This window comes from Streptomyces viridifaciens, assembly GCF_001888885.2.
GTDB lineage: Bacteria > Actinomycetota > Actinomycetes > Streptomycetales > Streptomycetaceae > Kitasatospora > Kitasatospora aureofaciens.
Genome location: NZ_CP090841.1, coordinates 6439063 through 6496733 on the forward strand (window position 1 = coordinate 6439063; position 57671 = coordinate 6496733).

At 73.5% G+C, this 57671-nt stretch carries 35 protein-coding genes and 1 pseudogene (2 of these 36 only partly in view); 20 read left to right on the top strand and 16 right to left on the bottom strand.

Translation table 11 applies throughout. The features are described 5' to 3' along the window. Positions 1–378, top strand: the 3' portion of a protein-coding gene (locus tag BOQ63_RS36270; RefSeq protein WP_030283505.1) for a VOC family protein. The gene continues 51 nt to the left of window position 1, outside the view; the window shows 378 of its 429 coding nt (coding positions 52–429); its start codon lies beyond the left edge, outside the window; it ends in the stop codon at positions 376–378. 477 nt (positions 379–855) lie between these two features. After that, a complete protein-coding gene (locus tag BOQ63_RS36275) occupies positions 856–1293 on the top strand; it encodes an SSI family serine proteinase inhibitor (protein ID WP_072655673.1) in 438 nt (145 codons plus the stop codon). An 88-nt stretch (positions 1294–1381) separates the two neighbouring features. Here BOQ63_RS36275 and BOQ63_RS36280 read toward each other — a convergent pair whose 3' ends face one another. Next, on the bottom strand, positions 1382–2581 hold the full coding sequence (locus BOQ63_RS36280; protein WP_072655674.1) for a serine hydrolase domain-containing protein: 1200 nt from the start codon (positions 2579–2581) through the stop codon (positions 1382–1384). Between the two features lie 216 nt (positions 2582–2797). Between BOQ63_RS36280 and BOQ63_RS36285 the strand changes: the two genes are divergently transcribed. Further along, positions 2798–3508, top strand: coding sequence for a GbsR/MarR family transcriptional regulator (locus BOQ63_RS36285; protein ID WP_072655675.1), 711 nt, complete (start codon positions 2798–2800; stop codon positions 3506–3508). Positions 3509–3841: 333 nt separating this feature from the next. Here the strand turns inward: BOQ63_RS36285 and BOQ63_RS36290 are convergent, their stop codons facing one another. Next, positions 3842–5086, bottom strand: coding sequence for a cytochrome P450 (locus tag BOQ63_RS36290; protein WP_030550910.1), 1245 nt, complete (start codon positions 5084–5086; stop codon positions 3842–3844). Positions 5087–5251: 165 nt separating this feature from the next. Next, positions 5252–8455 carry a M28 family peptidase gene (locus BOQ63_RS36295; protein ID WP_107488586.1) on the bottom strand — a complete coding sequence of 1068 codons (3204 nt, stop codon included), beginning with the start codon at positions 8453–8455 and terminating at the stop codon, positions 5252–5254. A 329-nt stretch (positions 8456–8784) separates the two neighbouring features. On the opposite strand from BOQ63_RS36295, the gene BOQ63_RS36300 reads away from it, so the two are divergent. The 6 genes from BOQ63_RS36300 to BOQ63_RS36325 all read left to right on the top strand — a co-directional run bounded on the left by BOQ63_RS36300 (position 8785) and on the right by BOQ63_RS36325 (position 25131). After that, entirely contained in the window at positions 8785–10224 is a 1440-nt protein-coding gene (locus BOQ63_RS36300) for a helix-turn-helix domain-containing protein (protein WP_191093620.1), read from the top strand. 250 nt (positions 10225–10474) lie between these two features. Next, the gene (locus BOQ63_RS36305) at positions 10475–11332 is read left to right on the top strand and encodes a sterol desaturase family protein (protein WP_305953116.1); all 858 of its coding nucleotides are present in this window, start codon (positions 10475–10477) and stop codon (positions 11330–11332) included. 87 nt (positions 11333–11419) lie between these two features. After that, on the top strand, positions 11420–20707 hold the full coding sequence (locus BOQ63_RS36310; protein ID WP_150476245.1) for a non-ribosomal peptide synthetase/type I polyketide synthase: 9288 nt from the start codon (positions 11420–11422) through the stop codon (positions 20705–20707). Further along, positions 20694–22388 carry a phytoene desaturase family protein gene (locus BOQ63_RS36315; RefSeq protein ID WP_030283526.1) on the top strand — a complete coding sequence of 565 codons (1695 nt, stop codon included), beginning with the start codon at positions 20694–20696 and terminating at the stop codon, positions 22386–22388. Before BOQ63_RS36310 ends, BOQ63_RS36315 begins: the two co-directional genes overlap by 14 nt. Positions 22389–22402: 14 nt before the next feature. Continuing rightward, on the top strand, positions 22403–24067 hold the full coding sequence (locus BOQ63_RS36320) for a phytoene desaturase family protein (protein WP_030283529.1): 1665 nt from the start codon (positions 22403–22405) through the stop codon (positions 24065–24067). Further along, entirely contained in the window at positions 24064–25131 is a 1068-nt protein-coding gene (locus BOQ63_RS36325; RefSeq protein ID WP_223886137.1) for an MDR family NADP-dependent oxidoreductase, read from the top strand. The genes BOQ63_RS36320 and BOQ63_RS36325 overlap by 4 nt, the downstream gene beginning before the upstream one ends. Before the next feature lie 133 nt (positions 25132–25264). Here the strand turns inward: BOQ63_RS36325 and BOQ63_RS36330 are convergent, their stop codons facing one another. Next, on the bottom strand, positions 25265–26482 hold the full coding sequence (locus BOQ63_RS36330; RefSeq protein ID WP_037829413.1) for a threonine synthase: 1218 nt from the start codon (positions 26480–26482) through the stop codon (positions 25265–25267). A 134-nt stretch (positions 26483–26616) separates the two neighbouring features. Then, on the bottom strand, positions 26617–27171 hold the full coding sequence (locus tag BOQ63_RS36335; RefSeq protein WP_030550898.1) for a YceI family protein: 555 nt from the start codon (positions 27169–27171) through the stop codon (positions 26617–26619). Between the two features lie 231 nt (positions 27172–27402). Here BOQ63_RS36335 and BOQ63_RS36340 point away from each other — a divergent pair, with 231 nt between their 5' ends. Continuing rightward, positions 27403–27705, top strand: a complete 303-nt coding sequence (locus BOQ63_RS36340; protein WP_143174833.1) for a hypothetical protein — start codon at positions 27403–27405, stop codon at positions 27703–27705. A gap of 51 nt (positions 27706–27756) precedes the next feature. On the opposite strand, the gene BOQ63_RS36345 is transcribed toward BOQ63_RS36340, so the two are convergent. Continuing rightward, entirely contained in the window at positions 27757–30567 is a 2811-nt protein-coding gene (locus tag BOQ63_RS36345) for a penicillin acylase family protein (protein WP_030283540.1), read from the bottom strand. Positions 30568–30780: 213 nt separating this feature from the next. Between BOQ63_RS36345 and BOQ63_RS36350 the strand changes: the two genes are divergently transcribed. Beyond that, positions 30781–32004, top strand: a complete 1224-nt coding sequence (locus tag BOQ63_RS36350) for an SUKH-4 family immunity protein (RefSeq protein WP_157846517.1) — start codon at positions 30781–30783, stop codon at positions 32002–32004. A gap of 58 nt (positions 32005–32062) precedes the next feature. Continuing rightward, complete coding sequence (locus tag BOQ63_RS36355) at positions 32063–32776, top strand: hypothetical protein (RefSeq protein WP_072655678.1); 714 nt, start codon at positions 32063–32065, stop codon at positions 32774–32776. Positions 32777–32932: 156 nt separating this feature from the next. On the opposite strand, the gene BOQ63_RS36360 is transcribed toward BOQ63_RS36355, so the two are convergent. Continuing rightward, on the bottom strand, positions 32933–33529 hold the full coding sequence (locus tag BOQ63_RS36360) for a DUF1349 domain-containing protein (protein ID WP_030550892.1): 597 nt from the start codon (positions 33527–33529) through the stop codon (positions 32933–32935). Between the two features lie 24 nt (positions 33530–33553). Continuing rightward, entirely contained in the window at positions 33554–34567 is a 1014-nt protein-coding gene (locus BOQ63_RS36365) for a zinc-binding dehydrogenase (protein ID WP_030283549.1), read from the bottom strand. A 101-nt stretch (positions 34568–34668) separates the two neighbouring features. On the opposite strand from BOQ63_RS36365, the gene BOQ63_RS36370 reads away from it, so the two are divergent. Continuing rightward, a complete protein-coding gene (locus tag BOQ63_RS36370; protein WP_046386322.1) occupies positions 34669–35328 on the top strand; it encodes a TetR/AcrR family transcriptional regulator in 660 nt (219 codons plus the stop codon). 98 nt (positions 35329–35426) lie between these two features. Here the strand turns inward: BOQ63_RS36370 and BOQ63_RS36375 are convergent, their stop codons facing one another. The 3 genes from BOQ63_RS36375 to BOQ63_RS36385 all read right to left on the bottom strand — a co-directional run bounded on the left by BOQ63_RS36375 (position 35427) and on the right by BOQ63_RS36385 (position 37936). Continuing rightward, positions 35427–35798 carry a DUF4180 domain-containing protein gene (locus BOQ63_RS36375; RefSeq protein WP_030283553.1) on the bottom strand — a complete coding sequence of 124 codons (372 nt, stop codon included), beginning with the start codon at positions 35796–35798 and terminating at the stop codon, positions 35427–35429. Between the two features lie 93 nt (positions 35799–35891). Then, complete coding sequence (locus BOQ63_RS36380) at positions 35892–36569, bottom strand: macro domain-containing protein (RefSeq protein WP_030283555.1); 678 nt, start codon at positions 36567–36569, stop codon at positions 35892–35894. Positions 36570–36721: 152 nt separating this feature from the next. Next, entirely contained in the window at positions 36722–37936 is a 1215-nt protein-coding gene (locus tag BOQ63_RS36385; RefSeq protein ID WP_150476246.1) for an IS110 family RNA-guided transposase, read from the bottom strand. A gap of 324 nt (positions 37937–38260) precedes the next feature. Here BOQ63_RS36385 and BOQ63_RS36390 point away from each other — a divergent pair, with 324 nt between their 5' ends. The 3 genes from BOQ63_RS36390 to BOQ63_RS36400 all read left to right on the top strand — a co-directional run bounded on the left by BOQ63_RS36390 (position 38261) and on the right by BOQ63_RS36400 (position 43352). Next, the gene (locus BOQ63_RS36390; protein WP_030283558.1) at positions 38261–39886 is read left to right on the top strand and encodes an ADP-ribosyltransferase domain-containing protein; all 1626 of its coding nucleotides are present in this window, start codon (positions 38261–38263) and stop codon (positions 39884–39886) included. A 115-nt stretch (positions 39887–40001) separates the two neighbouring features. Then, entirely contained in the window at positions 40002–42071 is a 2070-nt protein-coding gene (locus tag BOQ63_RS36395) for a HelD family protein (protein WP_191093621.1), read from the top strand. A gap of 522 nt (positions 42072–42593) precedes the next feature. Further along, the gene (locus BOQ63_RS36400) at positions 42594–43352 is read left to right on the top strand and encodes a thioesterase II family protein (protein ID WP_197698012.1); all 759 of its coding nucleotides are present in this window, start codon (positions 42594–42596) and stop codon (positions 43350–43352) included. Positions 43353–43412: 60 nt separating this feature from the next. Here BOQ63_RS36400 and BOQ63_RS36405 read toward each other — a convergent pair. Further along, positions 43413–43643 (bottom strand): annotated as a pseudogene (locus BOQ63_RS36405) (zinc ribbon domain-containing protein); the annotation flags it as partial. 86 nt (positions 43644–43729) lie between these two features. On the opposite strand from BOQ63_RS36405, the gene BOQ63_RS36410 reads away from it, so the two are divergent. The 4 genes from BOQ63_RS36410 to BOQ63_RS36425 are packed head-to-tail and all read left to right on the top strand — an operon-like array spanning position 43730 to position 50025. Further along, positions 43730–45301 (top strand): condensation domain-containing protein, encoded by a 1572-nt coding sequence (locus BOQ63_RS36410; protein ID WP_191093622.1) that lies wholly within the window; start codon positions 43730–43732, stop codon positions 45299–45301. After that, entirely contained in the window at positions 45298–46806 is a 1509-nt protein-coding gene (locus BOQ63_RS36415; RefSeq protein WP_072655687.1) for a lyase family protein, read from the top strand. The genes BOQ63_RS36410 and BOQ63_RS36415 overlap by 4 nt, the downstream gene beginning before the upstream one ends. Beyond that, positions 46803–47777 carry a GHMP family kinase ATP-binding protein gene (locus BOQ63_RS36420; RefSeq protein ID WP_223886138.1) on the top strand — a complete coding sequence of 325 codons (975 nt, stop codon included), beginning with the start codon at positions 46803–46805 and terminating at the stop codon, positions 47775–47777. The genes BOQ63_RS36415 and BOQ63_RS36420 overlap by 4 nt, the downstream gene beginning before the upstream one ends. Next, complete coding sequence (locus BOQ63_RS36425; RefSeq protein WP_030283571.1) at positions 47767–50025, top strand: pyridoxal-phosphate dependent enzyme; 2259 nt, start codon at positions 47767–47769, stop codon at positions 50023–50025. The genes BOQ63_RS36420 and BOQ63_RS36425 overlap by 11 nt, the downstream gene beginning before the upstream one ends. A gap of 96 nt (positions 50026–50121) precedes the next feature. Here the strand turns inward: BOQ63_RS36425 and BOQ63_RS36430 are convergent, their stop codons facing one another. From BOQ63_RS36430 to BOQ63_RS36445, 4 genes are all read right to left on the bottom strand, one after another. Beyond that, positions 50122–55332 (bottom strand): non-ribosomal peptide synthetase, encoded by a 5211-nt coding sequence (locus BOQ63_RS36430; protein ID WP_150476248.1) that lies wholly within the window; start codon positions 55330–55332, stop codon positions 50122–50124. A 51-nt stretch (positions 55333–55383) separates the two neighbouring features. Further along, entirely contained in the window at positions 55384–56652 is a 1269-nt protein-coding gene (locus BOQ63_RS36435; protein WP_072655689.1) for an MFS transporter, read from the bottom strand. After that, entirely contained in the window at positions 56649–57401 is a 753-nt protein-coding gene (locus BOQ63_RS36440) for a thioesterase II family protein (RefSeq protein WP_072655690.1), read from the bottom strand. The genes BOQ63_RS36435 and BOQ63_RS36440 overlap by 4 nt, the downstream gene beginning before the upstream one ends. A 133-nt stretch (positions 57402–57534) precedes the next feature. After that, positions 57535–57671, bottom strand: partial view of a non-ribosomal peptide synthetase gene (locus BOQ63_RS36445; protein ID WP_150476249.1) — the final stretch only. 5380 nt of this gene lie beyond the right edge of the window; only the last 137 of its 5517 coding nucleotides appear in the window; its start codon lies off the right edge, out of view; the stop codon is at positions 57535–57537.

Genomic DNA, 57671 nt, shown 5'->3' on the forward strand with positions numbered 1-57671 from the left:
CGCGTCGGCCGCTTCTGGTGCGAGGTGTTGGGGTACGTCCCGCCGGAGCCACCGAACGGGTTCGCCACGTGGGAGGACTACGAGAATTCCCGGCCCCCTGAGGAGCGGGGTTCGTGGTTCGCCTGCAGCGATCCGACGGGGGTCGGTCCGCGACTGTACTTCCAGCGCGTCCCCGAGGGGAAGGTCGCCAAGAACCGGGTGCACCTCGACGTGCGGGTCGGTACGGGGCTCGTGGGCGAGGAACGCCTGGCCGTACTTGAGGCCGAGTGCGAACGCGTGCTCGCGCTGGGCGCCGTGCGGGTGCAACTGCTGTACGACGGCCACGATTCCTGCATCTCGATGCAGGACATCGAGGGCAACGAGTTCTGCCTGGACTGAGGTGCCGCCGGGCGGCCGCTTCGCTCCCCGCTCCCCGGAGCGAAGCGGCGATCCGCAGTACGGTCAGCCGCGCCGGATCCGCCACGGAGACGGCCTCGCGGCGGGCGAACGGGTGAAGGGCCGGACGAGCCGCTGGTACGGCACGGAACTGGAGTGCTTCCTCCTGTCCCGTCCGTGACGCCCGCCCGTCGCCGAGGGGCTGCGGCTCGGGTGCCGACTGCGGCGTTTCGTCGGTACGGCCGGGCGATCGACGGTGCGCGTGGGTTCGCCGACCTGCCGCACTTCCTCGCGCGGAACGCCGGGGTACCCAGGGTCGCTTTCGAGGCGTGAGCTGCGCCACAACGGTGAGTGTTTTGCATGAACCTGACATGGGCGTTCATATCATCGAAACGCTTCGCACAACTTCGGTTGATTGCGTAGCGCCCACAGCTGCCCGGAAACACAAGATCCGGGCAACGCAGAGGAAAGGCACCACGAATGCGACGCATCACCATGACGGTCGCCAGCCTGCTGGCGACCGGCGCGGCCTCGGCGATCCTGATGGCCGGCACTGCTCAGGCCGCCACCACGGACACCGTCCTGCTCGGCTCGGTCCACCTGACCAAGACCGACTCCACGGGCACCACGACCTCGGCCGACCTGTCCTGTTCCGCGGTCCAGGGCGACTCCGGCTTAACCTCCGTCACCGGCACGGGCACCGTCACCAACCCCGACGCGGCCTGCCGTGAACTGGTCGGCTTCAACGGCGACTTCAGCAAGCTGCTGGTGCACCCCACCTGGATGGTCATGGCCCTCCAGGCGCCGGTCACCGCCACCGCGCACGGCAGTTGGGGCGCGACCGGCGTCAACTGGTCGCACACCTACGTCAACGGCAGCGAGCTGACCAAGTACACGGGTGACGTGTTCGGTTTCTGAGCTCTGAGCTCGGCAGTGTCCCTGCACTGACGGCGTGGCCGCTCCCGGGTTCGGGAGCGGCCACGCTCGTTCCGGCACCCTCCGCGCGTCAGGCGCCGGTGCTGCCGCAGAACTCCGCCTCCAGTTCCTTGGTGAAGACCGAGATCGGGCCCCACTGCTCGCCGTCGGCCCAGTCGCCGTTGACCTCGGTGGACAGCAGGTGGCGGCCGTCGCGGGTGCCGAAGGTGTAGGACCACGAGCCGTTGATCGCGCCGCCCATGCCCCACACCTGGCCGCAGGAGAGGGTGAGGGAGGCGACGCCGAGGCCGTAGTGGGACTGCGGGATCCACGCGTTGCCCGGGTCCTGCATGGTGAACATCTCGGCCGCCTGGGCGGGCGGCAGCAGGCGGCCCGCCAGCAGCGCCTGGAAGAAGGTGCTCAGGTCGCCCGTGGTGGAGATGAGGTCCCCGGAGCCGTAGCCCCAGGACGGGTTGAGCTCGGTGACGTCGTACTCGGGGAGGGTGGGGGCGTCCATCGAGCCGAGCTTGGAGTAGAAGCGGCCGTGCGGGCCGTGGATCCCGGTGTCGTCGCCGGTCGGCTCGTAGGTGCTCTTCAGGTGCAGCGGCTTCACGAAGCGGTCGGTGATCTCCTGTGCGAGGCTGTGCCCGGTGGCCTGCTCGATGACCAGGCCGGCCAGCACGTAGTTGGTGTCGGAGTACCGCCAGTCGGTGCCGGGGGCGAAGTCGGGCTTCACGCTGGTCCCGAGCCGGACCAGCTGGCGCGGGGTGAAGCTGTCGAAGCGGTGCTGGAGGAAGGGCAGCCCCTGGAAGTCCTTGCTGACCTGGTCGGCGACCGCGAAGTTGGCGACTCCGCTGGTGTGGTTGAGCAACTGGCGGAGGGTGATCCGGGACCCGTCGTAGCCGTTGCCGTCCACCAGGCCGGGCAGCCACCGCTCGACGCTGTCGTCCAGGCTCAGCCGGTGCTCGGCCTCCAGCTGGAGCAGCGCGGTGGCGACGAAGGTTTTGGTGGTGCTGCCGATCCGGAACCGGTCCTGCGGGCGCAGCGGCCGGCCGGTGTTCAGGTCGGCCGTGCCCGCCTGTCCGAACCAGGTCGCGCCGTCGTTGCGCACCTCGGCCATCGCGCCGGGCAGACCGGCCGCGGTGACCGCCTGGTCGAGGGTGGCCTGCAGGCCCTGGTGTCCGCCGGCGGAGGCGGTGGCAGGGGCGGAAGCGAGGGAGGCGGTCGGGGCGGCGGTCAGCAGGGTGCAGGCCGCAACGGTGGCGACAGCGGCGCGGGTGATGTTCTTCATGGTGGGTCCCCCCGGGGTGTGTCGGGCTTTCGTCGTCGGTGGAGAACGTACGGCCGAATTCGGGAATCGCTCAACATGTGGTTGTCCGGATTCGTCTCAATCCGCAGGTCAGTGACGGTCAATCATTGCAACGAGACTGTCGATGAATGCAATCATGATTGCAATCGTCCCCGGCGGCCGGATACTCGTCCCGAGGCCCGACGAAAGGAGCCACCCGTGCCAGGCACCAGGCTGAGCCAGCAGGACCGTGTCGCGATCGCCACCGGCCTCGCCGAAGGGCTCGACTACGCCGCGATCGCCCGGCTGATCGCCCGCCCCACCTCCACGGTGACCCGGGAGATCGCGCGCAACGGCGGACCCGGCCGCTACCGTGCGCACGCCGCCCAGCGCGCCACCGCCCGCCGGGCCCGCCGCCGACCGGGCGCGGTCCGGCCCGCCGGGGGCACTGCGACGGTGCCGGACGGGCGTGATCAGGCGGCCGTCGCGGAGTTCGCCGACCGCTTCGCCGCCCTGTTGGTGCAGCTCGGCCTGCCGCGCATGGTGGCCCGGGTCCTCAGCTGCCTGTACGTCACCGACAGCGGCACCCTGAGCGCCGCCGAGCTGGTTCAGCGGCTCGGCGTCAGCCCGGCCTCGGTATCCAAGGCGGTCGGCTACCTGGAGGACCAGGAACTGATCCGCCGGGAACGGGACGGCCAGGGCCGCCGCGAGCAGTACGCGATCGACTCGGACGTCTGGTACCGCTCGATGCTCGCCAGCGCCCAACGCAACGCCCTGTTGGCCGAGTTCGCCCGCGACGGCGCGGACCTGCTCGGCGCGGCCACGCCCGCCGGACAGCGGCTCGACACGGCCGCGTCCTTCCTCGCGGAGATCGGCACCGACCTGGTCCGGGCGGTCGAGCGGCGCCGGTCCGGCAACGGGCTGCTCTGACCGGTCGGCCTCAGGGGCGTCCTCAGGGGAAACCCCGAGGGGATCTGCGGGGCGGAAGGGGGATCTTCCCCGAGGGTGGAGGGGAAAGCGCTCCTGACCGGCTCTCAGGCGTCGCGTCACCGCCGTCGCGATCGACGAGATCCGTTTGGAGTGCTGCACCCGTGAATTCCTGTGCGAGCCGACACCGTTGGATCCGACTGCTGGCCGGGGGCGGCTCTGGGCGGCGGGGGCCAGCGGGACGGGCCGCCCGCCAGTCGAGCCGACGCCGCCGCGCCGGTGGCCGTAACGGGCCGTTCGAGGAGTCCTGATCCACTGTCTGTTCGGGCGAACGGCTCAGGGGGCGGGGCGCAGTACTGCCGGGGTCGGGCCGTCGGGGCGGACGGTGATGCTGAAGGCCTGGCCGTCCGGGCGGGACTGGAACTCCAAGGGGCCGAGCGGTAGCAGGAGTTCCAGCAGGGCGGTGGTCTCACGGAGGGCGAACTGGGTGCCGAGGCAGGCGCGGGCGCCCAGGCCGAAGGGGAGGTAGGCGCCGAGTTGGGTGGGGCGGGTGGCGCCGGGGGAGAAGCGGGTGGGGTCGAAGCGTTCCGGGTCGGGCCAAAGGGCCGGGTCGCGGTGGGTGAGGTACGGGCAGACCAGCACGTCGGTGCCGGCGGCGATGCGGTGGCCGGCGATCACGTCGTCCTCGACGGCGTGCCGGGGGAGCATCCAGGCGGAGGGGTAGAGCCGGAGGGTCTCGCTGACCAGGGCGTGCGGGTCGGCGTCGCGCGCCCCGGGGTTGCCGTCGAGCAGCAGGAACAGCCAGGTGAGGGTGGTGGCGGTGGTCTCGTGGCCGGCGACCAGCAGGGTGACCAGCTCGTCGCGGATCAACTGGTCGGTGTACTCGGGGTGTTGTTCGGCAGCGTCGATCAGGACGCGCAGCACCCCCGGCTCCGGGGCGTCCGAGGTGCGGGCTGCCTCGATCGCGGCGCGGGCGACGGCGTCGATCCGGGCGAGGTCCTCGGCGACGGCGTCCCGGGCGTCGGCCGCGTTGGTCGGCAGGGTCGGCATCGCGGCCACCACCCGTTCCACCGACCGCAGTTCGGTGTCCGTCCGGTCGTCCAGCTCCAGGCCGGTGAGCGCCCGCCAGACGGTGTCCAGGGCGAAACCGCGCATCTCCTCGCCGACGTCGAAGGTCTTCCCACTGCGCCGGTACCCCTCCCAGCGCTGCGCCGTCCGGCGCGCGGCGGCGGCGATCCGCCGCTCGTAGCGGCGCATGCCCGGGCCCGTGAACTGGGACTGCAGCAACCGCCGTTGGCGCTTCCAGGCGTCACCGGTGGCTGACAGCACGCCGTTGCCGACCAGCATCCGGGCCCGGTGCGAGCGCTTGACGTACCGGTCGGGGTGGCGGCCCAGCACGTGCTGCACCGCGGCCGGGTCGGTGACCAGTACGGTCGGCGTGGGGCCGAGCCGGAAGGCGGCGATTCCGCCGATGCCGCGCTGGGCCCGGGCGAGCAACTCGACCAGCTGGGCCTCCTCGGCGCGCCACTGCTCGACGGCCTCAGGGGCCAGTTCGGGTACCGGGATGGCGTCCGTGGTCACGGCTTCTTCCTTTCGCAGCTACTGGCGTGGCGTCAGCTCTACGGTTACGCCTGCACCAGTCTTCCACCCCGGGTGACGGCGGCTGCCCCGCCCACGGCTGCGCCGCGGTCCGTCCCCCTCGACGGGCCGCGGCGCAGCGGTTCAGGTGGTGTCGGAGCGTGTGGCTCAGACCGCTTCCCAGAGGGCCGGGACGATCGGCGGCTCCCAGCCGACCTGGGCGGTGTGGCTCTGGACACAGCGGTAGCTGACGCCGTTGTAGGTGACGATGTCGCCGGCCTGGTAGGTGGTGCCGGGGGTCCAGGCGTTGCCGGGGTTGGGGTTCCCGCCGCCCACGACCAGGGTGAAGCTGGTGGTGTGGGTGGCGGAGCCGGTTCCGGTGACGGTGATGCTGTAGGTGCCGGCGGCGGTGGACGCCGCGGTGGCGACGGTCATCGTGGCCGGGGTGCCGGACTGCACCGAGGACAGGTTGAAGGAGACCGTCACCCCGGCGGGGGCGCCGGTGGCGGTCAGGTTGACCGTCTGGGCCGAACCGGAGGTGGTGGCGGTGGCGACGGTCGCGGTGGTGGAGGCGCCGGGCTTGACGGTGGCGGTGGCGGGGTTCACCGAGAGGGAGAAGTCGTTGGCGGGGGTGGTGCCGCCGACCGAGGTCTTCCAGAGGGTGTAGGCCACGCCGTTGGCGTTGCGCTTGAGCGCGGTGGCGTCGACGTTGCTCGTGGTGTCGCAGGACTGGTGGTAGCAGGAGTCGTACGACTGGCCCGCCGCGCCGCCCCACTTGGCCGCCTGCGCCGAGGTCTTGACGGCGCTGGCGCCGGCCGCGTAGCCCGAGGTCGGGACGCCGGCCTGCTGGAAGGAGTAGTCGTCGGAGCGGCCCTGGCCCTCGACGTTCTCCTCCGGCTGGAGGTTGAGCGAGTCCCAGTAGGCCTTCATCGGCGCGGAGGCCGCGGAGGTGAGGTTGTTGATGAAGTAGCCGGCGTTGGGCGAGCCGACCATGTCGAAGTTGTAGTAGGCCTTGATCGCCGAGCGCTGGGCGGAGCTCAGCTGGCCGACGTAGTACTGCGAGCCCTGGAGGCCCTGCTCCTCACCGGTCCACCAGGCGAACCGGACGTGCCGGGTCAGGGTGGGGTTCTGTTGGGCGAGCGCGAGGGCGTTCTCCAGCAGGACGGCGGAGCCGGAGCCGTTGTCGTTGATGCCGGGGCCGGCCGAGACGCTGTCCAGGTGGGCGCCGAGCATGGTGACCTGGTCGGACGGGCCGCCGGGCCAGTCGGCGATCAGGTTGTTGGACTGGTGGGTGCACGAGGTGCAGGTTTGCTCGCTGACGGTGAAGCCGGCGGCCTGGAGCTTGCCCTTGATGTACGCCACGGACTGGCTGTGCCCTGCGCTGCCGGCCCGGCGGTTGCCGCCGTTCTGGTTGGCGATGGTGTTCAGCTGGGCCAGGTCGGCCTGGATCTTGGCGACGTCGATGTCGGGCGCGGGCCCGCCGGGTGTGCCGCCGCCACCGACGGTCAGGGTGTACTGGGCGGTGTGGGTGGCCGCGCCGGCGGTGCCGGTCACGGTGATCACGTACGTGCCGGCCGGGGCGCCGGAGGAGGCCGACAGGGTCAGCGTCGCGGACGAACCGGCCTGCACGGAGGAGGGGTTGAGCGTCGCGGTGACCCCGGTGGGGGCGCCGGTGGCGGTCAGGTTGACGGTCTGCGCGGTGCCGGAGGTGACGGCGGTGGAGACGGTCGCGGTGGTCGACGAGCCGGGCTGGACCGAGCCGGAGGCCGGGCCGAGCGCCAGCGAGAAGTCGTTGTTGCCGGACGGCGTGCAGGTCGGGTCACCGCTCTGCGCGGGCACGCTGATGGCGTCCCAGGCGGCTTTGGTCCGGTTGTAGAAGGTGCAGCTCGGGTCGAGGTTCCTGGCCGCGGTCAGGGTGGTGGTGCGGTAGCGCTTGTAGGTCATGCCGCTGGTCTTGAGCAGCATGCCGCCGTACCAGACCTGGCCGGCCTGCTTGGCGCCGATGCCGGTGACGGTGGAGCCGTCGCAGGTCGGGCTGGTGGGCTTGCCGGTGCCCGGGCTGGAGCCGTTGGACAGCAAGTAGAACCAGTGGTTCAGCGGACCGGCCGCCGCGTGCACCTCGGTGCTCGGGATCGAGGATGAGTAGCAGTCCGGGTCGTTGTTCACCAGCGAGGGCTGGTAGAGGTTGCGGATCGGGCCCTGGCCGACCAGGTTGATCTGGCGGCCGACCTGGTAGTCGGGGTAGTCGTAGGGCGCGGGCTCGTTGTTGTACTCCTTGGTGAGCGAGCCGAAGATGTCGCCGGTGCCCTCGCCGAGGCCGTTCTCGTTGTTGGCGCCGCCGGGGGTGTACTGGTCGATGCCGTGGCCGAACTCGTGGCCGACGACGTCCTGGGCGCCGATCCACTGGCCGGCCTGGTTGTGGCCGATGGAGACGGAGCTGCCGTCCCAGTAGGCGTTGACGTCGTTGAGGCCCATCTTGATCGGCCAGCTGCCGCCGTTGCCGTCGTGGCCGTTGCGGCCGAGCCAGTCGCGGAGCATGTCCCATTCCTTCTGGGCCGCCCACATGGCGTCGCCGCAGCCGGTCTCCCGGCTGGCGGGGTTGCCGTTGCCCCAGGAGTCCGAGGACTTGGTGAACACCTGGCCCGTGTCGTTGTCGGAGCAGGACAGTCCGGGCCGGCTCGGGTCGCGCAGCGAGTACGAGCCGCCGGAGTTGGTGGTGCTGATGGTGAGCGGGCCGGGGCCGTTCCACTTGCTGTTGACGGTGCCGGCCTCGACGTCGTCGTAGCTGTCGACCACCTCGCCGGTGGCGGCGTCGACGAAGACGTGCAGGTGGCTGGGAGCGCTCGCGGTGCGGCCGGTCAGGACGGTCTCCCAGGCGAGCCGGCTGGTGCCGTCCTTGACCCGGACGACCAGGCGGCGGGAGTCCACCTTGTCCACGGTCGGCAGCTTGGTGCGCGCGGTCCTCTCCGCGTCGGCCGCGCTGATCTGCGGGGTCGTCGAGCCGCCGACCGGTCCGGTGGCCGCCGACTGCAGGCCGCGGACCTTGCCCTGCCGGTCGGCGAGTACCACGGCGTCACCGCCGATCACCGGCAGGCCTCGGTAACTGCGTTCGTAGGAGACGGAGTAGAGGCCGTTCAGCCAGGGCGTGACGGTGTGGCGCTCGTAGGTCTCGCCGGGGCCCTTGGCCAGTGCGTCGGTGCCGGCCGCGGCGGCCGCGTCGGCGGCGTTGACGGCGGCGGCCAGGGCGCTGGGTGCGGGGGAGGGGGTGGGGGCGGCGGCGGCCGTCCCGGCGGTGGCGCCGACCAGGCCGGCCAGCACGGCCAGGGTGGTCGCCGTGGTCAGCAACCGCCTTGGGGAAACTCTGCGTTGCATCGAGGCTCCTCGCATGTGGGGGTCCTCGACCGCGGACGGCAAGGCTGGTGGCGCACCGCAGGCCGCGTCTGGGGGACGGCCGTGCGGGCCGTCCGCGCTCGGGTGCCCGAACACTCACATGGCGTCATGCTCGGGTCAATGGCTGGTGCGGGCCGGGCATAGGGTTGGCAAATTCCGTCAAGGTGCAGGTGCCGTTTCGCGTCAAGCTGGGGTTTCGCTCAAGTGGTTGAGACCACGTCGTGTACGGGGCGGGAGCCGTCGAGTACCGTCCTGCTCGTCGGACTCGTCGCAGGGCCCCGCTCCGGGGCCGGTCTCCGGGGAGGCAGCCCGTGTACCGGAACCCTTCGGCCTCGGCGGCGGCGCGGGAGCCGCGGCCCCCGTCCGGGCGCGGAGACCACGGCCCGGGCGCCTGGCGGGAGTTCGGCGCCCGGCTGCGGCACTGGCGGCGCCGGGCCGGGCTCACCCAGGCGCAGCTCGGCGCCGGGATCGGTTACGACCACACCGCGGTGAGCAAGATCGAGCACGGCGCCCGTCGGGTCACCCCGAGGATCGCCGAGCGGATCGACGAACTCCTCGGTGCCGGAGGTGAGTTGCTTTCGGCTTGCCTGCGCGCCGAAACTGCCGAGTTGCCGCTGCCCGACCCCTTCGTCCCGTTCGCCGCCGTCCTGCTGCGGCCGCCGCTGCCGGGCGGTGCGGACGCCGCGGCCGACGAGGAGCTGCTCCCCGCGCCGACCCGGCTGCCGGACTACGGACTGCTCTGCCCCCTGCACGACGCCGACGGCTGCGCCGTCCCGCCGCCGGAGGAACTCGCCGCCCTGCACGCCGAGTTCTGCGCCGCCGATCCGGCCGCCGCGCCGCCGCTGGAGGCCGCCACCGCGCACGCCCTCGCCGGGCTGCTCGCCGCCCAGCTGCGTGCCGGCGAGACCGGCGCCCAGCCGGGCCTGGTCGCCGCCGTCGAGCGCACCCTGCACGCGGTGCTGGCCCGGCTGGCCACCGCCCCCGCCGACCGGCGCGGGCCGCTCGCCCGGCTGGCCGCCGAACACGCCCACGCCGCCGGGGCGCTGCGGATGCAGGTCGGCCGCAACGCCACCGCGATGGCCTGCTTCGACCGCGCACTGACCTGGGCCGAACTCGCGGGGGACCGGGCCACCCTGGTCGGCACGCTCAGCGACCTGAGCATCCTGGCCCGGCTGGACGGCGATCCGGCGGCCGCGCTCGGCTACGCGCGGGAGATCGACCGGGTCGCCCCCGGGCGGCCCTGGGCCGGGGCGATGGGCCGGATCAGCCGGGCCCGCGCGCGTGCCCTGGCCGGTGACGTGCGCGGCACCGTGCGGGAGATCGGCCTGGCCCGGACGCACCTGGAGCACATCGACGCCCGGGACGAGGCGGACGTGCCGTGGCTGTCCATCGCCTCGATGCGGCTGCGGGTGGAGTCCGCCGCCGCCGCCGCCCTGCGCGACCTCGCCGCCGCCGTCGACGACCCCCGGCTGGCCCGGCGGGCGCTGGCCGCCACCGAGACCGCGCTCGGCCTGCTCGGACCGACCCGGCTGCCCTCTACCCGGCTGCTGTTCACCGTTCGGGCGGCCGACTGCCACGCCTGTGCGCACGACCCCCGGGCGGCTGTCGAACTGCTCGGACCCGCACTGGAGTCGGCCCCGGCGGCCGCCCTGCCCGCGCTGGTCGGGCACGAGCTGCGCGGCCTGCGCGGGCGCCTGGCGCCGTACGAGCCGCAGGCGGCGCGGCGGTTGGCGGAGCTGGCCGGGGCCTGACCCCTGGTGTCCCAGTCGGGGGCGCGGGGCGGCGGACCGTCCGGACGCCGCGCGCACCGCACTCCGGCGGCCCGGGGAATCCGGCCGCGAACGCGCCCGTTCGCGCCGCTCATGCGTCAACTTCGCATGCAGACCGTCCATCGATCGGGTTATTCATGGCGTCAACACGCCGAATGACCGACCCCGCCGGCCGCTCCCGCTAGAGTCTCTGACGTCTCAGTTCGTTGGTCTGCGAATAACTAGGGGGAGCGTGCTGTCCGCCATCGCACGCCGGCTCGCCCATCCGCTTCTGCTCCTGGGGGTGCTGTGCACGGCCGTTGCGACGCTGCGTTTCCACTGGGCACCCGACCAGGTCTCCCCGCTCGCGCTGATCGCCGTCATCGGCTACCTGGCGCTGCTGGAGCGGTTGATCCCGTACCGGACCGACTGGCACCCCAGCGGTCGTGAACTCCGCTGGTACAGCGTGTACTTCCTCCTGAGCATGGTCGGCGGCGGCCTGGCCCAGGGGCTGGTGACCGCGCTGGTGGAGCTGCTCGGCCCGGCCCGTCCGGCGCTGCCGTTCGCGCTGGAGGTCCCGCTCGCCCTGCTGCTCGGCTCGCTCGGCGACTACCTGGTGCACCGCTGGTCGCACCGCAACCGGTGGCTCTGGCGGCTGCACGGCGTGCACCACGTGCCCGACAAGGTGAATGTCGCCAACAACGGTGTGAACCATTTCCTGGACGTCCTCTTCGCGCAGTCCGTGGTCCAACTCCTGCTGGCGTTGATCGGATTCTCGGCGGATTCGGTGTTCGTGGTCGGAATATTCGTCATGGCGCAGGGCTATTTCGTCCACGCCAACATCGACGTCCGCATCGGCCTGCTCGGCCACGTGCTGGCCGGCCCGGAACTCCACCGCCTGCACCACAGCACCGACCTCGCCGAAGCCGGCCACTACGCCTCCGACCTGTCCCTGTGGGACCACGCCTTCGGGAGCTTCACCTGGCGGCCCGGGCGGACCCCGGAAACCGTCGGCCTCACCGACCCGGCCGCGTTCCCGGCCACCGGCGAACTCGGCGCCACTCTGCTGCACCCGTGGCGCCGGACGAGGACCACCGAGCAGTCCGCCTGACACCCCGGCCCCGACGAACACCCTCCGCGACGCTCTGCGAGGCCGCCCCCTCGCCCGTGCCCGCGCCACCACCCCTCGGATTGGACCATGACCACCTCGCCCTTCGCCCTGCCCTGCGAACGGATCGCGATCACCGGCATCGGCTGCCGCCTGCCCGGACACGCCAACGACCACCGCACCTACTGGCGCAACCTGATCGAGGGACGGGACTGTCTCACCGACACCCCCGCCGACCGGTACGACACCGGCACCCTGGGCAGCCGGGACCGGGCCAAGCCGGGGCGGCTGATCGGCGGCCGGGGCGGCTACATCGACGGCTTCGACACCTTCGACCCGGAGTTCTTCGGGATCAGCCCGCGCGAGGCCGCCCACATGGACCCCCAGCAGCGCAAGCTCCTGGAGGTGAGCTGGGAGGCGCTGGAGGACGGCGGACTGCGCCCCGGCGAGCTGGCCGGGCGGGACGTCGGCGTCTACATGGGCGCCTTCACCCTGGACTGGAAGATCCTGCAGTTCGCCGACCTCGACTTCACCACCATCGCCGCGCACACCGCCACCGGCACCATGATGACGATGGTGTCGAACCGGATCTCGCACTGCTTCGACTTCCGCGGCCCCAGCGTCTCGATCGACACCGCCTGCAGCTCCTCCCTGGTGGCCGTCCACCTCGCCTGCCAGAGCCTGCTCCGCGGCGAGACCGAACTCGCCCTGGCCGGCGGCGCGTTGCTGCACATGGCGCCGCAGTACACGATCGCGGAGACCAAGGGAGGGTTCCTCTCCGCGGACGGCCGCTCGCGCGCCTTCGACGCCTCCGCGGACGGCTACGTGCGGGCCGAGGGGGTCGGCGTGGTGGTGCTCAAACGGCTCTCCGACGCGCTGCGCGACGGGGACCCGGTGCACGCCGTCATCCTCGGCAGCGGCGTCAACCAGGACGGCCGCACCAACGGCATCACCGTCCCCAGCGCCGACGCCCAGGCGGCCCTGATCGAGCGGGTCTGCGCCGAGGCCGGAGTGCTGCCCGGCAGCCTCCAGTACGTCGAGGCGCACGGCACCTCCACCCCGGTCGGCGACCCGATCGAGGCGACCGCGCTCGGCCGGGTGCTGGGCATCGGCCGCCGGGCCGGGGAACGCTGCTACGTCGGCTCGGTGAAGACCAACATCGGGCACACCGAGGCCGCCGCCGGGGTCGCCGGGCTGATCAAGACCGCGCTGGCCCTCAAGCACCGCCGCATCCCGCCCCACCTGAACCTGGAGCGGCCCAACCCCGCCATCGACCTGGCCGCACTGCCCTTCGACATCCCCGCCGCCCCGGTCGACTGGCCCGAGCACCGGGGCCCGGCCCGCGCGGGCGTCAACTCCTTCGGCTTCGGCGGCACCAACGCCCACGTCCTGCTGGAGGAACCGCCGCCGCCCGCCCCCGCGGTGCCCGCCCCGCGGCCGGCCGTCACCGTGCTGCCGCTGAGCACCCGGGACCCCGCCGGACTGCCCGAACTCGCCGCCGCCGTACGGCGGGAACTGGCCGCCGGGGTCTCGCCGGCCGACCTCGGCCACACCCTGGCGCATCGCCGCCAGCACCTGCCCGAGCGGCTCGCCGTGATCCACGCCGGGCCGGCCGACCTGGACGAGGCCCTGGCCGCCTGCGAACGCGGCGAGACCCACCCGAAGGTCGTCCGGGGCCGCGCCCCGGACGGCCGAGGACCGCGCCTGGCCTGGGTGTTCACCGGCATGGGCCCCCAGTGGTGGGGGATGGGCCGGAGCCTGTACGAGAGCGAGCCGGTCTACCGGGAGGCCGTACGGGCCGTGGACGCGGAGATCCGCGCCCAGGCCGGCTGGTCGCTGCTGGAGGAACTCGGCCGCGACGAGGCCGACTCCCGGATGGCCGGGACCTGGCTCGCCCAGCCCGCCAACTTCGCCGTCCAACTGGGCCTCTCGGCGCTCTGGGAGAGTCACGGGCTGCAGCCCGACGCGGTGGTGGGCCACAGCACCGGCGAGGTCGCCGCCTTCCACCGGGCCGGGGTCTACGACCTGGCCGACGCCGTCCGGGTGGTGCTCGCCCGTAGTGGGCTCCAGCAGCGGCTGGCCGGGACGGGATCGATGCTCGCCGTCGGCCTGCCGGAGACCGAGGCCGAGCGGCGGATCCGCCCGTACCGCACCCGGGTCTCGCTCGGCGCCGTCAACAGCCCCTTCGCCGTCACCCTCGCCGGGGACACCGAGGCGCTGCGCGAACTGGCCGAGGAGTTCGAGCGGCAGGGCGTCTTCGCCCGCCTGCTGGACGTCGAAGTCCCGTACCACAGCGTGCGGATGGACCCGATCCGCGGCGAGCTGACCGCCGCGCTGGCCGGGATCCGGCCCCGGCGGGCGCGGCTGCCGCTCTACCTGACCGCCAGGGAGGGGCTCGCCCGGGGGCCCGAGCTGGACGGCGAGTACTGGTGGCACAACGTCCGCCACCCGGTGCGTTTCCGGGCCGCCGTCGAGCGGATGGCCGAGGACGGGCACCGGCTGTTCCTGGAGGTGGGCCCGCACCCGGTGCTCGGCCACGCGATCCGCGAGTGCGCCGCGCAGGCCCGCACCCTGCCCTCGATCCGCCGAGGGCAGGACGAGCCCGAGCAGATCGCCCGCACCCTCGCCGAACTCCACGCCCAGGGAGTCGAGTTGAGCTGGACGGCGCTGCAGCCGGCCGGGCGCCCGGTGCCCCTGCCGGGCTACCCGTGGCGGCGCGAGCGGTACTGGGCGGAGCCCGGGCCCGTCGCGCAGGTCCGGCTCGGGCGGGTCGACCACCCGCTGCTCGGCCGCCGCACCGCCGCCGCCCAGCCCACCTGGACCACCACGCTCGACCCCGAGCGGCTGCCCTACCTGGACGACCACCGGATCGAGGGCCGGGCGGTCTTCCCCGCCGCCGGATACCTCGAGATGGCCGCCCAGGCCGTCCGCGCCCTGACCGGCGGCACCGAGGTGGTGCTCGCCGAGATCGAGCTGAACCGGGCGCTGTTCCTCTCCGACACCGAGCCCCTCCCGGTCCAACTCGGCTACGCCCCCGAGGACGCCCGGTTCACCATCGCCTCAACCCCGCCCGGCGGCGAGCCGGCCGTCCACGCGAGCGGCCGGGTCCGCACCGGCCAGCGCCGCTCCCACGGGCCCGCCGCCGACCTCGACGCCCCGCGCGCCCGCGGGCAGCACCTCGACGGCCCCGACTGCTACCGGCGCCTGGCCGAACGCGGCTACGACTACGGGCCGGCCTTCCGCGCCGTCGCCGAGGTGTGGACCGGGCCCGGCGAGGCGATCGCCCGGATCCGCCCCACCGAACAGCTCGGCCCCGACGCGGCCGAGCACCACCTGCACCCGGTGCTGCTCGACGCCTGCTTCCAGACCCTGCTCACCACCCGGCTGCACACCCCCGAGGGCGGCGGCGTCCGGCTGCCGGTCTCGATCGAGGAGGTCCGGCTCGACGCCATCGGCTCCCGCCCGCTCTGGGTGCACGCCACCGTCACCCGGGACAGCGGCGCGGAACTCGTCGGCGACCTCGCCCTCTACGCCGAGGACGGCACCCCGCTCGGCCGGATCACCGGCTTCAGGGCCACCGACGTCGCCCGGGCGGCCACCTCGGTGAGCCTGGCCACCGTCGACGGCTGGCTCACCGAACTCACCTGGCAGGAAGCCCCCGCACCCCCGCACGAGCGGCCCACCGGCGACCTGCTGCTCCTCGCGGACGACGGCGGCCTCGCCGACCGGCTCGCCGAGCTGGCCGCCGACCGCGGCGCCCGCTGCCACCTGGTCCGGCCCGGCGGCGGGTACGCCCTCAGCGACGGGACGGCGACCGTACGGCCCGACTCCGCCGAGGACCTGCGCCGACTGTTCGACGACCTCGACCCGGCCTACCGGACCGTCGTCCACCTGTGGAACCTCGACCTGCCCGGCCTGGACGCCACCGACCCCGGGCAGCTCCACCGGCTCGCCACCCACGGCGCCTACTCGCTGATCGCCCTCGCCCAGGCCCTGTCCGCCGCCCGCCCGGACGCCCGGCTTCACATCGTCACCCGGGGCACCCAGGCCACCGGTCCGCAGGACCGGGTCGAACCGCTCGGCGCCCCCGCCTGGGGCATCGGCCGGGTGCTGTGGCAGCAGGAACTCGTCGCCCAGCGCGGCCGCCTGATCGACCTCGATCCGGCGGTACCGGCCCGCGAACAGGCCGAGGCGCTGCTCGCCGAGCTGACTGCCGAGCCCGCCGCCGAGCGCGCCGCCGAGCCCGCCGCCGAGGTCACCGACGACGAGCAGGAGCTCGCCCTGCGGGCCGGCCGCCGGCTCACCAGCCGACTGCGCCCCGCCGAAGGCCTCACCCGGCCGCTGCCGCCCGTGCTGCGCCCCGACGGCAGCTATCTGGTCACCGGCGGGTTCGGCGCGCTCGGCCGGCTGCTCTGCCGCACCCTGGTGCGACGCGGCGCCCGGCGGCTGATCCTGGTCGGCCGCACCGCCCTGCCCCCGCGCACCGAGTGGCACACCGTCGATCCCACGACGCCCGCAGGGGAGCGGATCGCCTTCCTGCGCGAATTGGAGACGCTCGGCGCCGAGCCCCTGCTCGCCCCGGCGGACGTCACCGACGGGGTGGCCCTCGGCGCCTGGCTCGCCGGGTACCGTGAGCGCGGACTCCCGCCGATCCGCGGGGTGTTCCACCTCGCCGGGCAGGTCAGGGACACCCTGCTGAACCGGATGGACCGCCCGGCCTTCGACGCCGGGTACGACCCCAAGGTGGTCGGCGCCCACCTGCTGCACCGGCTGCTGAGCACCGAACCGCTCGACCACTTCGTGCTGTTCGCCTCCGTCGCCTCACTGCTCACCACCGCCGGCCAGACCAACTACGCGGCCGGGAACGCCTTCCTGGACGCCCTCGCGCACCACCGCCGGGCCGTCGGCCTGCCCGCGCTCAGCCTGGACTGGGGGCCCTGGGCCACCGGCATGATCGAGGAACTGGGTCTGGTCGCCCACTACCGCGAAGCCCGCGGCATGAGCTCGCTGCCGCCGGAGGCCGGCACCGCCGTGCTGGAACGCGTCCTCGGGCAGGACCGCGCCCAGCTGCTGGTCGCCACCGTGGTCGACTGGCCGACCTTCCTCGCCTGGTACCCGGCCCCGCCGCCGCTGGTCGCCGAGCTGGCGGCGAGCGCCGCCGAACAGGCCCCGGCCGCGGCCGGCGGCTTCCTGGACGGCTACCGCGCCGCCGACCCGGGCACCCGCCGACAGCTCGCCACCGAGCGGTTCACCGCCGCCGCCGCGGCCGTGCTGCGAACCGGCGCCGAGCGGGTCACCCCGGACACCGGGCTCGGCGCGCACGGCCTGGACTCGCTGCTCGCCATGGAGCTGCGCGCCCGGGTGCACGGCGAACTCGGCGTCGCCCTCCCGGTGGTGGCCCTGCTCAGCAACGGCACCGTCGCCGACCTGGTCGACCAGCTCACCGAGGGCCTGGACGCGCTGCTCGCCGCCGACGGCGGCCCCGAGCGCGCCGAGGTCGAGCTGTACACCGACGAGACCCGCTATCCGCTCACCCACAACCAGCAGGCTCTGTGGTTCCTGCGCCAGCTGCACCCGGACGGCTTCGCGTACAACATCGGCGGCGCGGTCGAGGTCAGGGCCGAACTCGACCCGGAGCTGGTGTTCGAGGCCTTCGCCTTCCTGGTCGCCAGGCACCCCGGGCTGCGCGCCGCCTTCACCACCGAGGAGGGCCGCCCCGTCCAGCGGATCCGCGCCGAAGCCGTCACCGACACCGCGCTGTTCGACGTCGAGGGGCGCCCGTGGGAGGAGATCCACGAGCTGATCGTCCGCGAGTACCGGCGGCCCTACGACCTGGCGGAGGACCCCCTCGTACGGCTGCGGCTGTTCCGGCGCGGGCCGGACCGCTGGGTGCTGATGAAGGCGGTCCACCACATCGTCTCGGACGCCATCTCCACCTTCACCTTCATCGAGGAGCTGTTCGAGGTCTACCAGGCGCTGAGCCGGGGCCGCACCCCCGAACTGCCCCCGGTGGCCGCCCGCTACCTGGACTTCCTCAACCACCAGAACCGCTTCCTGGCCGGGCCGCAGGCCCAGCGGATGCTGGACTACTGGCGCGGCCACCTGCCCGCCGGGATGCCGGTGCTGGAGCTGCCCACCGACCGGCCGCGCCCGGCCGTGCAGACCCACAACGGGGCCTCCGAGTTCTTCCAGCTGGACGCCGAACTGACCGGCCGGGTCCACGCGTTGGGCCGCACCCACAACGCCACCCCGTTCATGGTGCTGCTCGGCGCCTACCACCTGCTGCTGCACCGGTGGTCCGGACAGCAGGACATCGTGGTCGGCAGCCCCGTCACCGGCCGCACCGAGGAGGAGTTCGCCTCCGTCTACGGCTACTTCGTCAACCCGCTGCCGCTGCACGTCAGCCTGGCCGGGGAGCCGACCGTGACCGAGCTGCTGGCCCGGGTGCGGGAGAGCGTGCTCGGCGGGCTGGACCACCAGGAGTACCCCTTCCCGCTGCTGGTCGAGCAGTTGGGCCTCCAGCACGACCCGAGCCGCTCCGCGGTGTTCCAGGCGATGTTCATCCTGCTCACCCACAAGGTTGCCGTGGAGCGCTTCGGCTACCGCCTGGAGTACATCGAACTGCCCGAGGAGGAGGGGCAGTTCGACCTCACCCTGTCCGCCTACGAGGACCGCTCGGACGGCCGGTTCCACTGCGTGTTCAAGTACAACTCGGACCTCTTCGAGCCCGACACCGTACGGCGCCTCGCCACGCACTACCGCAACCTGCTGGACGCCATGACCCGGGCCGCCGAGTCCGAACCGGTCGGCCGGCTGCGGATGCTGGACCCGGCCGAGCGGCAGCGCATCCTCGCCGGGTTCAGTGGCGTCGAGCGGCGGATCGACCACGACGTGCCGCTGCCCGAACTGATCGCCAAGGCCGCCGCCGAACATCCGGAGGCGGTCGCGGTGGTCGCCCCCGGCCGGGGCGCCGTGCGACGGCTCGGCTACGGCGAGCTGGACCGCCGCTCGCAGCGCACCGCCGAACGGCTGCGCGAACTGGGTGTCGGCGAGGGCTCGGTGGTCGCCGTCTGCCTGGACAAGTCGCCCGAACTGATCATCACCCTGCTGGCTGTCTGGCGGGCCGGCGCCGCCTACCTCCCGCTCGACCCCGGCCACCCGGCCGACCGGCTCGCATACCAGGTGGCCGACGCGGGGGCGGCCCTGCTCGTGGTGGACGAGCGGCGCCCCGCCCCGGCCGCACTCCCGGCCCCGCTGGTCACCCTGGAGGAGCTGGAGCGACCGGCCGCCGAGACCGGACCGCTGCCCGCCGCCGACCCGGACCGGCCCGCCTACGTGATCCACACCTCCGGCTCCACCGGCCGCCCCAAGGGCGTACGGGTCGACCACCGCAACCTGGCCGCCGTCACGGCCGGCTGGCGGGCCGCGTACCGGCTGGACACCGAGGCCCGGGTGCACCTGCAGATGGCCGGGACCGCCTTCGACGTGTTCACCGGCGACCTCGCCCGGGCACTCGGCACCGGCGGCACCCTCGTCCTGGTCGACCGCGAACTGCTCTTCGACACCGCCCGACTGTACCGGGTGATGCGCGAGGAGGCGGTGGACTGCGGCGAGTTCGTGCCCGCCGTGGCCCGCGCCCTGCTGGCCCACTGCGAGCGCGAGGGCCTGCGGCTGGACTTCCTGCGCCTGTTGGTCGTCGGCTCCGACTCCTGGAAGGCCGCCGAGCACCAGCGGCTGCGCGCCCTCTGCGGCCCGGCGACCAGGCTGGTCAACTCCTACGGCCTGACCGAGGCCACCGTGGACAGCAGCTACTACGAGGGCGCCGCCGAAGCCCTGGAACCCGGCCGGATGGTCCCGATCGGGCGGCCCTTCCCGAACAGCGCGCTGTACGTCCTCGACCGCTACGGCGAGCCCGTCCCAGCCGGGGTCCCCGGTGAGCTGTGGATCGGCGGCGCGGGCGTCGCGACCGGCTACCCGAACGACCCGGAGCAGACCGAACGGCGCTTCCGGACGCTCGACCTGGACGGCACCCCGCGGCGGCTCTACCGCACCGGCGACCTCGGCCGCTGGGACACCGACGGCACCGCGCACCTGCTCGGCCGGATCGACAACCAGGTCAAGGTGCGCGGTCACCGGATCGAACCGGGCGAGATCGAGGCCCACCTCACCGCCCGGCCCGACATCGCCGAAGCGTGCGTGACGGTACGCCGGGACAGCGCCGGTGAAGCCGCCCTGGCCGCCTACCTGGTGCCCGTCGAGGGCGTCCGGCTGGACCGCCGCGAACTGCGCCGCCGGCTCGCCGAGCACCTGCCCACCGTGATGATCCCCTCCTACCTCACCGAACTGCCCGCCCTGCCGCTCACCCCCAACGGCAAGGTCGACCTGGCCGCGCTGCCCGAGCCCACGGCCGACACCGGCGGCGAACGGCCCGAACCACCCGTCACCCTCTACGAGAAGCGGGTCGCCGAGCACTGGTGCAAGCTCCTCGGCCTGGCCGAGGTCGGCCTCCAGCACGACTTCTTCGAACTCGGCGGCAGCTCCATCCGGCTGATCGAACTGATCCACCACCTGCAGACCGAGTTCGCGATCAGCATCCCGGTCGGCCAGCTGTTCAAGGTCACCACCCTGCACGGGATGGCCCGCACCGTCGAGCAGATCATCACCGGCGAACTGGCCGGCGGCCAGCCCCACCTGTGGTTCAACCCCGCCGCGCCCGAGAACCGCACGGTGTTCTGCTTCCCGCCGGCCGGCGGCCACGGCCTGGTCTACCGGCAGCTCGCCGCCCACCTGCCCGGGCACCGGATCGCCGCCTTCAACTACCTGACCGGCGACGACAAGACCGCCCGCTACGCCGACCAGGTCGAGGCACTGCACCCGGCCGGGCCGTACCGGCTGCTCGGCTACTCGCTCGGCGGCAACCTCGCCTTCGAGGTGGCCCGGGAACTGGAACGGCGCGGCCGCAGCGTCACCTCGGTGCTGCTGGTCGACGCCTACCGGTCACTGGAGGCCTTCGACCTCGGCGAGGAGCACGTGGCCGTGTTCGAACGCGAACTCCAGGAGCATCTGCACCGCCACACCGGCTCGCGGACCGTCGCCCGCGAGACGCTCGAACAGGCCCGGGACTACCTGGAGTTCTCCAGTCGCACCCCCAACACCGGCACCCTACGGGCCCAACTGGACGTGGTCTGCGAACGCGCGCGCCTCGCCGTGCACGTCGGCGACGAGCCGGGCTCCTGGCACGGCGCCTCCACCACCGGCACCGCCGTCCACGCCGGCCACGGCAGCCACGCCGAGATGCTCGACGGCGAGTACGCCGCCCGCAACGCCGAGCTGGCGGCCGCGATCCTGGCCGGAGGAACCACCGATGGCCGGGGCTGACCGCGGACCGGACTGGTCCGCCCGCGAGCGGCCGGCCGGCGGCCCGCCCAGGGTGATCGTGATCGGGGCCGGCCTGGCCGGCCTCGCCACCGGCTGCTACGCCCAGATGAGCGGGCTGGAGACCCGGATCTTCGAGAAGCACGTGCTCCCCGGCGGCTGCTGTACCGCGTGGTCCCGGCACGGCTACCTGTTCGACTACTGCATCGACTGGCTGATCGGCACCGCCGAGGGCACCGGCGCCCACCAGGTCTGGCGCGAACTCGGCGCCCTGGACGGCAAGTCGGTGACCCACTTCGACACCTTCAACCGGGTCGTCGACGAGCACGGCCGCTCCGTCACCTTCCACACCGACCCGGACCGGCTGGAGGCTCACCTGCTCGCCCTCGCCCCCGGCGACGCCGCGCCCATCCGGGCCTTCTGCCGGGACCTGCGCCGCTTCGCCGCGATCGACCTGCCCTGGGATCTCACCCCGCCGCCGCTGCGGACCACCCGGGAACGGCTGCGCACCCTGCGCGCCGTACTGCCCGCCTTCCGGCTGCTCTGGCGCACCGCGACCACCCCGATGAGCGGCTTTGCCCAGCGCTTCCAGGACCCGCTGCTGCGCCGGGCCCTCCCCACCATGTTCCTCCAGGAGCCGGCCGGCTTCCCGCTGCTGCCGTACCTGTACACCCTGGCCGCCGCCCACACCGGCAACGCGGGCTTCCCGCAGGGGGGTTCGCTCGGACTGGCGCGCTCGGTGGAGGAGCGGTACACCTCGCTCGGCGGGGTGATCGGCTACCGCTGCCGGGTCGACCGGATCCTGGTCGAGGACGGGCGCGCCGTCGGCGTCGAACTGCGGGACGGCACCAGGCACTTCGCCGACCACGTGGTGGCCGCCTGCGACGGCCCGACGGTGCTCGACCGGCTGCTGCGCGGCCGCTACTCCAGCCCCGCGACCGACCGGCTGTACGGCGAACTGCTCGACAGGCCCGGCAACCTCTACCCGGCCGTGGTCTCCGCCTTCGTCGGGGTGGACGGCCCGCTGCCGCCGCGCGAACCGCACTGCACCACCTACCTGCTGGCACCCGAGGACGCCGGACGGCTGCCCGGCTCGCTCCAGCACAGCCTGGTCGTGCAGCTGCGCTCCGCCTACGCGGAGGGCTTCGCCCCGCCCGGCAAGTCGGTGCTGCACTGCACCTACTTCAGCGACTACCGCTCCTGGAGGGAGCTGCGGGTCCGCGACCGCCGGGCCTACCGGGCGCGCAAGCAGCAGGTCGCGGAGTTCGTCCGGGAGTTCCTGGACCGCACCCACCCTGGGCTCGGCGCCCGGATCGAACTGGTCGACGTCGCCTCGCCGGTGACCACCGAGCGGTTCACCGGCAACACCCGCGGCAGCATCCTCGCCTGGCAGGCCTTCTCCGAGGCCGAGGACACCGCCAACCGGCTGGTCAACCGGGACCGGATGCGGCTTCCGGGGCTCAGCGGCTTCTCCATGGCCGGGCAGTGGGCCTCGCTCGGCGGCCTGATCCGGGCCGCCACCAGCGGCCGGTACGCGGCGCAGTACCTCTGCCGGGAACTCGGCCGGCCGTTCCGCGCCTGGCCCAGCGACAACCGGGAACCCTGGCACCCGGGCAAGTGGGGCCACCTGCCGCAACTCGACCGGGTCACCGTCGGGGCGGCGGAGCCGGGAGCGGGCGAATGAACCCCAGGCAGAGCATGGTCGTCATCGGCGGCGGGCTCGGCGGCCTGTCCACCGGCTGCTACGCGCAGATGAACGGCTACCGCACCCGGATCCTGGAGATGCACGAGCTGCCCGGCGGTTGCTGCACCGCCTGGGACCGCGGCGAGTTCACCTTCGACTGCTGCGTCAGCTGGCTGCTGGGCAGCGGGCCCGGCAACGAGATGCACCGGATCTGGCTCGAACTCGGCGCGCTGCAGGGCAAGCGGATGCGCAACTTCGACGTCTTCAACGTGGTGCGCACCCGGGACGGCCGGGCGGTCTACTTCTACTCCGACCCGGACCGGCTGGAGGCCCACCTGCTGGACCTCGCCCCCGAGGACGCCCGGCAGATCCGTCAGTTCTGCGACGGCCTGCGCAAGTTCCGCCTGGCGCTGGCGCGTTACCCGTTCCTCAGGCCGGTCGGACTGATGGGCCGCTGGGAGCGCTGGCGGATGCTCGCCTCCTTCCTGCCGTACTTCAACGTGATCCGGCGCTCGATCTCGGTGCTGATGAGCGACTACTCGGCGCGGTTCCGCAGCCCGCTGCTGCGCGAGGCGTTCAACTTCGTGCTGTACGAGAAGCACCCCAACTTCCCGGTGCTGCCCACGTACTTCCAACTCGCCTCGCACGCGGGGCAGTCGGCCGGGGTTCCGGAGGGCGGCTCGCTCGGCCTGGCCCGCTCGATCGAGCAGCGCTACCGGCGGCTCGGCGGGGAGATCACCTACAACGCCAAGGTGACCGAGATCCTGGTGGAACGGGACACCGCCGTCGGGGTGCGGCTGAGCGACGGGCGGGAGGTGCGCGCCGACATCGTGGTGGCCGCCTGCGACGGCCGCACCACGATGATGGACCTGCTCAAGGGCCGCTACCTGAACGACACCTACCGCCGGCTGTACACCAGGACGCTGACCGAGCCGGGCATGGTCTTCCCCGGCTACCTGACGGTCTTCCTCGGCCTGCGCCGCCCGTTCCCGGCGGGCGACCCGTGCACCACCTACCTGCTGGAGGAGGAGTTCGCGGCGCGGCTCACCGGCATTCGCCACCCCAGCATCAACGTCCAGTTCCGCAGCCGCCACTATCCGGAGCTGAGCCCGGCCGCGACCACCGTCGTCTACGTCAGTTACTTCTGCGACATCGCACCCTGGCGGCAGCTGAGCACCGGCCCCGAGCAGGCGCCCCGGCTGCGACGTGGAGAGGAACTGCACACCCTGCCGGTCGGCCGGGGCCGGGAGTACCAGCGGGAGAAGCGCCGGGTGCGCGACGCCGTGATCGGGTTCCTGGACGGCCACCACCCCGGGCTGCGGGAGGCGGTGGCCGTCCGGGACGTCTCCACCCCGCTCACCCAGGTGCGCTACACCGGCAACTACGACGGCACGGTGCTCGGTTGGCAGCCCTTCGTGGAGGGCGGGGAGACCCTGGAGGAGGAGATCAGGCGCAACGGCCCGGGGCTGCCGGGCCTGGCCAACTTCTACCTCTCCGGCGTCTGGGCGACCACCGGCGGACTGATCCGCGCGGCCGCCGCCGGCCGGCACGTCGTCCAGTTCGTCTGCCGCGACGACGGCCGGCCGTTCACCGCCGAGGTCGACGACTTCGCCCCGCCCCCCACCCTGATCACCGAACCGGTCGGCCCCGACGACCGGCAGTTTGGAGTCACCTCGTGAGTGATGTGGTACGGATCGAGAAGTGGGTCGTCCGGGAGCACGTGGACGGCGTTCCGGACGTGGACCGGATGTACCGGAAGGTCGTGGAGCAGGTGCCCGTCCGGCTCGCCGAGGACGAGATGCTGCTGCGCACCCGGTGGGTGTCGGTGGACCCGTACCTCCAGGGGATCGCGCTGGACACCCCGGTCGGCGACCACATGGGCGCGGACTCGATCATGGAGGTGGTGCAGGCCGGGCCCGCCGCGCGTTTTGCCGTCGGCGACCTGGTGCAGGGCTTCGGGGGCTGGCGCAGCCACGTGATCGGCAACGGCGGGTCCCGGCTCTGGCAGACCGGCACCTTCCCGATGGTCTTCCCGGCCTACCGGCGGCTGGACCGCGCGGACTACGACGAGGCGATGCCGGTCACGACCGCGCTCGGCCTGCTGGGCGGCCCGGGGATGACGGCCTGGGGGACGGTGGAGAAGTTCCTGGACGTCCGGCCCGGCCAGACGGTGCTGGTCAGCGGGGCCAGCGGGGCGGTCGGCTCGGTGGTCGGCCAGCTCGCCAAGCACCGGGGTGCCAGGGTGATCGGCACCACGGCGACCCCGGCGAAGGCCGGGTGGCTGGAGGAGCTGGGCTTCGACGCGGTGCTGAACTACCGCGACGGCGACGACCCGGAGCGGCTGGCGAAGGAGCTGGCCGACCTCGCCCCGGACGGGGTCGACCGCTACTTCGACAGCCTGGGCGGCACGCTCACCGACGCGGTCTTCGGGATGCTCGCGGTGGACAGCCGGGTGGCGGTGTGCTGGCAGTGGGGGAGCCAGGTGGGCGGCGAGTGGGCGGGCCCCCGGCTGCTGCCGATGATCATGTTCCCGCGCACCCTGATCCGCGGCATCTTCGCGCTGGAGTGGTTCACCGAGGAGAACTGGTCCGCGCTGCGGAGGGACCTCGGCGCCCTGGTGCGCAGCGGGGACCTGCGCTACCGGCAGACCGTCCACCGGGGGTTCGACAGCATCCCGGCGGCCTACCGCAGCCTGTACGCCGACCGGTCGGCGAGCCGGGGGAAGGTGCTCGTGGAGCTGTGAGCGGCGGAGCGGCCGAGCGGCGGCGCGAAGTGACGGTGTCCCAGTGTTCCGGTGCTTCGCGTCAGCGAACGGTGCGACGAACAGCAGGCTGCCGGACCCGGTTCCCCGGCCCTCCCCCGTGCCCCGTCCTCGGTCAGCCGGTGATCCCGGCCGCGCGCAGCCGGCGCTCGACCTCCTCCCAGGTGGGGACGGCGGGGGTGGTCCGGTGGGAGCCCATGCCCTTGTCCTTGAAGCCGCTCGAGGTGGAGACGCACACCACCGGGCCGTCGTCCGGGGCCTGCGCGCCGAGGCTGCGCAGCCCGGCCAGACCGGCCGCCGCGGACAGTTCGGCCCACAGCCCGGCGCGGGCCAGCTCGCCCTGGGCCTCGGCGAGTTGACGGTCGTCCACGGTCAGCGTCCGGCCGCCGCTCCCGCGCACCGCCAGCACGCCCCGGTAGCCGCTCACCGGCGAGGCGATCGAGTACGCCTCGCTCGCGCCGACCGTCACGTGCGCGGCCGGCGCGCCCTCGGCGAGCGCCCGGTGCAGCGCGCCGGAGGCCGCGGACTCGCAGGCGAACACCCGCGGCACCCGGTCGGCCAGGCCCAGCCGGCGCAGCTCCTCGAAGCCCTTCCAGACGCCGAAGAGCAGCTCCCCGTACCCGGTCGGGACGAACACCGCGCTCGGCACGCCGACGTCCTGGAAGATCTCGTACGCCACCGTCTTGTAGCCCTCGGGGCCGTAGGCGTGTCCGGTGTGGGTGGTGGTCAGGTTGCTGACCGGGTGCAGTCCGAGCCGCTCCACCACCTGGCGGAGCAGTGGCCAGCGGGCCTCCCACGGCACGGGCAGGACGACGGCGCCGTAGGCGTTGAGGAAGGCGTCCACGGCGGGCGGGGCGTCCGGGCCGGTGAACACCACGCAGGGCAGCCCGGCGCGGGCGGCGTAGGCGGCCGCCGAGGCGCCGTGGTTGCCGGAGGACGCCACCGCGATGCCGGGCGCCCCGGCGCCGACGGCGGCGCTGGTGGTGCAGCGGTTCAGCCGGTCCTTGTGGCTCCACGTGGGGTTGCGGGACTCGTCCTTGACGTACACGCCCGGCTCGAGCTCGACCAGCGGGGTCGCCCCCTCGCCGAGACCGGGCGCCAGCAGCGGCGGTAGCAGCGGCGCCCAGCGCTCCAGGCCGCCGCGGGCCCGTACGGGGGCGAACAGGTCGGCCGGGTCGGCCTTGTCGTAGGCGTAGTCGACCTCGACGGGGTAGGAGACGTCCTCCGTGCTGGTGCGCGGGCAGCCCGAGGTCAACGGGGGCCAGAGGGGGTAGTCGAGGGCGGGGTCGCCGAGCGAGCGCTGTCCGGTCGCGAGGGAGTCGTCTGTTGCCATGTAAGCAGCCTAAGGGGGTTCAGGTGCTACAGGCGGGTTTTCGAATCATCGGTTCCGGCTGGGGCGTGGAAGGGCCGCCGGTGCCCCCGGTGCCGGCGGCCCACTCGTTCCGGCGGGCTGCCGGTTCCCGAGGCCTACTCGTTCTGGCGGACGGCGGAGATGTCGAACTCCAGGACGACCTTCTCGCCGACCAGGACGCCGCCGCCCTCCAGCGCCGCGTTCCAGGTCACCCCGAAGTCCTTGCGGTTGATCGTGACCGAGCCCTCCAGCCCGACGCGCAGGTTGCCCATGGGGTCGACGGCGTTGCCGGTGTACTCGAAGTCGATGGAGACCGGGCGGGTGGTCCCCTTGATGGTGAGGTCTCCGGTGACCCGGTACTCGCCGTCCCCGCGCGGCTCGACCGCCGTGACGGCGAAGGTGATGGTCGGGAAGTCGGGGACGTCCAGGAAGTCGTTGGTGCGCAGGTGCTGGTCGCGCTGGGCGACGCCGGTGTCGATGCTCCCGGCCTGGATCGTGACCCGGGCGGAGCAGCGACTGGGATCGCTGCCGTCCAGGTGGGCGGCGCCCTCGAACTCGGTGAACGCGCCGCGGACCTTGGTCACCATGGCGTGCCGGGCCACGAAGCCGATCCGGGTGTGGGCGGGGTCGAGGACGTAGTCCCCGGTGAGGTCGGAGAGGTCGGCGGTCATGGTCGGGGTTCCTCCTGATCGGGGTATCGGGCTCCGCCCGGGCGCGTCCGGGCGGTCCCCGGCCCCACGCTAGGAGGGGTTTCGGGCCGGGGCTCGTCGGACTGCGCCGTCCGCCGGGTGTGGCGAGGGCGGCCGGGTGGGAAAGCTGGTCGGAACACCGGGGGGCGGACCGGATCGGTCGGTGTCGGACGGGACTGTCGTTCCGGATCGTCGGACGGGACTGGAGGCGCGATGGACAGCGGGACAAGGGCGATGGTCGACGCGGTCGAGGAGGCTCGGCGGCAGCTGCGGGAGAACGCGCTGCCCGCGTCGAAGGAAGGGTGGCGCGCCAGGGTCCCGCCCGCGGAGGAGCGGGTGATGCTGGGCGCGCTCGCCGATCTGGTGGAGGTCACGGCCGAACTGGCGACGGCCCTCTCGGACCGGATGACCACGATCGAGAGCCCGCACTTCTACAAGGGCGCGGGCAGCCGGCTCGGGGACCAGGCCCGCTACCTGCGGGAGGCCGAACAGAAGGTCGCCAGGCGGCTGGGCTGAGCGGGCCGCGGTCGCCGGCGCCGCCAGGGGCGCCGGCGACCGCTTCGCTGCTCAGCGGTGGGCGGAGAACTGCACCACCTGCTGGTAGGTCGGGCGGTTCTGCCAGGTGGTCCTGTCATCCGTCACCCCGCCCAGCGGGCGCTGGATGACGGTGTCGGCGCACCACTGGTCGCCCACCGCGCAGTCCGCGTCGCCCGGGTAGACCTGGGCGGGGGTCCGGGCGGCGGCCTGGCTCAGGGTGGTGAGCAGGACGTTCCGGCAGGCCGTGAGGTCGCCTCCGCCGCAGAAGGGGCGGGCCAGCGGTCCGGCGACCGGATCGCCCAGGACGGACCGCAGGTCCTTGTCCAGGTAGCTCCACCAGCCGTACTGGAAGGCCGAACCCTTGTGCGGGATCGACTCGTTGGCGCTGACCGGGCCGCCCGCGGAGGCTCCCGTCTGCCCGCCGGAGGGCGACTCGTTGATCTGCAGCGCGCCGGTCAGGGCGGTGAACAGCTGGTCGCCGAGCCCGGGCCGCATCACGCCGTCGGCGAGCAGCGGCCACCAGGCGTCCAGCACCCGGATCGCGGTGGCGTCCGCGTAGCCGTGGCTGCCGGGTGAGGTCTCCTTCCGCTGGGCGCCGTCGGCGAGCCAGGCCTCCAGCTGCTGGAGGGCGGTGGCGGCCGCCGGGTCGGTGACCGGTGCGCTGCGCAGCACCCGGATCAGGTCGGGCAGCACGTCCTCGGCCCGCAGGTCGGCCAGTGCGGCGCTCTCCATGGCCTGGGTGAGTGAGACCCTGCTGGCCTTGCCGCCGCCCTGCAGCAGCGCCCTGACGCGGTCGTCGAGCAGGTTGGCGCGGTGCACCGAGCCGTTGCCGAAGCCCGCGGCGGTGTAGCCGTCGGCCTGCTTGTTGTTCCAGGAGACGTAGTAGTCCTGGTTGACGGACTGCGGGTGCTCGGCGGGCGGGGTGTACCGGGCGGTGTTGGTGGCCGGGTCGAAGTCCGCCCACTCGTAAACCGGTTGGGCGAGTACGGGGAGGCCGGGGTCGACGCCGGGGGCGCGGACCGGATTGCTGCCGGAGTTGTAGTAGGCGATGTCGCGGGAGTCGGCGTAGAACCAGTTGAAGGTGTAGTTGATGTCCTGCGCCGCCTGCTGGAAGCTCGGCGCGTCGTGCACCGCGCCGGGGTCGTTCAGCTCCTGGAAGCCGATGATGGAGTCGGCCTCGTGCCGGTAGGTGGAGCGCAGCGAGGTGAAGGCGACCGGGGCGCCGCCGACCGTGCCACGGGCCGTCACCAGGCCGTAGTCGGAGCGGTACATCACCAGGGTGTACGAGCCGGCCGGGGTGGAGTCGGCGGTGGTCGGGCTCCAGGCGTCCTTGCGCTCCAGCCGGTCGAACGGTACGCAGCTGCCGTGCCAGAGGTAGGAGTTGGCGGCGGTGGTGACCGGTGAGCCGTCGGTGGTGCAGAGCGGGACGGCGTAGGTGTCGGTGATGTCCTGCCCGGCCGAGGTGGCGCTCCAGGCGTAGTCCTGGCCGCGGCCGAGCTGCACGTAGAAGCTGAGGCCCGCGAAGGCCGCGCCGCGGGCGCTGATCCCCGGGCCCTGGAGCTCCTCAAGCATCAGCAACTGCGGTGCGAAGTAGCCGGTTTGAGGGCCGAACACGGCGACGGGGTGGCCGTCGTCGGTGTGCGCGCCGGAGACCAGCAGGGCGTTGGACATGCCGTGCTTGGCGGTGAGCAGGTTGCCGGGCAGGACGCCGTTCGCCTTCGTGGTCGCGGTGTTGGCCGAGCCGGTGGCGTCGTAGATCATCCGCTCGGGGACCACCGAGCCCGGGTCGGGCAGCGCCTGGCCCCGAGGGTCGTCGGGCACCGTCGCGTACGGGAAGCTCTGCCCGTCGTGCAGGGTCCGCACGGCCTCCGGGTCGTCGGCCTCGCGCAGGGAGCGCCACACCGCGTCCCCGGCGTCCTTGCCGTAGCGGGCCTCGGCGGCCGACCTGACCTGGGCGGAGGCGAGTTCACCGCCGCCGCCGGAGCCGAACAGCGCGCCCACCACCGAGGCCAGGGCGACCAGGTCGGTCAGCTTGAAGGGCGCGATCGAACCGGCGTTGGTGATCGGGTCGATGTGCCCGGTCAGGTCGTACTCGCCGGGGAAGGTGCGGCCGTTGTACGCCTCGGTGACGTACCGGTTGATGCCGTCCAGGTAGGCGTTGGCGTCGGCGAGCGCCTGGGTGGCCCGGCCGCCGCGGGCGGCGAGCGCGTCGATCTGCTGCTGCAACTCGGCCTCGGTGTACGGCGCGGCCTGCCAGAAGCTCTGCTCCAGCTGCCGGTTGGCGGCCGCGCCGCCGGCGAAGCCGGACAGCTCGCCGCGGCCGACGTGCCGGAACAGGTCCATCACCCAGAGCCGGTCCTGCGCGGCGGCGTAGCCGGCGCCGAACTCGGTCCCGTACCGGGTGGTACCGGTGATGTGCGGCACGCCGGTGGCCTTGTCGCGCACGATCGTCACGTCCGGGCGCGGGCTGGCGGTGCTGGCCACCTGGTCGGCGGGCACCCCGAAGGACGCGTCGTTGAAGAAGCTCCGTAACCCGGCCTCGGTGAGCCCCGGGTACCCGGAGGCGAGGGCGGCGTACGGCCCGAGCTGGTCGTCGGTGTGCGCGGGGCGGCTGCCGAACATCCGGTTCAGCAGGATCTCGGCGAGCGTGGCGTTGCCGTTCTCGCCGGGCGGCAGGATGTCGGTGCAGCGGCCGCCGCAGTAGTCGGGGGCGGCTGCCGCGGTGGGGGAGGGGGTGGCGCCGGCGGTGGCCGGTGCGGTCAGGGCGGCGGTGACGAACAGGGCCGACGCGAGGGCGACGGCGGCGGACCTGAGGCGGTGGGGGCGTGTGCGTGGGCGCAAGGAGAGCTCCTCCGTCGAAGCCACGGGGAGTCGACGGTAGGGGGGCTACTGAACGGTTGGCTAGTGGCGTGCATGCCATTTCGGTGGCACGACTGCGGGGAACTGACGGTTCGTGGACCCGGGGACCGGGGCCGGTTGTCAGTGCGGTCGGTTATGGTCGCTCGCGTCGGTGGAAGATCGTCCGTCGCGGGTCGGCGGGGCAGGGGGCGTGCGGTGACGGGGACTGGTGTGGAGGCCGGGCGGCTTCGGATGGTGCCCGAAGGGGTCACGCACGGGCCGAGCCGGGAACTGCTCGCGGCCGGGGAGCTGTGCTGGTCGTACGCGTACCTGGACCTGGAGGCCTCGGGGGACGAGCCGCTGCAGTCCGCGAGCTCCTGGTACGAGCGGCAGGGCGTTCGGGGCACCGAGGGCCTGTACGTGCTGGGGGAAGCACGGTACGAGGCCTTTGAGGGGCCGGTCACCGTGCTGCTGGACGGTGCGAGCGGAGAGGTCTTCCTGGCCCGGCCGGACGATGACGACATGCTCCAGCGGGACTTGCTGGCCAGCAGCCCGCAGTGCCTGATCGCGCTGGCGGCGGAGATCGAGGCCGTCAGCGCGGCCGCCGGCGGCGAGCACGGCCTGGCGGACGGCGAGGTGCGGCCGTACGGCCCGGCGGCCGTCGCCGAGGTCGAGCAGCTGGTGCGACAGCTGCTGCGCGAGGCCGACCCGGAGCTGTTCCGGCGGACGGACGACCGGCCCGCGCACTGGGAGACGGCGCTGGCGATCCGTGCCCTCGACTGGGGAGCCGACGCGGGCGGTCCGGGCGGGGCGGCGTACGCGGTCTCCGCGGCCCTGGTCGAGGACCTCGCGACGCTGGAGGGCGAGGGCAGCGTCCGGCGGTTCGAGGAGGCCGAACTGCCCGCGAGCGTCAGCCACGCCCCGACCCGCCGGCTGCTGCGCGAGATCGGTCTGCCCGTCTCGGACCGGTGCCTGCTCGACGTCGAGGCCGAGGGCCCGCTGCGCACCCTGGCGCAGCAGTACCCGGAGAACTTCGACCCCGGGGACGAGGACGAGGGCGAGCTGACGACCCGCCCGCAGCAGGGCGGGTTCCTGGTGGTCGGTGGGTGGATGTACGACTTCGTGGTGCTGCTCGACGGCGCCACCGGCCGGGTCGAGCTGCCCGACCTGTGGGACGACGGAGAGCCGGCCGCCTACCTGCACCGCGACCTGTCCGCCCTGCTCTACGTGCTGTGGACCTTCGAGCGCCTGCGGGCCGTGCGCCGCGAGGCGGGACACCCGTGGACGCCCGGGCCGTGGTCGGTGTTCGAGCCGTCCGAACTCCTCGACGGCGCGGCCGAGGCGGTGATGCGGGCTCTCGACCCGGAGGCGTTCGAGAGCGAAAGCCACTTCTGGCCGATACGGGTCGACGACGGGCACATGGGCAGCCTGCTGGAGTAGCAGCGCTGGTTGGGACGACGACCGGGGTGGGGCGTTGAGCGGGAGCGGGAGCGGATCCGTGCGGGCGTTGGTGGGGGTGGTGTGGCGGCGGAAGAAGCTGCTGCTCCTGCCCGGGATCACGGTGGCGGTGGTGGGCGGGGCCGCCGCGCTGGTGGTGTGGACGGAGGTGCTGCTCGGGGGGAGCCTTGCGCTGGGCGTGGCGGGGCTGGTGGTGCTGTCGTTCCTTGCCGTGTTCGGCACGTCCGCGTTGCTCGTTGCAGCTGCCGACGCCCTGCGGGGACGGCCGGTCGGGATCAGGGCCAGCTACGGGCGGGTTGCCGGGCGGGCGCGCCCGATCGCCGGGTGGGCGCCGATCGGGCTGATACAGGTGCTCGCGGCGGTGTTGCTGGTCGGCATGGCGTGGGTGCTGGGGAGTTACCTGGTGGTTCCGGCGTTGGTGCTCGACGGGGTGCGAGTGCGCGAGGCGATGCGGCGCTCGCGAGAGGTGTACCGGCGGGACCGTGCGGAGTTCACGCGTGGCTCGACCTGGCTGGCCTTGCCGTTCCTGCTGACCTTCCTGCCTTCCGTCGTCCTGTTCGTCCTCGGGCTCACGGCGACCGACCGCGCGCTCGGGGCGCTGCTGATGGCCGCGGCGGCGCTGTGCCTGGGGGCCGGTACGACGGTGACGGCGGGCTTGTCCGGGGTGTTCCGGGCGCGGCTGTACCTGGAGTCGAAGGGGGTGGCGGCCGCGGACCCGGTGAGCCCGGTGCTGCACGTGTCGCCGGTGGAGTAGCGGTCAGCGGCCTGCGGTGATGCGGGCCCTGACGACGGTGTCCTCTGCTGGATCGCCATCGATCCGGACCCGGATCGATGGCCGGTCGTGGTGCGGAAGGCAGTTCGGGTACACGATCGGGGGTCGGCTGCCGACCCCCCGGGTGCCGTGCCCGGCTCAGTCGGGCAGGTGCAGGGCGGGGTCCGCGGGCCCCTGGGAGCGGCGGGTGAAGCGGACCTGGAGGCCGGCGCGTTCCGGGGAGCAGCAGAACGGGCCGGCCGTGGCGGTGGCGTCCGGGGCGAGCGGCGCGAGGCGGACCAGGCGCCAGGGGCCGTCCTCGCAGCGGGCGCGGATGGTGACGGCGTCGCCGGTGCGGCTGGCGCGGATGGTGACCGGACGGCCGTGCCAGTCGGGGACGGGCGCGAGGGACCAGTCGGAGACGCCGTGGGTGACCACCGCGCCCACGTGCGGGAGGCCGTCGCTCATCTCGACTCCGGCCTTGATCCACGTCCGGGGGTCGACCCGGATCAGCAGGCCGGCCTGGTCGTAGAGGGCGGTGAAGTCCGCGAGGAAGGTGACTTCGGTGGCGCTGCCCGGCGGGAACTCGGTGAGCAGCGCGTGGCCGTCGTCGCGGACGAAGCCGTAGCTGGTGGTGCGCCAGAAATCGCTGCGGTCGCGGGCGGTGACCAGGAGGTCGGTGCCGTCGATCCGTACGTTCTCCGGTTCGTTGAGCCAGCTGCCCTCGTGCCAGGGGATGTCGCGGGTCGGCTGCATGCGGATGTCCTCTCGGTCGGCGGGTCAGGGCTTGAGGACCAGGCGGATCGGGTTCCCCTCCTTGCGCTCCAGCGCCTCGACCGCGCGGGCCGCGTCGGCCAGCGGGTAGGTGCCGCTCACTGAGCGGGCGAAGTCCAGGCGGCCGCCGTGGACCAGGTTGACCAGGTCGATGACGTCCTGGCCGTCGGAGCCGTAGTGGCCGAGGATCTGCTGACGCAGGTAGCTGACCCGGGTGCCGTCGGTGACGGTCAGCGGCTTGTCGGTGAGGCCGACGAGCACCAGGCGGCCGCGCTCGCCGAGGGTGGCCATGGCCTGCTCGCGCACCGGGGCGACGCCGGCGAAGTCGAAGGCGGCGGCGAGCGGTCGGCCGCCGGTGGCCGCGCGCAGATGCTCGGTGAACTGCGGGTCGGCCGGGTCCAGGGCGGTGTCGGCGCCGAAGGCGAGGGCGCGTTCCCGGGCGGCGGGGAGCGGGTCGACGGCGACGATCGGGAAGGCGCCGATCGCGCGCAGCAGCTGGACGCCGTGGGCGCCGAGCCCACCGACGCCCCAGACGCCGACGGCCTCGGCCGGGCGGACCGCGCCGGTGGTGGTGATGGCGGCCCAGGGGGTGGAGACCGCGTCGGGGATGAAGCAGGCCTGCTCGAAGGGGAGCTCGTCCGGGATCGGCACCAGCGTGGTGGCGGTGGCGAGCGCGTACTCGGCCCAGCCGCCGTCGTAGTCCACGCCGCGGGTGAACACCCTGCCGTTGCGGTGCTCGCCGGCCTGGAGCAGGACCCGGTCGCCGACGGTGGCGCCGGTCACGCCCGCGCCGAGGGTGTGGACGGTGCCCGCCACCTCGTGGCCGAGGGTGACCTTGTCGCCCTTGAGGAGGAAGGGCTTGAGCGTGCCGTCGATCAGGTGCACGTCGGAGAGGCAGACGCCGGCGGCCTCGACCTTGATCAGCACCTCACCCGGGCCGGGCGCCGGGACGGGCACCTCCTCGACTGCGAAAGAGCCCTTGGCGACGTCGAGGCGGCCCGCGAGCATGGTGGCGGTCATCGGGATGTCCCTTCTGCCGGGGGCGGCGGGGTCGGGGGAGTGCCTCGCCGTCCCACACTTGCTTGTTGGCCAACAAGCAAGTTCGACCCTAGCATGGTGCCATGCCCACGCACGATGACCTGGCTGCCCGCGCAACCGGCCCGCAGGACGCGCCGCCCCGCCGTACCCAGGCCGAGCGTCGTGCCCATGCCGAGCGCGCGCTGCTCGCTGCCGCCGCCCGGCTGATCGCCGAGCACGGCAGCACCGGGGTCACCCTGGCCCGGGTGGGGGAGGAGGCGGGCTTCAGCCGTGGCCTGGCCACCCACTACTTCGGCTCCAAGGCCGCGCTGCTCGCCCGGCTCCAGGAGGAGGCGCTGGCCGAGGCGATGGCGGCGGCCGCGCCCGAGCGCAGCGGCGCCGGGGCGGCGGAGGAGCTGTGCCGCTTCGCCCGGGGCTGCCTGGAGGGCGTGCGGAACCCGACCGACCTGGGCCGGGCCTTCGTGGTGCTGGGCGCCGAGGCGCTCGCCGGTGCCTCCGAACTGACTGCCGCAGTCGCCGAGTTGGACGAGCGGACGCGGGGCTGGGCAGCTGAGGTGGTCGGCCAGGGGCTCGCCGAGGGGCAGGTGCGGGCCGGGGTGGACGCACGGGCCTTCGCGTTCGCCTTCGTGGGGCTGCTCAAGGGGCTGGTGGTGCAGGCGGCGGCCGCGCCGGGGGCCTTCGACGTGACAGCGGCCACGACGGAGGCGGAGCGCTGGATCCGGCTGGCACTGCCGGCCGGCTGAGGGCGGCTCCCGGACGTACCCGGAAACGCCGCGCGCCGCGCCGGAGGTCCGGCGCGGCGCGGTTCGCAGCGGGTTTCTCAGCAAGTTTCGCGGCGAGGTCAGGGGGCTGCTGGCTCCAGCCGGGCCGCGAGGGCGTCGGTGTCCGCGAGGAACCAGATGTGGGAGCCCCGGTTCGACTCGACGACGAGCGATCGCAGCGCCGAACTGGCCTCCAGATGACGGGAGATGTCGCCGAGCACGACCAGCCGGACGTGGTAGTTGACGAACTTCTGCATCACCTCGCCGGCGAACCCGGTGCTCAGGACGAAGAACGTGTCGTCCAGCCGGTCGGCGGGCACGGCGACCAACTCGGCACCGTCGTACGTCGCGCCGATGAGATCCAGTGCGTCCTGCACGGTGGTGATCGAGGGCCCGGCGGGGTCGCACACGAGCACCTTCACCCCGCTCAGTTCCCGCACTGTGTCTGCCATGGCGCTCTCCTGCCGGTCGGTGTACGGAACCGGACGTGATCATCCGGGAACGAGCCCCAACGTAGACCGGACGGAACGCCGTTCGGAAACGATTTACCGCCTCCGGCCGCGGCCCGTCGGCGCCGTGATGCGCACCCGCGTGGTGGGGGCCGCCTGTTCGAGGTCCTCCAGCTGGGCCAGGACGGTGGCGCGCAGCTCGTCGTCGTCCTCGAAGTGGTGGTCGTTGAAGAGCGTGTAGCCCGTCCACATCAGGTTGGCGCACACCCGGGCCGGCACCCGGCCGGTCTGGGCCCCCATGCCGACCAGTGCCACCGACCGGATGCTGCCCGGCGCCAGCCGGTTCTGCCGGTGGACGGCCTGGAAGGCGGCCGCGCAGGCGAGGGCCACGTTGAGGGTCTCGCTCACGTTCTGCGAGGAGGTCTCCATCGTGGGCGCGGATATCAGGAACTTCGGGTTGACCGCCCCGGACGGCACGCAGACGGCGCTGCCCACCGGCAGTGTGCCCGCGTACCGGCTGCGGATCGCCCGCTGCACCTTCAGCTGGATGCCCGCCCCCAGGTGCCGCTTGATCGCCGCGTCCGTCCCGCCGTCCATCCGGCCGCGGGAGTTGGTCGGGCTGACCCAGGCGTCGACGTTCTCGGCGAGGATCGAGCCGTGCCGGATCTCGATGTCGGGGACGTCGGCGAAGGCCGCCCGCCACGAGTCGACCACGGTCGCGTTGAGGTCCGTCAGTACCACCCTGAGCGGGGACTGCGCGCCGTCCGTCGTCATGCTGCCACTCCTGTCGTTCGTCGAGCCCTGTCGTTCGTCGAGCCCTGTTGTCCGTCGAGCTGTGTCCCGCCGTCGAACTCGAAGCTAATGCCAGGCACTGACAATCCGCCCGCCGTCGACCGGTCGCGCCGGATTGATGCTCCTATGGGCTGTCAAGCGGCGGTGAGCCAGTCGCGGTAGGCGATGGCGAGGTCGTCGTCTCGGCGGATCCCGCGTTCGAGGGCTGAGATGGTGGTCGGCCAGACCCCGAAGTGGTGGGCCACGGCGGTGAGGGTGATGTTCTTGGACTGCCGCAGGGGTCGCAGGTCGGCGATGCCGGGGACGGTGACCGTAGTCGTCAGGCAGCGGAACATCTCCCGGGCGATGGCTCGTTTCAGGAGCCGGATGATCTCCTTCTTCGTCCGGCCGGCGTCGGTCTGTCGTGCCACGTATTCGCGGGTGCGGGAGTCGCTGGACATGCGGACCAGGGCGATGCGGTAGAGAGCGGCGTTGGCTGCCCGGTCACCGCCTCGTGAGAGGCGGTGCCGGTTGGTCCTGCCGCTGGACGCGGGGACCGGTGCGGCTCCGCAGAGCGCGGCGAAGGCGGCCTCGGTGCGCATGCGTTCGGGGTTGCCGCCGGCGGTGATCAGCAGCTGGGCGGCGGTGTCAGGGCCGACTCCGTAGGCGGCCCGCAGGCCGGGGTTGTGGACGCTGACCTCGGCATCCAGGGCCCGGGTCAGGGCCTCGTGCTCGGCGGTGAGCTCCTTGGCGCGTCGGGCGAGGCTCTTCAGCGCGGTGAGGACCGCGACGTGGACCGCGTCCCCGGCCGGCCGCAGCCGGGCCAGGGCGTCGGTGCGCTCCGCCGCCTTGAGCCGCCCGTACTTGGCACGGATGGTCTCGGGCGCGGTGATGAGGAGGTGGCCGATCTGGTTGAGGGCGGCGGTGCGTGCCTTGACGGCGGAGCGGGCTGCGTTGTGCAGGGCGCGTATGCCGGCGACAGTGCCGTCCTTGGGGGCGCTGGAGGCGCGTCCGGACAGGGCGGCCCGGGCGGCAGCGTAGGCGTCGATGGGGTCGGACTTGCCGATGCGGCGGCGTTCGGCCCGGTCGGGCCGGTTGACCTCGACGACCCGGTGCCCGTGGGAGCGGGCAGCGCGGGTGAATCCGGCTCCGTAGGAGGACGTGCCCTCCACGCCGATCGCGAGCACGTGACCGTGGGCGCCGAGGAAGGCCAGGGCCGCGGCGTATCCGGCAGCGGTGGTGGTGAACTCGGCGTCCGCGAGGTGGCCGCCGTTGTCGCTGATGACGGCGACGTGGAGGGTGTCGGCGTGGGAGTCGACCCCGCCGAACACATCCTGGCCCGCCGGGTCTTCTACGACCGCTGATGTCATGCTGATGACGCCTTCCCAACCGGAGGTTGGCGCCGGCCGGGTGGCGCAGACAGGACATTGAGGGGGCTTCTGGACCAAGCTCCTATCAGGTCATGTTCCGCCCGGCCGGAGCCATGAGAACAGGTCCCGGCGGCCGGACAGAACAATCGGAAGACAGCCCAGCAGGGCGTCAGTCAGTGCCCGAGTCACGACCACCGGAACCTGAGTATCAGCATCAATGTCAGTGCCCGCTGTTAGGAATGTGCTGTCCGCCAGGGAGCTGACGGACAGTCATGCGAAGGTCCGTACGACTTTTCCGTGTTCCGATCCAGCCGGAGTACCGCCATGAGCGCTGCCGATTCCCCCACCCCCGTCCAGCCCGACCCGAACGACCCGCTGGCCCTCGCGGAACTCTTCCGCGGCGGCGGCGAGCCGTGGCTCCCGGTGCTGAAGCCGGTCATCGAGGCGCGGCCCGGCGCGGCCTCGTTCATCGGCGCGGGCCGCAGTCCGGAGGTCGTGCCGGTCCGCGAGCTGACCTTCCAGGCGCTCAAGCCGCAGGCCCCGCACAAGTGGAGGGTGGTGGTCTTCGGCCAGAACCCGTACCCGCGGCCGGAGAGCGCCACCGGCATCGCCATGTTCGACAACGCCTTCCACGACTGGAAGGACAGCCAGTTCGGCCGGGTGATCAGCATTCGCTGCATCATCAAGGCCGCGGCGATGTGGAAGTACGGCATACCCAAGAAGACGCCGATCGCGGACGTCCGCGCGCTGCTGAAGAAGGAGGAGACGGTCCAGCCGCCGGAGTGGTTCCAGGCGATGCTGACCCAGGGCGTGCTGCTGCTGAACGCGGCGCTCACCGCCAGCGCCGACGGTTCGATGGGTCCGGACGAGCACACCGGGTTCTGGCGGCCGGTGGCCGAGCGGATCGTCGAGGAGATCCTCCGGGCCAAGCAGCAGGCGGGGGAGGAGGACCGGGGCGTCGTTTTCGCCTGGTGGGGTGCGCACGCGCGCAGCCTGAAGAGCGTCGTGCAGCGGCTGGAGAAGAAGTACCCGGAGGTGCAGGTCCGCCACATCGACCACGCCAACCCGGCGGCCCAGGGCGACATCTTCTGCGACAACGACCACTTCGCCACGGTGAACGCCGCCCTCACCTCGCTCGGCGCGGACGAGATCGACTGGCTGCCCAGCAAGGGCTGGAACGACGCCGCGGCACAGGGTGAGGGCGCGGACGGCGGGGTCGCCGAGCGGATGGGCGCGTTCATCGCCTCCACCATGGAGCTGCACCAGCTCTACCTGGACCGCCTGGCGAGCGTCAAGGACGAGGGCCTCGAACTCCCCGCCATCAGCGGGGTGTTCGAAACGCCGCTGATGGACTTCCGGGATGCCGTGGCCCCGGTCGCCGGGCTGCTCCGCGGCCTGGACCGGCACGTCGCGCTGTCGCACGACTTCGGCAAGCGGCGGGCGGACGAGGGTGCGGCCTCCGGCCTGTCCGCCGACGCGATCGCCGCGCTGTACCTCTACACCTGCGAGTCCGCGTTCTACCGGGAGATCAACGCGGTGCTGCGCTCGCCGGACCGCGGTCGGCTCGTCCCGTACCTGCCGTACCTGCGGCTGCTGTTCGCGGCGGTGGCCCAGCTGCCGGTCCGCACCGAACCGCTCTGGCGCGGGGTGTCGCTGGACCTGCGCAAGCAGTACCCGCTCGGACGGACGGTCACGTGGTGGGGCGTGTCCTCCTGCACGTCCGAGCTCGGCGTGGCGAAGTCCTTCCTGGGCAGCCGGGGCAAGCGGACGCTGTTCGAGGTGCGGCCGCTGCGCGCCACGGGCATCCAGCGCTTCTCGGCGTTCACGGGCGAGGAGGAGTACATCCTGCTGCCCGGCACCCAGCTGGAGGTCACGGACGTGCAGGCGCAGCGCGGCGGGCTGTGCACCGTGACGCTGACCGAGATCGCGGAGGGGCCGCTGGTGTCCTGAGAACCGCATTCGGGCCGAGCGCCGCGGCTAAGCTGTCTGACCAAGTCAGAATCTTGACTGAGTTAAGTTAAGATGGTTCCTCCGAACAACAGCCGAGCCGAGCGCGGAGGAAGCGATGACGTCAAAAGCCATGGGCCTCGACGGTGAGTTGGCGCGCGAGCGGAGCTATGTCGAGTCCTGCCGGGCGGCGTCGGCCCGGCAGGTCGCGGACGCCGACCACCAGGTCGTCGCCGGCGAGGACGTCTCCGGCGACGGTGCCAGTGCCGAAGCCCTGGGCCGGTACCTGCGGACCAGGGCCAAGCGGATGAAGGAGCTTCCGGAGAGCCCCGTCTTCTTCGGCCGCCTCGACTTCGGTGACGCCCCCGAGGCCGGGGACCACCGGGGGCAGCGCTACTACGTCGGCCGCCGGCGCATCTCCGAGGACCCGACCGTGCCGCCCCTGGTCGTCGACTGGCGAGCACCGGTCTCCCGGGCGTTCTACCGGGCGAGCGCCCACGACCCGCTCGGACTCGCCGGACGCCGGCGGTTCGGCTGGGCGCCGTCGAGTCCGGGCCTGCCGGAGGACCTCACCGGACTGGAGGACGAACTCCTCGGCGACGCCGACGGGCGGGGACCGAGCCGTCCGGGCGGCATCCTCGCCGCCGAGATCGAGCGCCCGCGCACCGGTCCGATGCGCGACATCGTCGCCACCATCCAGCCCGAGCAGGACGAACTGGTGCGCGGCGAGCTGAGCGAGTCCGTCTGCGTCCAGGGCGCGCCCGGCAGCGGCAAGACCGCCGTCGGCCTGCACCGCGCCGCGTACCTGCTCTACAGCTTCCCCCAGCGGATCCGCCGCGGCGGCCTGCTGGTCATCGGACCCAACCGGACCTTCCTGCGCTACATCGCCGAAGTCCTCCCCGCCCTCGGCGAACTCGACGTCTCCCAGTGCACCGTCGAGGACCTGGTCGCCAGCCGCCCGGTCACGGCGGTGGACGGGGAACGGGCCGCCGCGGTCAAGCAGGACGCCCGGATGGCCGAGGTGCTGCGCCGGGCGCTGTACGGCCGGATCCGGGCGGCCGGCTCCGAGCCGCTGGTCGTCCCGGAGGGCTCCTACCGCTGGCGGGTGCCCGGCGAGCGGCTCGACCGGCTGGTCGCCGAGGTCCGGGAGCAGGCAGCGCCGTACGCGATCGGGCGGGAGAACGTCCGAGCCCGGGTTGTGGCGCTGATCCAGCACCAGGCCGAACGCCGGACCGACGTCAAGAACGCCACCTGGCAGCAGAAGATCGGCCGCTGCCGACCGGTCGCGGCCTTCCTGGAGACCGCCTGGCCGGCGCTGCGCCCCGAGACGGTGGTGGCCGCGCTGCTCGGCGACCCCGCCGTGCTGGCCGGGGCCGCGCACGGCGTGCTCGACACCGAGGAACAGGCGGCGCTACGGTGGCCCAGGCCGCCGCGCTCGGAGCGCAGCGCGAAGTGGTCCGAGCACGACCTGCTGCTCCTCGACGAGGTGGCCGGACTGATCGAGCGCCCGGCGAGCTTCGGCCACGTGGTGGTGGACGAGGCCCAGGACCTCTCCCCGATGCAGTGCCGGGCGATCGCCCGCCGCAGCGCCTTCGGCTCCCTCACCGTGTTGGGCGACCTCGCCCAGGCCACCGCCCCCTGGTCCGCCCGCAGCTGGGCCGAGCAGCTCGCCCACCTGGGCAAGCCGCAGGCCGCCCTGGTACCGCTCACCACCGGCTACCGCGTCCCGGCCGCCGTCATGGCGCTGGCCAACCGACTGCTCGGCGCCCTGGACGTGGACGTGCCGCCTGCGCTCTCACTGCGCCCGGACGGCGAGGTGACCGTCCGTCCGGTGCCCGACCTGGACGGGGCCGTCGTGGCCGCGGTGCGAGCCGCCCTGCAACGGGAGGGCTCGATCGCCGTGATCGCCGCCGACGACACCCTGACCCGGGCCGCCGCCGCACTCCGGGCCGCCGGGATCCCGACCGCCCCCGCCGAGGACGCCGGCACCACCGCCCGGGTCACGGCCCTGCCCGCCGCGCTGGCCAAGGGTCTCGAGTACGACCACGTCATCGTCCTGGAACCCGCCGCCATCGCCGAGGCCGAACCCCGCGGCCTGCACCGCCTCTACATGGTCCTCACCCGCGCGGTCTCCCGCCTCGACCTCCTCCACACCCGCCCCCTCCCGGCCCCGCTGACCACTCCCTGACCGCCGCCGCGGGGTCAGAGCACCCGGCGGGGCCAGGAGCGGGGGTCCTGGGGCGTAGTGCAGCACCGCCGCGCCCGGGTGCAGCGGGAACGGGGCCGGCGGACCGACCCCGGCTGCCCCGGGCCCCGCGCGGGCGGGCCGTGCCCGTCCGGTGGCGCTGCGGCGAGGCGGCGCCGGATAAGCCAATGCGACTTCCCCGTGAGTTGCGCCCCCGATTCCCCGCCGGGGTGGCCCGGTTGTCGAATCGGACCATTCAGGAGGGGGCGCAGCCGGGCAGCTGGCCGGTTATCGCCAACTATTGAGCGTGCTCACTCAGCTGAGGTACAGTCATCAGCGGTTGATCGGCACACTATTCATCATCCTCGATGGCAGAACCGACCAGGCGGCACAACCGGCCTCCGCAGAGCGGCGATCCAGTGACGGATCGAATGAGTTCTGGCATCTTTTCCAGAAAGGCCGCTTCGGAGCCATGGACTTTCCGGACGACCTCGGGCCAAAAGCCGGACTTCCTGGATGGCGCCCGTGAACGGCCAGATACTCCCCGACAAATGGTTCGTTTCCCGAGAATTGCGTCCGGAGGCGACGGTCAGGCTCGTCTGCTTCCCCCATGCCGGCGGCGCCACGGCCATGTTCGCCCGCTGGCCCGCCGCGCTCGGCCCCGGGGTCGAGGTCGCCGCACTGGCCCTGCCGGGCCGGGAGCGCCGCATCGGCGAGCCCGCGGCCGTGGAGGTGGAGCGGATCACGGAGGCCGTCGCGGCCACCGCCGACCGGCCGTACGCGCTCTTCGGCCACTCGATGGGCGCCCTCCTCGCTTTCGAGGTGGTCCGCCGACTGCGCCGGGACGGGGCCGAACTGCCCGTCCACCTCTTCGTGTCGGGCTGCCCGCGGCCCGATCACCCGCGTGGCGGCGACATCTTCGACGGCCTGTCACGACTGCCCGACGCCGAGCTGCTGGACCGGCTGGTCCGCGGTGGCGGTCTGCCCGCACTGGTGCTGGACGAGCCGGAGCTGCTGGAGCTCGTCCTGCCCGTCTGCCGGGCCGACTTCGGCTGGCTGGACGCGTACGACTGCGGCGGTGAACCGCCGGTGCCGGTACCGATCACCGCCTTCGTCGGCACCGACGACGCCTCCGCCCGGCCCGAGGACGCGGCCGGCTGGGCCGCGCACACGACCGGGCCGTTCACCCAGCACGTGGTGCCGGGCGGCCACTTCTTCCTCGACGACAACCTGGACGCCATCAGCCGGGCGATTCGCACCGGGATCGGGAGCCCCGTGGCATGACCGCCGGGTCGGTCCACTGGGTCCGGTCCACGCCACAGGGGCCGTTCCGCAGGTGTTCCGGTGGGTTCCTGTTTCAACGGGCTGTGCCTGGCGTGGGGTCGTCACACCGGGTCCCACCGGCCCTCCGCAGGCGTTTAGCCTGTCCGCCCGTCCGGCGGCCAGGATGTTACGAGAGGCGTTGAGATCACGGTCATGGAGTGCGCCGCATGCCTCGCACGTCCACTCGCGTACGGCGAGGGGTTTCGGCCCGTCCAGGACGCCACACGCGGAGCAGACCTGAAAGGTCGCCTGCGAGGATCGCTCCGTGGCGTCGCGGCTCCGATCCAGGCACTCGTTCCCCCTCGTGTCAAGGCCAGGGCCGTCCGGGGAGAACTCCGGTGACGGCGGACGGAACCACCGGGTCGGCCGTGCCCGGCGCGGGCGGGGAGCGCGTCGCCCGCGCGGCCCACGGTCAGGAACTGGTCTGGCTGACCGGCCGCCGCTCCCGGGGCCTGCTGCTCCAGCACGTGGCCGACACCTTCCGGCTCGGCGCCGCGATCGACGAGGCCCGACTGCGCGCCGCCCTCGGTGAACTGGCCGAACGGCACACCGCCCTGCGCACCTCGCTGCGGGTGCTGGACGGCGAGCTGCGGCAGGTGGTGCACCCGCGGATCGACCTCCCGGTGGAGTTCACCGACCTCGGTGCGCCGGACGACGGCAGGCCGGCCGAGCGGCTAGCCGAAATCGCCGACCGGGCGGCGGCGCAGCCCTTCGACCCGGACCGGGCGCCGCTGTGGCGGGCCGTCGCGGTCCGGCTCGGCGCGGCGGACTGGGCGGTGGTGCTGGTCGCCCACCAACTGGTGTGCGACCCGGACTCGTTGTTCCTGCTCAACGCCGAACTCGTCGAGCTGTGCGCGGCGTCCGAGCAGGGCCGGCCCCCGGTGCTGCCCGAGCTGCCGACGGACTTCGCCGGTTACGTCGACCGCAGGCAGGGCCGCCCGGCCGCCGAGTTCCGGCGCGAGCAGCCGGCCGGCCTGCCGCCCGGCCACGGCATCCCGCTGGACCGGCCGCGCCCGGTCGTTCGGGCCTTCGCGGGCGCCGAGGTCCGCTCGGAACTCCCGGCCGGCCTGCCCGCCGCGCTGCGGAAGGGCGCCGCCCGGCTCGACGCGGCACCCGCCGTGGTGCTGCTGGCTGCCTGCGCCGCGCTGCTGCACGGCCGGTCCGGCCGGACTGACCACGGGATCGGAGTACCGGTCTCCGGGCGGCACCGGCCGGAGACGCTGCCGCTGGTCGGAGCCCTGGCCGGCACGGTGGTGCTGCGCCTGGACACCTCCGGCGACCCGGCCTTCGCCGAGCTGGTCGACCGGGTGCGAGGGGCCGCGGTGGCGGCCTGGGAACACCAGGACACGCGGTTCCCGCAGTTGGCCGACGAGCTGGTCGACGGGTCGCTTGACGTCCTGGCCGACGCCGCTGAGGAGCAGGGGCGGTCCGGTGTGCCGGGCGACGTCCCGGAGCAGTACCGGCGGTCCGGCGTGCCGTTCGACGACCGGGCGAACGTCCCGCACCGGCCCTGGCGGGCCGGTCGCCCCCCGGTCGGTCAGCTTACCTTCACCACTAGCGAGGGCCCGGAACCCGGCCCCCCGTGCGGCTTCGCCGAGGACGACCTGTTGCTGGAAGTCGCCGACCGCGCCGCGCGGTTGGTGTACGACAGTGCGCTGTTCGCCCCCGCCACCGCCCGCGGCCTGCTCGACGACTACCTGGCGCTGCTCGGTGCCGCCCTCGCCGAGCCGGCCACGCCGCTGTCCCTGCTGTTGTCCCCGCTGCCCGGAGCCGCCGGAACCCGGCCGCCCCGACCGGCCCGTGACGAACGGACCGCCGGTTCCCCCACCGGCGGCCGCGGACCGTCCGGGCCGGACGCCCCCCGCGGGGGCCGGGCCGCCCCATCGGTTCTTCTGAGGAGCACGTCATGACGGTGACCGGTCGGATCGTCGGCATACCGAGCGAGGTGTGGCACGAGGAGGTGCTGGCACCGCAGTTCGCGTACGAGGCGGAGCACCTGCTGCGGCACTACGTGGCGATCGAGAAGGTGCTGCTGCTGGAGTACCGGCGGATGGAGCTGGTGGACGACGCGGGGACCGCGGCGATCGCCGCCCGGCTGGACGGGGTGTCCCCGGAGACCGTCCGGGCGAACCCGCAGGAGAACATGTCGGACATCTCCTTCGCCCTGGAGCGGCACGTGGCGGCCGGCCCGGTCGAGCCGTTCGCGGCCTGGCACGTGGACCGCAGCCGCAACGACCTCCAGGTGTGCGCCCAACTGATGTCCGCCCGGGAGCAGGTGCGGGCGCTGGCCGCCGACCTGCTCGCCTTCGACGCGGCGGTCCGCGAGCTGGCGGCGGGCGCGGTCGAGGTGCCGATGCCCGGCTACACCCACGCCCAGGCCGCCCAGGTCGTCAGCCCCGGCTTCTACCTGGCCGCGCTGTCCTACGAGACGCTGGCCGCGGTGCGCCGGCTGCTGGCGGCGTACGACGAGATCGACGCCTCACCGCTGGGCGCCGGCAGCATGGCCGGCCAGGAACTCGCCTGGGACCGCACCCGGATGGCCGGACTGCTCGGCTTCGCCCGGCCCCAGCCACACGCCCTGGTGGCCGTCGCCTCGCGCGGCTGGGCGCTGGCGATCGCGGCCGAGGCGGCGAACTTCGCCGTCGCGCTCAGCCGCTTCACCACCGACCTGATGGCCTGGGGCGGCAGCGCCCACGGCTTCCTGGACCTCCCGGACGAGCTCTCCGGGATCTCCGCCGCGATGCCGCAGAAGAAGAACTTCCCCGTGCTGGAGCGGATCCGCGGCCGCTGCGCGCTGGTGGCGGGCAGCGCGGCCGAACTGGCGGCGGCTCAGCGCAACACCCCGTACACCAACACCGTGGAGGTCTCCAAGGAGGCGGGCGCGCACCTGCGGGTGCAGACCGAGGCGCTGCGCTCGACGCTGCGGCTCGCGCACGCCGTGGTCGCCGGGCTGGAGTTCCGCAGCGACCGGATGCGCGCGGCCTGCGAGGAGGAGTTCCTCGGCGGCTTCACCCTCGCCAACCGGCTGACCCTGGACGAGGGCGTGCCCTGGCGTACCGCGCAGATCATCGCGGGCCGCTACATCAAGGCCGCGCTGGACAAGGGCCTGGCCCCGGCCGACGGGGACGCCGCGCTGCTGTCGGCGATCGCGGAGGAGGCCGGACACCGACTGGCCGGTCCCGAGGCACTGTTGGCCGCCTCGCTGAGCGTCGAGGCGGGGCTGCGCGCCAAGACCTCGGTCGGCTCGACCCACCCCGAACAGGTCCGCGCGACCCTCACCGAACTCCTCGGCGAGCACGAGCGGTTGACCGGACGGTGGGCGGAGCGGGACGCCGCCGTACGGGCGGCGGCGGACCGGGTCGCGGCGCTGCTCGCGCCGTCGGCGGAGGCGGACACCCCGGCGGAACGGCCTTGACCCCGCCGCCGCCCCAGCCGGTGACCCCGCCCCAGCCCGAGCCCCCGCGCCGTCCCTCCCTCGCCGCCCCCCGCCGCGGGATCGACCTGCGGACCGGCTCGGCCCGCGCCTTCGGCACCTTCGGCGAACTCCTCCAGGGCGCCCTGCCCGGCGGCCCGGAGTTCCTGGTGACGCTGCCGGTCGACCGCTGGGCCCGGGCCCGCTTCCGCCTCGACCCGGGCGGCCCGCTGCGGGTCTTCCCCTCGCACAAGACCAAGACCCGGCGGGTGGCCGAGGCGATGCTCGCCTCCTGCGGCCGGCCGGGCGGCGGGGTGCTGCTGCTCGACGGCGACCTGCCGGTCGGCAAGGGGATGGCCAGCTCCTCGGCCGATCTGGTCGCCACCGTACGGGCGGTCGGCGCCGCGGTGGGCCTGGACACCTCCCCGGCCGCGGTCGAGCGCTGGCTGCGTCCGATCGAGCCGACCGACGGGGTGATGCACCCCGGCGTGGTGGCCTTCGAGCACCGCGAGGTGCGGCTGCGCGAACGCCTCGGCGGCCTCCCGGCGGCGACCGTGGTCGCGGTGGACGAGGGCGGGCTGCTCGACACGGTGGCGTTCAACCGGGTGCCGAAGGTGTTCTCCCCGGCGCACTGTGCCGAGTACGCGGACCTGCTGGCCGAACTCGCCGCGGCGGTCCGGGCGGGCGACCTCGCCCGGGTGGGGGCGGTGACGACCCGCAGCGCGGTGCTGAACCAGCGACTGGCGCCCAAGCGCAACCTCGACGCGATGCTCGCGATCGCCGAACGGATCGGTGCGGAGGGGGTGGTGTGCGCGCACAGCGGCACCCTGCTGGGCCTCCTGCTGGACGAGAACGACGCCGACCACGGACCCCGCCTGGCCGCCGCCGTGGCGGCCTGTTCGACCCTGCCCGGCACCACCACCACGGTCCGGGCCCTCAACCTTCAGGACATGGAGCCAGCTCATGCGGCATGAATCGATCGTCGAGGCCATCGGTCACACGCCACTGGTCCGGTTACGGGTGCCCGCACCGGAGGGCGTCGAGGTGTACGCGAAGCTGGAGCTGGCGAACAACTTCGCGATGAAGGACCGGGTGGCCCGGCAGGTCGTCACCGAGGCCCGCCGTTCCGGGGCGTTGAAGCCGGGCGCGCCGATCGTGGAGAGCTCCTCGGGGACGATGGCGCTCGGCCTGGCGCTGGTGGGGACCCACCTGGGCCACCCGGTGCACATCGTCACCGATCCGAGGATCGACCCGATCACCCTGGCCAAGCTGCGCACCCTGGGCTGCGAGGTGCACGTGGTGTCGGCGATGGGTGAGCAGGGCTGGCAGTCGGCCCGGCTGGACCTGCTGGCCGAGCTGATGACCGGCCTGCCCGGCGCCTTCTGGCCGCAGCAGTACTCCAACCCGCAGAACCCGGCGGCCTACCGGGGCCTGGCCGAGGAACTGGTCGCCGACCTCGGCACGGTGGACGTGGTGGTGGGCTCGGTCGGCAGCGGCGGTTCGCTGTGCGGGACGTCCCGGGCCCTGCTGGAACGTTTCCCCGAGCTGAAGGTGGTCGGCGTCGACGCGGTCGGCAGCGTGCTGTTCGGCCAGCCCGACGTGCCGACCCGCCGGCAGTCCGGCCTCGGCAACAGCCTCTACCCGGACAACATCGACTACCGGCTGATCGACGAGGTGCACTGGCTCTCCGACGACGAGGCCTTCGCCGCGACCAGGGCGCTGGCCCGGGAACAGAAGATCTTCGCCGGGAACACCTCCGGCTCGGTCTACCGGGTGCTGACCCACCTCGCGGCGAACGCCGCGCCCGGCACCCGGCTGGTCGGCATCATGCCGGACCGCGGTGACCGGTACGTCGACACCGTGTACGCCGCCGACGCCGAGGCCGTCGAAGGTACGGCGACCGAGCCGACGCCGGTCCGCTACGGGGAGCTGGTGCACAGCTGGTCGTACGCCGAGATCTCCCGCCGGGAGCGCCCGCTGCTGCTGTTCGTGGAGTCCAACACCACCGGCACGGGCATGCTGGCGCTCACCACGGCGGTACGGCTCGGCCTGGAGCCGGTGCTGTTCGTGGTGGACCCGGCCCGCTACCAGGGGCTGGCGGAGACCGGCTGCCGGGTCGTGGTCTGCGACACCGACGACCCGCAGGCGCTGCGCAAGGCCGCCGAGGAGGCGGCCGGCGGCCGCGAGGTGGCGGGGGTGACCACGACCAGCGAGTACTACCTGGTCCAGGCGGCCGCGCTGGCCGAGGGGCTGGGGGTGGCGGCCAACCCGGCGTCGGCGCTGGCGGCCTGCCGGGACAAGTCGGCGACCCGCCGCACCCTGCTCGCGCACGGGGTGCGCCAGCCCCGGTTCGCCGAGGTCCGCGACCCGGCCGAGGTCGAGGCGGCCGTCGCGGCGGTGGGCCTGCCCTGCGTGGTCAAGCCGGTCGACGAGTCCGGCTCGCACGAGGTGCTGTGGTGCGGGGACGTCGCCACCGCCACCGAACAGGTCCGCAAGCTGCTGGCGGTCACCCGCAACGTGCGCGGGCAGGCCAGCGCCGGGACGGTGCTGGTGGAGGAGTTCCTGACCGGGCCGGAGTTCAGCGCGGAGATGTTCTGGGCGGACGGCGACGCGGTCTGCGTCGGCATCACCCAGCGCACCGTCAGCGAGCTGCCGTACTTCGTGGAGACCGGGCACCTGTTCCCGGCGGTGCTCCCCGACGGGACGGCCGCGGCGATGGCCGACACCGCCCGGCACAGCCTGGAGGCGGTCGGGCTGAACCGGGGCCCGGCGCACGTCGAACTGCGGCTGACCGCGGACGGGCCGGCCGTCATCGAGATCAACGCCCGGCTGGCCGGCGGCATGATCCCGGAGCTGATCCGGCCCGCGACCGGCATCGACCTGCTGGAGCAGCAGATCCGCGCCGCCGCCGGGCTGCCGCTGAACCTGACCCCGGAGCGGGAGCGCTCCGCCGGGATCCGCTTCCTGATCGCCGCCGAGCCGGGCCGGCTGGCCGCGGTCGAAGGTGTCGAGCGGGCGGGCGCGGTCGCCGGGGTGGACCGGGTCACCGTGACTGCGGCCGTGGGCCGTTCGGTGCGGCCGGTCCGGGAGGCGTACGACCGGCTGGGCCACGTGATCGCGGTCGGGGACGGCCCCGAGCAGGTGGGCGCCGCCCTGGACGCCGCGCTGGCCGAACTCGCGGTGGTGGTCGAGCCCGGGCATCAGCGGCCCGAGCAGCAGTAGCCGCGTACGGCAAGGGGAGCGCCGGCCGGCCGGCGCTCCCCTTCGCGTTCCGGCCCCTTCGCGTTCCGGCCGCCGCCTTCAGGCCCCCCGCCGTCTTCAGGCTTCCGGCGCGGGGCGGCGTCGGCGCACCACGACCGGCTCCGTCGCGTCCGAGCGGGGCGTCCGGTCGATCAGGGCCGCCAGCGCCGCGACGGTCGGGTGCTCGAAGCAGGCGCTCAGCGGCAGTTCGACGCCCAGGCCCTGGTGGATCTCGGCGAGCATCCGGACCGCCGCCAGCGAGTGGCCGCCGAGGGCGAAGAAGTCGTCGTCGATCCCGATCCGCCCGGTCCCGAACAGCCGCTGCCAGATCCCGGTCAGCGCCCGTTCGGTGGCGGTGCCCGGCGGGGTGAGGAAGCCCTCGGCGCCTTCCTCCGGGGGGATCCGCAGCGCCTTGCGGTCGGTCTTGCCGGACGGCAGCGTCGGCATCGCGCCGAGCACCACGAACCGAGCGGGCGTCATGGCCCGGGGCAGCGAGCGGACGCAGTGCGCCCGCAGCTCGGCCGGGGTCGGCCGGGCGGCCGGATCGGCCGGGTCCACCGGCGTGACGAAGGCGACCAGGCGCGGCCCGGCCTCCGCCGAACCGTCGACGACCACCGCCGAGTCGGCGACCTTGCGGTGCGCACCGAGAACGGCCTCGACCTCGCCGAGCTCGATCTGCACCCCGTGGATCTTCACCTGGTCGTCGCCCCGGCCCAGGTACTGCAGCTCGCCGTCGGCCGTCCACCGGGCCAGGTCGCCGGTACGGTACATCCGCTCACCCGGCGCGCCGTACGGGCAGGGCAGGAAGCGGTCCGCGGTCAGGTCGGGGCGCCCCAGGTAGCCGCGGGCCAGGCTGGCGCCGGCGAGGTACAGCTCGCCGGGAACGCCCGGCGGGACGGGCCGCAGGCCCTCGTCCAGGACGAACAGCCGGGAGCCGGTGACCGGCCTGCCGAGCGGCGGGCTCACCGTGCCGTCCAGCGGGCCGGACAGGGTGCCGAGCACGGTCGTCTCGGTCGGCCCGTAGGCGTTGTGCAGCCGCCGTCCGCGCCCCCACTGCGCCGCCAGGTCGGCGCCCATCGCCTCGCCGCCGCTGACCACCGTCCGCAGCCGCGGGAACGCGCGGGCGGGCAGCGCGGCCAGCGTGGTCGGGGTCAGCACGGCGTGGCTGATCCGCCGCTGTTCGAGCAGGACGGCCAGCTCCTCGCCCAGCACCGGGTGCGCGGGGGCCACCACCAGGGTCGCCCGGGAGCGGAAGGCCAGCAGGAGTTCCATGACGTACATGTCGAAGGTGGGGGACACCTGCTGCAGCACCCGGGGCTTCTCGCCGCCGGTCGTGCTCTGCTCGCCGCCGGTCGTGCTCTGCTCCCCGTCGCCGCCCGCCGTCACCACCTCGTGCAGCCGCTCGCACAGCGGCGCCAGCCCGGTGTGGGTGACCACGACGCCCTTGGGCCGTCCGGTCGAGCCGGAGGTGTACAGCAGGTAGGCGGCGTTCGCCGGGTCGACCGGCGCGGTGGCCGGGCGCTCGCCGGAGTGCTCCGCGAGCGCGTCCAGCAGGTCCGGGTCGTCCAGCAGCAGTGTCGTCGGGGCGCCGACGGGCAGGGCGGAGGCGCCGGCCGAGTCGGTCAGCACCAGCGCGGGCCGCGCGTCGGACAGGATGAACGACAGCCGCTCGACCGGGAACTGGACGTCCAGCGGCAGGAACGCGCCGCCGGCCTTGGCGACGGCCAGCACGGCGAGCACCAGCTCGCCGCCGCGCGGCAGGGCGAGCGCGACCGTGCGCTCCGGGCCGATCCCGCGGGCGACCAGTTCGGCGGCCAGCCGGTTCGCCTGCTCGTCCAGTTCGGCGTAGCTGAGGGTGATGTCGCCCGCCTCCAGGGCCGGCGCGTCCGGTGCCGCCGCCACCGCCCGCTCGAACTGCCCGGCGAGGGTGACCGGTTCGGGCGCGGCCGCGCCGGTGCTCCACCCGCCGAGGACGGCCTCGCGCTCGCCCGGGAGCAGCAGGTCCCAGTGGGAGATCGGCAGGTCGGGCTGCTCGGTCGCGAGGGCCAGCGCGAGCAGCAGCCGCTGCGCCAGCGCCTGCCCGGCCGCCTCGTCGAACAGGTCGGCGCTGACCGTCAGGACGCCGCTGATGGTCGCGCGGGCGCGGTCCTCGGTCAGCTCGAAGGTCAGGTCGAAGGGCGTCGCGGGGGTGCCCAGGTCGAAGGGCTCGGTGGGCAGCCCGCCGAGCGCGGGCACCGGCTCTGGCTCGCCGTTGAGGCTCGCCATCACCTGGAACAGCGGGTTGCGGCCGTGCCGGCGGGGCGGGTTGAGGGCGGTGACGATCTCGTCGAAGGGCAGCTCCATGTGGTCGTGCGCGGCGAGGTTGGTCTCCCGCACCCGGGCGATCAGGGTGCGGAAGCTCGGGTCGCCGGAGGTGTCGGCGCGCAGCACGGCGGTGTTGATGAAGCAGCCGATCAGCTCGTCCAACGCCTGGTCGGAGCGGCCCGCGGTGGGGGTGCCCAGCGGGATGTCGGTGCCGGCGCCGAGGCGGGTGAGCATCGCGGCGATCGCGGCCTGCAGCAGGATGAAGACGCTGGCGCCGTGCTCGTGGGCCGCGGCGGTGATCCGCCGGTACAGCTCGGGGCCGGCCTCCACCCGGGTGGGCAGGCCGCGGAAGGTCGCTGTCGCGGGGCGCGGCCGGGCCCCCGGCAGGGCGAGCTCCTCGGGCAGCCCGGCCAGCGTCCTGGCCCAGAACTCCAGGCTGCGTCCGAACGGGCTGGCCGGGTCCTCCGGGCGGCCCAGCTGCTGTGCCTGCCAGAGTGCGAAGTCGGCGTACTGGATGGGCAGTTCGTGCCAGTTCGGGGCCTGCCCGGCGGATCGGGCAGCGTAGGCGGTGGCCAGGTCGCGGCAGAGCGGGGCCAGCGAGAGGCCGTCGCAGGCGATGTGGTGGACGTCCACCAGCAGGACGTGCGAGCGCGGGCCGGTGCTGAACACGTGCAGCCGCAGCGGGACTTCGACGGTCAGGTCGAAGTGGGTCTCCAGCGCGTCCCGCAGCGCCTGCTGGAGGCCGTTGGGGTGGATGGCGCTCGCGCGGACCACCCGGGTGACGGCCTCGGGCGGCTGTACCGACTGGCGCGGCACGCCGGTGTCGGCGGGGAAGACGGTGCGCAGGATCTCGTGCCGCCGGCCGAGGTCGGCCGCGGCCGCGGTGAGCGCGGCGAGGTCCAGCTCGCCGGCGATCCGCACCGCCAACGGCATGTGGTAGAAGGCCTGTTGCTGCCCCAGCCGGTTGACGATCCAGATCCCGCGCTGGGCCATGGACAGCGGCAGCGCCTCGGGCCGGGGGCCGGAGGCGGCCGGGATCGCGCTGCGGGCGGGCGCCTCGGCGGGGGTCGCGGCGGCCTCGTCGAGCAGTTTGGCCAGGTCGGCGAGCACCGGGGTCTTGAGGATGTGGCGGACGGAGAGCTTGACCGACCACTGCCGCCGGATCCGGGCGACCAGCCGGGTGGCGAGCAGCGAGTCCCCGCCGTCGCGCAGGAAGTCGGTGTGACGGCTGACCGTCTCGGTGCCCAGCAGCCGGGACCAGATCGCCGCGAGGGCCCGTTCGGTCCCGGTCGAGGGAGCGTCGGAGCTGTCGGAGCCGTCAGCGCCGTCGGTGGCTCCCGCGGCGGGGCGGGGCAGCGGCGCCTGCGGGTCGGCGGCGTACTCGACGGTGCCGTCGGCCAGCACCCGGGCCCGGCGGCCGCTCGGCGCGCCCGCCAGCAGGAGTTCGCCGTACACCCCGGTGGGCGCCCGGTTGCCGTACCGGTCGCGGACCTCCGCCTCGGCGCCGTCCACCTCGGCCGGGCCGTGCTCGCCCAGCGGGACGCGGCCGACGCCCGCCACGCCCTCGCCGCCGACGCCCGCCACGCCCTCGGCCAGGAAGGCCTCCAGCAAGGCCAGGTAGTCGGCGGCGAGCCGCTCGACGGTCGCCCGCTCGAACAGGTCGGTGGCGTAGTCGAAGGTGAAGCCGACCTCGTCCGCCGTGTAGCTGACCGCGAGCTCCAGGTCGAACTTGGCGGAGTCGTTGCGCATCTCCACGATCTCGACCGCCAGCCCGGGCAGCTCCGGCGGGGGAACCACCTGGTTGACGCTGCACATCACCTGGAACACCGGGTTGCGGGACGGGTCCCGGACCACGCCCAGCGTCTCCACCACCCGGTCGAACGGCACGTTCTGGTGCGACAGCGCCTCCGCCGCCACCGTCCTGACCTGGCCGAGAAGTTGGCGCAGGGTCGGGTCGCCGGTCAGGTCGACGGGCACGGCCAGGGTGTTGGCGAAGTAGCCGATGACCGGCTCCCACTCGGCGCGCGGCCGGTTGGCCACCGGCACGCCGACGACCACCCGCTCCTCCCCGTTGTACCGGTGCAGCAGGGCGGCCAGCACCGTGACGGCGGTGGCGAACAGCGAGGCCTCGTGCCCCGAGCCCCAGGCGGCCAGCCGCCGTTGGAGATCCGCCGGGACGGGCACGGTGACGCTGGCGCCCTCGCCGCTGAGCAGGACCGGCCGCGGCAGGTCGGACGGGATCCCGGCCTCCTGCGGCAGCCGGGCCAACTGCTCGCGCCAGAAGGCGAGCTGGCCGCGGTAGAGCTCCACCGTGGCGGGCTCGGCCTCCCAGGCCGAGTAGTCGGCGTAGCGCATCGTCAGCGGGGCCAGGCCGGTGGGCGCGCCGCCGACCCGGGCGGTGTAGCAGACACCCAGCTCCCGGAAGAACAGGCCCTCCGACCAGCCGTCGGTGATCGCGTGGTGCATGGTGACGGCGAGGTGGTGCACCGATGCGCCCGCCCGGACCAGCTTCGTCCGGAACAGCGGACGCCCGGCCAGCGGGAACGGGATCCGGCTCTCCTCCTCGATCAGCCGGATCACCGCGGCCTCGCCGAGGTCGGTCAGGTCCACCTGCTCCCAGGGCAGTTCCTCGGGGTCGAGCAGCAGTTGGAAGACCTCGTCCTCGTCCCCGGCGAAGGTGGTGCGCAGACCCTCGTGCCGGGCCACCAGGTCGCCGACGGCGAGCCGCAGGGCCTCGGTGTCGAGCTCGCCCGCCAGCCGGAGCCGGAACGGGACGTTGTAGGTGCTGTTGGGGCCGTTCAGCTGCTCCAGGAACCAGAGCCGCTTCTGCGCCAGGGACGCGGGTGCCCGCCCGTCGCCCGAGCGGGCGGCCGGTACGGCGGCGGACGAGGGGGCGGCGCTGGTCGAGGCGGTGGCCTCCTCCGCCAGGGCGCGGGCGAAGACGGCGTCCAGTGTGGCGCGGCCGACCGCATCGGTGTCGTTCACGAGCGTTCCTGGCCTTCCGGGTCGTGGGGGGGTGATTGTCCTGATCCGACGTCAGACGGTTGCGGGCTCGGGGACTTCGGTGGGGATGCCGGTCACCGTCCGCAGCGGGGAGAGGGCGAGCAGCAGCGCGGCCAGCCCGATGCCGCCGGCGCAGACCACGATCGCCAGCTGGGTGCCCAGCCAGGAGCCGAGTGCGCCGCCGACCATGGCACCGAACGGGGTGCCGGCCATCACGATCATCCGGGTGGAGGCATTCATCCGGCCCTGCATGTCGTCGGGGGTGATCGCGGACCGGTAGCTGCGGATGTTGACGGCGCTGGCGATCACCAGCACGGCGTAGGCGACCTGGACGAACATCAGCATCGCGAAGGCGACCCCCTTGGGCATCACCGTCGCGGCGGGGATGACGAGTTCGACGGCGGTCATCGCCACGGTGGTCCAGATCACCATCCGGCCGAAGGGCAGCGCCTTGCCCAGCCGGGCCGCGATCAGGGCGCCCATCAGCGAGCCGACGCCGGTCCCGGCCAGCAGCGCGCCGACCAGGATGCCGGGCAGGTCCAGGGTGCGGGTGATGAAGACCAGGAACACCGGGTCGATCGCGATGGCGGAGAAGTTCACCAGGAAGGTGACCAGCACCAGGGTGCGCAGCGTCGCGTCGCCGAAGATGAAGCCCAGGCCCTCGCCGATCTCCTTCCACATCGAGGACGGGTCTCCGGTGGCGGGTTTCTCCGGCACCGGCTCGCGCTTGCGGATGCGCAGGGTGCAGGCGGCCGCCAGCCCGAAGGCGAAGACATTGACCATGATGACGACGGGCCCGGTGAGCAGCTGCACCAGCAGGCCGCCGAAGGTCCGGCCGCCGATGTTGGAGACCGAACTGCTCATCTCCAGCTTGCTGTTGCCCTCGACCAGGTCCTCGCGCTCGACCAGGGCGGGCAGGATCGAGGCGTTGCCGATGTCGGAGACCGTGCTGCAGGCGCCGGTGCCGAACACCACGGCCAGCAGGAGCGGGACGCTCAGCAGGTGCGCCCAGGACAGCAGCGGGACGGAGAGCAGGATCAGCGAGCGCACGGCGTCCGCCGCCACGATGATCATCTTCTTCGGCCGCCGGTCCAGCCAGACCCCGACGAACAGGCTGATCAGGAGGTAGGGCAGGAACTCGGTGGCGAGCAGCAGGCCCATCTGGAACACCGAGGCGCCCAGGCTGACCGAGGCGATCAGCGGGACGGCCACCGCGACCATGTTGGTGCCCAGCATGGAGAGGGTCTGGCCGGCCCAGAGTCTGCGGAAGTCCGCGTGGTCCCACAGTCCGGTGAGCTTCACGACGCCGCTCCCGCCTGGGCCATGGCGCGGCCCATCAGGTCGAGCAGCGGCTGCGGGGCGGCGAGGAAGGCGTGGTGCCCGCCGTCCAGGAGGTGCTCGTGGTGGCGGCCCGGCGGGACGTGCCGCGTCCAGCCGCCCAGCTGCTCGGGGCGGATCTCCACGTCCTGCTTCCAGCCGACCGTGTGCACGGCGCAGGCCAGCGGTTCGGGGGCGTCGAGCCGGTAGCGGCGCTGGGCCGCGAGGTCCTCCTCCAGCACGTCCAGCGCGACGTCGAGGAAATCCGGGTCCATCCTGGTCCCGGCCGCCTCGGCGAGGATGTTCAGCTCGACCGCGAGCTCGTCCCGCCCGAGCCACAGCCAGCGCCCGAACGGCTCCTCGTCGGGGGCGAGTTGGGAGGACATGAAGAGCGCGGTCAGCTCCTTGCCGTGCGTCCGCTCCAGTTCCAGCGCGGTGGCGAAGGCGGAGAGGGCGCCGCCGCAGTGGCCGAAGAAGCCGGTCGGCCGGTCCACCAGCGGAGCCAGGGCCGCCGCGGCGGCCGCGGCCAGGTTCTGGTACGTGACCGGGTGCGGCTCGCGCAGGCGGTTCTCCCGTGCGGGCAGCTGCACCAGGCACACCTCGACCTCGCCGATCCGCTCGGGCCAGGCGCGGTACATCGACGCGCCCGTGCCCGAGTACGGGAAGAGGAAGATCCGTGCCGGGGCGTCCTCGGATGGTTGGCGGAACAGCCATTTGCCCGCGTCGGTCTGCATGGCGCCGTGAACTCCTTGTTCCCGCCGTTGCGGTGTCGGGATGGTCGGTGTCGGGATGGTCGGTGATGGGGCGGTGGGGCGGTCGGGCGGTCGGGCGGTGGGGCGGTCGGAGTCCGGGGCCGCGGCGGCCGGGTCAGTCGCCGAGCGCGGCGGCGCCGAGCGCGGCGCCGACGGCCCGGACGTGCGGCTGCCGGACCAGGCCGTAGTGGTCGGTGTCGAAGCGGTGGACCCGGAAGTCGCCGGACACCACCGCCCGCCAGGCCTCGGCAC

Excerpts from the sequence above, each read along its gene's own strand:
- BOQ63_RS36320 (WP_030283529.1), top strand. The coding sequence starts at position 22,403 with ATGGTCGTCATCGGCGGCGGGCTCGGCGGCCTGTCCACCGGCTGCTAC.
- BOQ63_RS36395 (WP_191093621.1), top strand. The coding sequence starts at position 40,002 with ATGACGTCAAAAGCCATGGGCCTCGACGGTGAGTTGGCGCGCGAGCGG.
- BOQ63_RS36440 (WP_072655690.1), bottom strand. The coding sequence starts at position 57,401 with ATGCAGACCGACGCGGGCAAATGGCTGTTCCGCCAACCATCCGAGGAC.
- BOQ63_RS36310 (WP_150476245.1), top strand. The coding sequence starts at position 11,420 with ATGACCACCTCGCCCTTCGCCCTGCCCTGCGAACGGATCGCGATCACC.
- BOQ63_RS36380 (WP_030283555.1), bottom strand. The coding sequence starts at position 36,569 with ATGACGACGGACGGCGCGCAGTCCCCGCTCAGGGTGGTACTGACGGAC.
- BOQ63_RS36415 (WP_072655687.1), top strand. The coding sequence starts at position 45,298 with ATGACGGTGACCGGTCGGATCGTCGGCATACCGAGCGAGGTGTGGCAC.
- BOQ63_RS36370 (WP_046386322.1), top strand. The coding sequence starts at position 34,669 with ATGCCCACGCACGATGACCTGGCTGCCCGCGCAACCGGCCCGCAGGAC.
- BOQ63_RS36360 (WP_030550892.1), bottom strand. The coding sequence starts at position 33,529 with ATGCAGCCGACCCGCGACATCCCCTGGCACGAGGGCAGCTGGCTCAAC.
- BOQ63_RS36425 (WP_030283571.1), top strand. The coding sequence starts at position 47,767 with ATGCGGCATGAATCGATCGTCGAGGCCATCGGTCACACGCCACTGGTC.
- BOQ63_RS36295 (WP_107488586.1), bottom strand. The coding sequence starts at position 8,455 with ATGCAACGCAGAGTTTCCCCAAGGCGGTTGCTGACCACGGCGACCACC.
- BOQ63_RS36340 (WP_143174833.1), top strand. The coding sequence starts at position 27,403 with ATGGACAGCGGGACAAGGGCGATGGTCGACGCGGTCGAGGAGGCTCGG.
- BOQ63_RS36385 (WP_150476246.1), bottom strand. The coding sequence starts at position 37,936 with ATGACATCAGCGGTCGTAGAAGACCCGGCGGGCCAGGATGTGTTCGGC.
- BOQ63_RS36390 (WP_030283558.1), top strand. The coding sequence starts at position 38,261 with ATGAGCGCTGCCGATTCCCCCACCCCCGTCCAGCCCGACCCGAACGAC.
- BOQ63_RS36275 (WP_072655673.1), top strand. The coding sequence starts at position 856 with ATGCGACGCATCACCATGACGGTCGCCAGCCTGCTGGCGACCGGCGCG.
- BOQ63_RS36375 (WP_030283553.1), bottom strand. The coding sequence starts at position 35,798 with ATGGCAGACACAGTGCGGGAACTGAGCGGGGTGAAGGTGCTCGTGTGC.
- BOQ63_RS36330 (WP_037829413.1), bottom strand. The coding sequence starts at position 26,482 with ATGGCAACAGACGACTCCCTCGCGACCGGACAGCGCTCGCTCGGCGAC.
- BOQ63_RS36315 (WP_030283526.1), top strand. The coding sequence starts at position 20,694 with ATGGCCGGGGCTGACCGCGGACCGGACTGGTCCGCCCGCGAGCGGCCG.
- BOQ63_RS36280 (WP_072655674.1), bottom strand. The coding sequence starts at position 2,581 with ATGAAGAACATCACCCGCGCCGCTGTCGCCACCGTTGCGGCCTGCACC.
- BOQ63_RS36335 (WP_030550898.1), bottom strand. The coding sequence starts at position 27,171 with ATGACCGCCGACCTCTCCGACCTCACCGGGGACTACGTCCTCGACCCC.
- BOQ63_RS36365 (WP_030283549.1), bottom strand. The coding sequence starts at position 34,567 with ATGACCGCCACCATGCTCGCGGGCCGCCTCGACGTCGCCAAGGGCTCT.